General features: G+C 40.7%; 60 protein-coding genes, 2 pseudogenes and 1 riboswitch (1 of these 63 only partly in view). Of the genes and pseudogenes, 36 read left to right on the plus strand and 26 right to left on the minus strand.

Translation table 11 applies throughout. The features are described from left to right. Positions 1-182: pseudogene (locus tag L634_RS0105780) on the minus strand (DDE-type integrase/transposase/recombinase); the annotation flags it as partial. 164 nt (positions 183-346) lie between these two features. Between L634_RS0105780 and L634_RS0105785 the strand changes: the two are divergent. From L634_RS0105785 to L634_RS0105815, 7 genes are all read left to right on the plus strand, one after another. Beyond that, positions 347-1,570, plus strand: a complete 1,224-nt coding sequence (locus L634_RS0105785; protein WP_026581627.1) for a dihydrolipoamide acetyltransferase family protein — start codon at positions 347-349, stop codon at positions 1,568-1,570. Next, entirely contained in the window at positions 1,571-3,010 is a 1,440-nt protein-coding gene (gene lpdA / locus L634_RS0105790) for a dihydrolipoyl dehydrogenase (RefSeq protein ID WP_026581628.1), read from the plus strand. It begins immediately after the preceding gene. Positions 3,011-3,219: 209 nt separating this feature from the next. After that, the gene (gene hppD, locus L634_RS0105795) at positions 3,220-4,335 is read left to right on the plus strand and encodes a 4-hydroxyphenylpyruvate dioxygenase (RefSeq protein ID WP_026581629.1); all 1,116 of its coding nucleotides are present in this window, start codon (positions 3,220-3,222) and stop codon (positions 4,333-4,335) included. Positions 4,336-4,547: 212 nt separating this feature from the next. Further along, complete coding sequence (hisC, locus tag L634_RS0105800) at positions 4,548-5,642, plus strand: histidinol-phosphate transaminase (protein ID WP_026581630.1); 1,095 nt, start codon at positions 4,548-4,550, stop codon at positions 5,640-5,642. A 6-nt stretch (positions 5,643-5,648) separates the two neighbouring features. Further along, positions 5,649-6,269 carry a flavin reductase family protein gene (locus tag L634_RS0105805; RefSeq protein ID WP_026581631.1) on the plus strand — a complete coding sequence of 207 codons (621 nt, stop codon included), beginning with the start codon at positions 5,649-5,651 and terminating at the stop codon, positions 6,267-6,269. Positions 6,270-6,273: 4 nt separating this feature from the next. After that, entirely contained in the window at positions 6,274-7,197 is a 924-nt protein-coding gene (locus L634_RS0105810) for a fumarylacetoacetate hydrolase family protein (RefSeq protein WP_026581632.1), read from the plus strand. Between the two features lie 9 nt (positions 7,198-7,206). After that, positions 7,207-8,361 (plus strand): homogentisate 1,2-dioxygenase, encoded by a 1,155-nt coding sequence (locus L634_RS0105815; RefSeq protein ID WP_026581633.1) that lies wholly within the window; start codon positions 7,207-7,209, stop codon positions 8,359-8,361. Positions 8,362-8,396: 35 nt separating this feature from the next. Here L634_RS0105815 and L634_RS0105820 read toward each other — a convergent pair whose 3' ends face one another. Continuing rightward, on the minus strand, positions 8,397-9,251 hold the full coding sequence (locus tag L634_RS0105820; protein WP_026581634.1) for a DegV family protein: 855 nt from the start codon (positions 9,249-9,251) through the stop codon (positions 8,397-8,399). A gap of 203 nt (positions 9,252-9,454) precedes the next feature. On the opposite strand from L634_RS0105820, the gene L634_RS0105825 reads away from it, so the two are divergent. Then, complete coding sequence (locus L634_RS0105825) at positions 9,455-9,811, plus strand: tetratricopeptide repeat protein (RefSeq protein WP_026581635.1); 357 nt, start codon at positions 9,455-9,457, stop codon at positions 9,809-9,811. A gap of 139 nt (positions 9,812-9,950) precedes the next feature. Here L634_RS0105825 and abc-f read toward each other — a convergent pair whose 3' ends face one another. Both abc-f and L634_RS0105835 read right to left on the minus strand, forming a co-directional pair. Beyond that, entirely contained in the window at positions 9,951-11,510 is a 1,560-nt protein-coding gene (gene abc-f / locus L634_RS0105830; RefSeq protein WP_026581636.1) for a ribosomal protection-like ABC-F family protein, read from the minus strand. Between the two features lie 101 nt (positions 11,511-11,611). Then, entirely contained in the window at positions 11,612-12,163 is a 552-nt protein-coding gene (locus L634_RS0105835; protein WP_198029697.1) for a pyridoxamine 5'-phosphate oxidase family protein, read from the minus strand. A 100-nt stretch (positions 12,164-12,263) separates the two neighbouring features. On the opposite strand from L634_RS0105835, the gene pdxR reads away from it, so the two are divergent. Next, positions 12,264-13,679: a MocR-like pyridoxine biosynthesis transcription factor PdxR gene (gene pdxR, locus L634_RS0105840; protein WP_026581638.1), complete on the plus strand. Its 1,416-nt coding sequence runs from the start codon at positions 12,264-12,266 to the stop codon at positions 13,677-13,679. A 77-nt stretch (positions 13,680-13,756) separates the two neighbouring features. Here pdxR and katA read toward each other — a convergent pair whose 3' ends face one another. Beyond that, positions 13,757-15,214 (minus strand): catalase KatA, encoded by a 1,458-nt coding sequence (katA, locus tag L634_RS0105845; protein ID WP_026581639.1) that lies wholly within the window; start codon positions 15,212-15,214, stop codon positions 13,757-13,759. 357 nt (positions 15,215-15,571) lie between these two features. Next, on the minus strand, positions 15,572-16,807 hold the full coding sequence (gene arcA, locus L634_RS0105850; RefSeq protein ID WP_026581640.1) for an arginine deiminase: 1,236 nt from the start codon (positions 16,805-16,807) through the stop codon (positions 15,572-15,574). 376 nt (positions 16,808-17,183) lie between these two features. On the opposite strand from arcA, the gene L634_RS0105855 reads away from it, so the two are divergent. Together L634_RS0105855 and L634_RS0105860 are read left to right on the plus strand one after the other, a co-directional pair. Next, positions 17,184-18,374, plus strand: a complete 1,191-nt coding sequence (locus tag L634_RS0105855; protein WP_026581641.1) for a glycine C-acetyltransferase — start codon at positions 17,184-17,186, stop codon at positions 18,372-18,374. 77 nt (positions 18,375-18,451) lie between these two features. Next, positions 18,452-19,396, plus strand: a complete 945-nt coding sequence (locus L634_RS0105860) for an L-threonine 3-dehydrogenase (RefSeq protein WP_026581642.1) — start codon at positions 18,452-18,454, stop codon at positions 19,394-19,396. 318 nt (positions 19,397-19,714) lie between these two features. Here L634_RS0105860 and L634_RS0105870 read toward each other — a convergent pair whose 3' ends face one another. Further along, positions 19,715-20,458: an arylamine N-acetyltransferase family protein gene (locus L634_RS0105870; protein ID WP_026581644.1), complete on the minus strand. Its 744-nt coding sequence runs from the start codon at positions 20,456-20,458 to the stop codon at positions 19,715-19,717. Between the two features lie 189 nt (positions 20,459-20,647). Between L634_RS0105870 and L634_RS33770 the strand changes: the two are divergent. Beyond that, positions 20,648-20,830 (plus strand): annotated as a pseudogene (locus L634_RS33770) (Rdx family protein); the annotation flags it as partial. 97 nt (positions 20,831-20,927) lie between these two features. Here L634_RS33770 and L634_RS34190 read toward each other — a convergent pair. Next, positions 20,928-21,122: an Hsp20 family protein gene (locus L634_RS34190; RefSeq protein WP_232233711.1), complete on the minus strand. Its 195-nt coding sequence runs from the start codon at positions 21,120-21,122 to the stop codon at positions 20,928-20,930. Position 21,123: 1 nt separating this feature from the next. Continuing rightward, positions 21,124-21,330, minus strand: coding sequence for a hypothetical protein (locus tag L634_RS34195; protein ID WP_232233712.1), 207 nt, complete (start codon positions 21,328-21,330; stop codon positions 21,124-21,126). Positions 21,331-21,422: 92 nt separating this feature from the next. Between L634_RS34195 and selA the strand changes: the two genes are divergently transcribed. Continuing rightward, positions 21,423-22,826, plus strand: coding sequence for an L-seryl-tRNA(Sec) selenium transferase (gene selA / locus L634_RS0105885; protein ID WP_026581645.1), 1,404 nt, complete (start codon positions 21,423-21,425; stop codon positions 22,824-22,826). Positions 22,827-22,863: 37 nt separating this feature from the next. On the opposite strand, the gene L634_RS32520 is transcribed toward selA, so the two are convergent. Next, the gene (locus L634_RS32520) at positions 22,864-23,007 is read right to left on the minus strand and encodes a small acid-soluble spore protein P (RefSeq protein ID WP_084028843.1); all 144 of its coding nucleotides are present in this window, start codon (positions 23,005-23,007) and stop codon (positions 22,864-22,866) included. Between the two features lie 199 nt (positions 23,008-23,206). On the opposite strand from L634_RS32520, the gene L634_RS0105895 reads away from it, so the two are divergent. Further along, positions 23,207-23,464 carry a hypothetical protein gene (locus tag L634_RS0105895; protein ID WP_026581646.1) on the plus strand — a complete coding sequence of 86 codons (258 nt, stop codon included), beginning with the start codon at positions 23,207-23,209 and terminating at the stop codon, positions 23,462-23,464. A 51-nt stretch (positions 23,465-23,515) separates the two neighbouring features. On the opposite strand, the gene sspO is transcribed toward L634_RS0105895, so the two are convergent. Beyond that, entirely contained in the window at positions 23,516-23,665 is a 150-nt protein-coding gene (gene sspO, locus L634_RS0105900) for a small acid-soluble spore protein O (protein ID WP_026581647.1), read from the minus strand. Positions 23,666-24,017: 352 nt separating this feature from the next. Between sspO and acnA the strand changes: the two genes are divergently transcribed. The 9 genes from acnA to L634_RS0105955 all read left to right on the plus strand — a co-directional run bounded on the left by acnA (position 24,018) and on the right by L634_RS0105955 (position 32,139). Beyond that, complete coding sequence (gene acnA / locus L634_RS0105910) at positions 24,018-26,726, plus strand: aconitate hydratase AcnA (RefSeq protein WP_026581649.1); 2,709 nt, start codon at positions 24,018-24,020, stop codon at positions 26,724-26,726. Between the two features lie 137 nt (positions 26,727-26,863). Continuing rightward, complete coding sequence (locus tag L634_RS0105915; RefSeq protein WP_034262086.1) at positions 26,864-27,280, plus strand: hypothetical protein; 417 nt, start codon at positions 26,864-26,866, stop codon at positions 27,278-27,280. A 63-nt stretch (positions 27,281-27,343) separates the two neighbouring features. Beyond that, the gene (locus tag L634_RS0105920) at positions 27,344-27,865 is read left to right on the plus strand and encodes a peroxiredoxin family protein (RefSeq protein WP_026581651.1); all 522 of its coding nucleotides are present in this window, start codon (positions 27,344-27,346) and stop codon (positions 27,863-27,865) included. 286 nt (positions 27,866-28,151) lie between these two features. Then, a complete protein-coding gene (locus L634_RS0105930; protein ID WP_026581652.1) occupies positions 28,152-28,283 on the plus strand; it encodes an FbpB family small basic protein in 132 nt (43 codons plus the stop codon). A 62-nt stretch (positions 28,284-28,345) separates the two neighbouring features. Next, positions 28,346-28,489 (plus strand): acid-soluble spore protein N, encoded by a 144-nt coding sequence (locus L634_RS0105935; RefSeq protein WP_026581653.1) that lies wholly within the window; start codon positions 28,346-28,348, stop codon positions 28,487-28,489. Positions 28,490-28,642: 153 nt separating this feature from the next. Beyond that, entirely contained in the window at positions 28,643-28,894 is a 252-nt protein-coding gene (gene tlp, locus L634_RS0105940) for a small acid-soluble spore protein Tlp (RefSeq protein WP_026581654.1), read from the plus strand. A 138-nt stretch (positions 28,895-29,032) separates the two neighbouring features. Next, positions 29,033-31,351 (plus strand): AAA family ATPase, encoded by a 2,319-nt coding sequence (locus tag L634_RS0105945; protein ID WP_026581655.1) that lies wholly within the window; start codon positions 29,033-29,035, stop codon positions 31,349-31,351. Positions 31,352-31,353: 2 nt separating this feature from the next. Further along, on the plus strand, positions 31,354-31,791 hold the full coding sequence (locus L634_RS0105950; protein ID WP_026581656.1) for an acyl-CoA thioesterase: 438 nt from the start codon (positions 31,354-31,356) through the stop codon (positions 31,789-31,791). Positions 31,792-31,827: 36 nt separating this feature from the next. Further along, positions 31,828-32,139, plus strand: coding sequence for a hypothetical protein (locus tag L634_RS0105955; RefSeq protein ID WP_026581657.1), 312 nt, complete (start codon positions 31,828-31,830; stop codon positions 32,137-32,139). Positions 32,140-32,284: 145 nt separating this feature from the next. Here the strand turns inward: L634_RS0105955 and L634_RS0105965 are convergent, their stop codons facing one another. Continuing rightward, entirely contained in the window at positions 32,285-32,575 is a 291-nt protein-coding gene (locus L634_RS0105965) for a HesB/YadR/YfhF family protein (protein ID WP_026581658.1), read from the minus strand. 125 nt (positions 32,576-32,700) lie between these two features. Between L634_RS0105965 and L634_RS0105970 the strand changes: the two genes are divergently transcribed. Beyond that, entirely contained in the window at positions 32,701-32,964 is a 264-nt protein-coding gene (locus tag L634_RS0105970; protein ID WP_232233713.1) for a hypothetical protein, read from the plus strand. Positions 32,965-33,005: 41 nt separating this feature from the next. Here the strand turns inward: L634_RS0105970 and L634_RS0105975 are convergent, their stop codons facing one another. The 5 genes from L634_RS0105975 to plsY form a co-directional block, all read right to left on the minus strand. Then, positions 33,006-33,821, minus strand: a complete 816-nt coding sequence (locus L634_RS0105975; RefSeq protein ID WP_026581660.1) for a CPBP family intramembrane glutamic endopeptidase — start codon at positions 33,819-33,821, stop codon at positions 33,006-33,008. 75 nt (positions 33,822-33,896) lie between these two features. Beyond that, positions 33,897-35,057 (minus strand): CapA family protein, encoded by a 1,161-nt coding sequence (locus L634_RS0105980; protein WP_026581661.1) that lies wholly within the window; start codon positions 35,055-35,057, stop codon positions 33,897-33,899. Positions 35,058-35,567: 510 nt separating this feature from the next. After that, positions 35,568-35,771 carry a hypothetical protein gene (locus L634_RS0105990; protein WP_026581662.1) on the minus strand — a complete coding sequence of 68 codons (204 nt, stop codon included), beginning with the start codon at positions 35,769-35,771 and terminating at the stop codon, positions 35,568-35,570. Between the two features lie 97 nt (positions 35,772-35,868). Then, on the minus strand, positions 35,869-36,963 hold the full coding sequence (locus L634_RS0105995) for an ATP-binding protein (protein WP_026581663.1): 1,095 nt from the start codon (positions 36,961-36,963) through the stop codon (positions 35,869-35,871). A gap of 686 nt (positions 36,964-37,649) precedes the next feature. Next, positions 37,650-38,234 carry a glycerol-3-phosphate 1-O-acyltransferase PlsY gene (gene plsY / locus L634_RS0106005; RefSeq protein WP_026581664.1) on the minus strand — a complete coding sequence of 195 codons (585 nt, stop codon included), beginning with the start codon at positions 38,232-38,234 and terminating at the stop codon, positions 37,650-37,652. A 281-nt stretch (positions 38,235-38,515) separates the two neighbouring features. Here plsY and L634_RS0106010 point away from each other — a divergent pair, with 281 nt between their 5' ends. The 3 genes from L634_RS0106010 to L634_RS0106020 all read left to right on the plus strand — a co-directional run bounded on the left by L634_RS0106010 (position 38,516) and on the right by L634_RS0106020 (position 39,607). Next, the gene (locus tag L634_RS0106010; RefSeq protein WP_026581665.1) at positions 38,516-38,776 is read left to right on the plus strand and encodes a type B 50S ribosomal protein L31; all 261 of its coding nucleotides are present in this window, start codon (positions 38,516-38,518) and stop codon (positions 38,774-38,776) included. A 117-nt stretch (positions 38,777-38,893) separates the two neighbouring features. Continuing rightward, the gene (rpsN, locus tag L634_RS0106015) at positions 38,894-39,163 is read left to right on the plus strand and encodes a 30S ribosomal protein S14 (RefSeq protein ID WP_026581666.1); all 270 of its coding nucleotides are present in this window, start codon (positions 38,894-38,896) and stop codon (positions 39,161-39,163) included. Between the two features lie 90 nt (positions 39,164-39,253). Continuing rightward, entirely contained in the window at positions 39,254-39,607 is a 354-nt protein-coding gene (locus L634_RS0106020) for a hypothetical protein (protein WP_026581667.1), read from the plus strand. Positions 39,608-39,648: 41 nt separating this feature from the next. Here L634_RS0106020 and L634_RS34880 read toward each other — a convergent pair whose 3' ends face one another. Beyond that, complete coding sequence (locus L634_RS34880) at positions 39,649-40,080, minus strand: transcriptional repressor (RefSeq protein ID WP_026581668.1); 432 nt, start codon at positions 40,078-40,080, stop codon at positions 39,649-39,651. A gap of 234 nt (positions 40,081-40,314) precedes the next feature. Between L634_RS34880 and L634_RS0106030 the strand changes: the two genes are divergently transcribed. The 3 genes from L634_RS0106030 (at position 40,315) to L634_RS0106040 (ending at position 42,980) form a co-directional block, all read left to right on the plus strand. Beyond that, positions 40,315-40,638: a DUF3243 domain-containing protein gene (locus L634_RS0106030; RefSeq protein ID WP_034262090.1), complete on the plus strand. Its 324-nt coding sequence runs from the start codon at positions 40,315-40,317 to the stop codon at positions 40,636-40,638. A 270-nt stretch (positions 40,639-40,908) separates the two neighbouring features. Beyond that, complete coding sequence (locus tag L634_RS0106035) at positions 40,909-41,100, plus strand: hypothetical protein (protein WP_026581670.1); 192 nt, start codon at positions 40,909-40,911, stop codon at positions 41,098-41,100. 158 nt (positions 41,101-41,258) lie between these two features. Beyond that, positions 41,259-42,980: a glycosyl hydrolase family 18 protein gene (locus tag L634_RS0106040; RefSeq protein WP_026581671.1), complete on the plus strand. Its 1,722-nt coding sequence runs from the start codon at positions 41,259-41,261 to the stop codon at positions 42,978-42,980. Positions 42,981-43,009: 29 nt separating this feature from the next. Here the strand turns inward: L634_RS0106040 and ade are convergent, their stop codons facing one another. From ade to L634_RS0106080, 8 genes are all read right to left on the minus strand, one after another. Further along, the gene (gene ade / locus L634_RS0106045; RefSeq protein ID WP_026581672.1) at positions 43,010-44,752 is read right to left on the minus strand and encodes an adenine deaminase; all 1,743 of its coding nucleotides are present in this window, start codon (positions 44,750-44,752) and stop codon (positions 43,010-43,012) included. 124 nt (positions 44,753-44,876) lie between these two features. Further along, complete coding sequence (locus tag L634_RS0106050) at positions 44,877-46,244, minus strand: NCS2 family permease (RefSeq protein WP_026581673.1); 1,368 nt, start codon at positions 46,242-46,244, stop codon at positions 44,877-44,879. 255 nt (positions 46,245-46,499) lie between these two features. Next, positions 46,500-46,814: an XdhC family protein gene (locus L634_RS0106055; protein ID WP_026581674.1), complete on the minus strand. Its 315-nt coding sequence runs from the start codon at positions 46,812-46,814 to the stop codon at positions 46,500-46,502. Continuing rightward, positions 46,793-47,623: an XdhC family protein gene (locus tag L634_RS0106060; RefSeq protein ID WP_026581675.1), complete on the minus strand. Its 831-nt coding sequence runs from the start codon at positions 47,621-47,623 to the stop codon at positions 46,793-46,795. Before L634_RS0106060 ends, L634_RS0106055 begins: the two co-directional genes overlap by 22 nt. 9 nt (positions 47,624-47,632) lie before the next feature. Continuing rightward, on the minus strand, positions 47,633-49,945 hold the full coding sequence (locus L634_RS0106065) for a xanthine dehydrogenase family protein molybdopterin-binding subunit (RefSeq protein ID WP_026581676.1): 2,313 nt from the start codon (positions 49,943-49,945) through the stop codon (positions 47,633-47,635). Next, on the minus strand, positions 49,942-50,817 hold the full coding sequence (locus L634_RS0106070; RefSeq protein WP_026581677.1) for an FAD binding domain-containing protein: 876 nt from the start codon (positions 50,815-50,817) through the stop codon (positions 49,942-49,944). Before L634_RS0106070 ends, L634_RS0106065 begins: the two co-directional genes overlap by 4 nt. Positions 50,818-50,832: 15 nt before the next feature. After that, positions 50,833-51,414 carry a nucleotidyltransferase family protein gene (locus L634_RS0106075; protein WP_026581678.1) on the minus strand — a complete coding sequence of 194 codons (582 nt, stop codon included), beginning with the start codon at positions 51,412-51,414 and terminating at the stop codon, positions 50,833-50,835. Further along, the gene (locus L634_RS0106080) at positions 51,414-51,905 is read right to left on the minus strand and encodes a (2Fe-2S)-binding protein (RefSeq protein ID WP_026581679.1); all 492 of its coding nucleotides are present in this window, start codon (positions 51,903-51,905) and stop codon (positions 51,414-51,416) included. Before L634_RS0106080 ends, L634_RS0106075 begins: the two co-directional genes overlap by 1 nt. 215 nt (positions 51,906-52,120) lie before the next feature. Further along, positions 52,121-52,219, minus strand: a riboswitch (purine riboswitch). A 160-nt stretch (positions 52,220-52,379) separates the two neighbouring features. Here L634_RS0106080 and L634_RS0106085 point away from each other — a divergent pair. The 6 genes from L634_RS0106085 to L634_RS0106110 all read left to right on the plus strand — a co-directional run. After that, positions 52,380-52,730: a Na-translocating system protein MpsC family protein gene (locus L634_RS0106085; RefSeq protein WP_026581680.1), complete on the plus strand. Its 351-nt coding sequence runs from the start codon at positions 52,380-52,382 to the stop codon at positions 52,728-52,730. Between the two features lie 227 nt (positions 52,731-52,957). After that, a complete protein-coding gene (locus L634_RS0106090) occupies positions 52,958-54,286 on the plus strand; it encodes a nucleobase:cation symporter-2 family protein (protein WP_026581681.1) in 1,329 nt (442 codons plus the stop codon). Positions 54,287-54,348: 62 nt separating this feature from the next. Then, positions 54,349-55,806 carry an allantoinase AllB gene (gene allB, locus L634_RS0106095; protein ID WP_026581682.1) on the plus strand — a complete coding sequence of 486 codons (1,458 nt, stop codon included), beginning with the start codon at positions 54,349-54,351 and terminating at the stop codon, positions 55,804-55,806. A gap of 19 nt (positions 55,807-55,825) precedes the next feature. After that, positions 55,826-56,416, plus strand: coding sequence for a cysteine hydrolase family protein (locus tag L634_RS0106100; RefSeq protein ID WP_026581683.1), 591 nt, complete (start codon positions 55,826-55,828; stop codon positions 56,414-56,416). Between the two features lie 34 nt (positions 56,417-56,450). After that, positions 56,451-56,996: a UbiX family flavin prenyltransferase gene (locus tag L634_RS0106105; RefSeq protein ID WP_026581684.1), complete on the plus strand. Its 546-nt coding sequence runs from the start codon at positions 56,451-56,453 to the stop codon at positions 56,994-56,996. Beyond that, positions 56,993-57,264 carry the beginning of a UbiD family decarboxylase gene (locus L634_RS0106110; protein ID WP_026581685.1) on the plus strand. The gene runs 1,066 nt beyond the window's last position, so the window shows 272 of its 1,338 coding nt (coding positions 1-272); its start codon is at positions 56,993-56,995; the stop codon falls past the right edge of the window. Before L634_RS0106105 ends, L634_RS0106110 begins: the two co-directional genes overlap by 4 nt.

Below are 57,264 nucleotides of genomic sequence, written 5' to 3' on the forward strand. Positions count from 1 at the left end.
TGTTCTAGAACTTCAATGACCGGAAGGTCATCCACTTGAAGTTTTCGATAAGGTTTATTTACGGGCTGTTCAGTAGGTTTAACGAACATGCTTTTACCAATCAATAAAGTAAGCAATGTTCGAATGAGTTGTTCTTGATAGTTTATAAAAGTTAATAAATAGGTTATAATTTGAGGGTACAAATTGTCACTTCCATTCTTGGTTGTTGGGTGTGTGGTAACCTCAATTATCCAAAGAATTTAGGGGGTGGCAATTTTTTTGCCTATAAAGCCCTCTATGGAGATATTTTATAACCTATTTCTTATAGAAGTTTTGACAATACGATGAAGTTTTAGGAGGGAAAACAATGGAAGTCAAACTTCATGATATAGGAGAGGGCATGACAGAAGCAGAAATAAATTGCTTCTTAGTCAAACTGGGGGATGCCATCAAGGCTGATGACCCGCTTGTTGAAGTCCAAACTGATAAAATGACCGCTGAAATACCGGCTCCCAGAGGAGGTATCATAAAGGAATTTAAAGTTGAGCCCGGCGATACGGTTTCGGTCGGGACTACCCTATTAATTTTAGAGGTTGAAGGCCAAGCTGGTACGGAAAAGGAAGAGCTAATTATCTCTATGGGGGACGGCTCTGAGCTGCCGGAAGAGCCTCTGAAATCTTTTGCGGCAGTCAGAGGAAAACGAGTGCTTGCTTCTCCATTTACGAGGAAAATTGCACGCGAAAATGGCATCGATATTGTGAATGTCACAGGGACAGGTCCTGCAGGCCGGGTAATGGATGAAGATATCTATAAATACATGGCATCAGCACAGAATAAGCCGGAACCTGCTGAACAAGAACAAGCTGTTTCCCAGCAATTAAAATCCACAACTGCTGTGAAAGAGGTTATACCTTTCAGAGGCAGACGGAAACAGATTGCAAAGAAAATGGCGCAATCGCTCTATACTATTCCGCATTGTACGCATTTTGAAGAGATCGATGTAACTGAGCTGATCTCTTTTAGAAAAGAACTGAAGAGCCTTAACCAGAATATTTCGGCAACAGCGTTTTTTTTAAAGGCTTTGTCTATCTGCCTAAAAGAATATCCGGTATTTAATGCGGAGCTTTATGAAGAAAAGGAAGAAATTCATTTGTTGAGGGAGCATCATATCGGCATTGCGGTGGATACGGAAGAGGGTCTTATCGTTCCGGTCATTAAGCATGTTGAAAATAAATCAATCCGGGAGATTCATGCAGAAATGAAAAACCTTACGGAAAAAGCAATTGAAAATAATCTTTCTATTAAAGAAATATCTGGCGGGACATTCACGATCAGCAATGTTGGGCCGCTTGGCGGAAGCTTCGGAGCGACTCCAATTATTCAGTATCCGCAAACTGCTCTTGTTTCTTTCCATAAAACGAAAAAAATGCCTGTTGTGTCAGACGATGACCAGATTGTAATCCGCTCTATGATGAATATATCCATGTCCTTTGACCATCGAGTTGCAGACGGTGCAACTGCGGTACGCTTTACAACCCGATTTGCTGAATTGATTCAAAATCCGAAAATGCTTGTCCTGGAGTTGGTATAAATGGTTGTTGGAGAACTTGCACATGAGCGTGACGTAATCATTATCGGCGGCGGCCCTGGAGGATATCATGCAGCTATCCGTGCTGCACAGCTTGGACGCAGTGTTACATTAGTTGAACGAAACCAGCTTGGAGGCATTTGTTTAAACAAAGGCTGTATTCCTTCAAAAATTCTTACACAGGCAGGTGAGAAATTGACTTCCTTTCAGGAGGGAGAAAACTGGGGACTGGAAGGTGATGCTGTTTCCTTTAACATAAAAAAGCTTCAGCAATCCAAGCAGAAGACGATTGAACAGCTCCGTACAGGAATTGAGGCACTTTGCCAGGCCAATGAGATTGAAATTCTTGAAGGTTCCGCATTTTTTCTGGCTGAAGATAAGGTTGGATTGGAAAATGGAGACAAATTTGATGTTTTTAAATTCAAAGATGCAATCATAGCAACCGGCGGAGCACCCAAAAAACCTCAATGGCTTAAAGAAAATAGCGAAAGAGTATTAGATATTCATTCTATTGCTGATTTGGGCGAAATACCTGGAAAGCTTTTAGTTTATGGCAGTGACTATATTGCATTGGAAATAGGCATGGCTTATCAGGCTCTTGGTTCTGAAGTGACTCTTATCCTGGATGAAGGAAAGGCTGATTTTGACTTTGACCAATCAATCTGCCGGGAACTCAAAAGAATTTTAAAAAAGAAAAAGATAAATGTTGTAAGGAATGCGGCTGTAATAGAATCACACCTTCAGGAGGAAAGTCTGGCATTAACAGTAGATTCAAAGGGAAAGAAGGAAACTGTTTCTGCCACCCATTTATTTGTATCGACATCCATAAAACCAAATACGGATCAGCTCGGCCTTAATCGCATAGGGGTTATGCAATGTGAATCAGGTTTTATAAAAGTGGATCATCAAAGCAGGACATCACAGAATCATATATTTGCGGTTGGGGATGTAACAGAAGGCCCAGCGCTTGCTTTAAAGGCTATTAAACAAGGAAAAACAGCTGCTGAAGCAATTGCCGGTATGGAATCGGAATCCGATTTTACATTTGTTCCAATCGTTGCACACACTGAGCCCCCTATTGCCAGCGCCGGTTTAACCGAAGCGCAAGCGCTTGATTTGGGGTACGATATGGAAATTGGCCACTTTCCATTAACAGCTAACGGATATAGTACATTAATCGGTAAAAAGGATGGATTTATTAAAGTTATTAGCAATAAGGAAAACCATGTGCTGCTGGGTATTCATATGGTGGGGCATGGTGCGGTTGAGCTTATTTCAAGCGGCATAACAGCTATGGAAATGGCAGCTAGGGATGAAGATCTCATTTTCCCTAACTATCCGCATCCAAGCGTAAATGAAGGTTTGCTGGAAGCTGTGGAGGCTTTGAAAAAACAGGCTATCCACCTGACCCCGATCAAGAAAAAAGAGAGATTAAAAGTTTAGCGCCTAAATGGCTTAGGAAACTTCTATATCCAGTGATTATTAGCAGCAGATTAGAATAACAGCAGAGATTTTAATTCTATATCGTTCGAATTTCGTTTTACTTTACCGCAGAAGTGCATTATAGCTTTAACTTGAACTCTTGAGAACATTTGCATGTTTCATATATTATAAATTCGAAATATTAATAATTTTTAAACGGAGGGATATGCATGCAAGAGGAAAAAGTGTTAAAGGTACAAAAAACAGAGGATTTCTTTCCTGTAAAGGAAGTAGATTATTTAGAAATTTACTCTGGCAATGCGAAGCAGTCCTGCCATTATTTCTGTACAGCTTTCGGCTTTAAGCCTGTTGCCTATTCAGGACTGGAAACTGGCAACAGGGAAACCGTTTCCTATGTCCTTCAGCAAAGAAAAATTCGGCTGGTGATTACCGGGACATTAACCGATAGCTCAAGAGTATCAGGATTTATCAATAAGCATGGAGACGGCGTTAAAGATATCGCTTTAACGGTTGATGATGTTGAAAAGGCCTACCAAGCCGCAGTTTCAAGGGGCGCTATTGAAATCCAGCCTCCATATGAGATGAAGGATGAACATGGCATAGTAAAAAAAGCTGTTATTGGTACATATGGAGATACAATCCATACATTGATTGAGCGAAATAATTATAAGGGAGTTTTCCTGCCTGGCTATGAACCGTATGAAACAAATGTTCCATTCGAGGATGCTGGGTTCATCGGCATCGACCATGTTGTCGGCAATGTAGAAAGAATGGAAGAATGGGTAAATTATTATGCGAACGTGATGGGCTTCAAGGAAATGAAGCATTTCACTGATAAGGATATTACAACAGAATACTCTGCTTTAATGTCCAAGGTCATGCATAATGGCGGCAGAATCAAATTCCCAATCAACGAACCTGCAGAAGGAAAACGGAAGTCGCAGATTGAGGAATATCTCGAATACTATAATGGGCCTGGTGTGCAGCACCTTGCCATTCTAACCGAGGATATTGTGAAAACTGTAAGCATCCTCCGCAAAAATGGGGTGGAGTTTTTAAGCACGCCTGATTCTTACTATGAAATGCTTTCTGATCGGGTAGGAAAAATTGATGAAGAGATTGATAAGCTAAAAGAATTAAATATTTTAGTTGACCGTGACGATGAAGGCTACTTGCTGCAAATCTTTACGAAACCAATTGTTGACCGGCCAACGTTATTTATTGAAGTCATTCAGCGTAAAGGAGCCCGAGGCTTTGGTGAAGGAAACTTTAAAGCGCTCTTCGAATCGATAGAACGTGAACAGGAAAGGCGAGGAAATCTATAATCATAATGCTGTAAAGGGAGATGCTTTCTCCCTTTTTTAATAAGAGTAATCAACTTTGATAATCGTCTATATCCGCAAGAAACATTTTGCCAGTTTAATGATCGCTACATGACTATAAGCGTTAGCTTTTTGGAGGAGCGTCTGCCCCTCTAGGTCACACTAGCCTGGGATGAACAAGGCACTTACGCTTTTCGAAAAAGGAGGCAATGCCGATGGCTAAAATCCAGACAAAAAGTGCCGTGGAAAAGATAGCATCTTATCCCCTCGGAACCTCTCCTCAAGAGATTAAGGAGAAATTTAATTTAAAGGCTGTCCGGAAAATGTCTGATAATGAAAATGTGTACGGCTGTTCCGCTGAAGTGAAAGAGGGCATCAGCAAAGCAATGAATAGCCTTAATTATTATCCTGATGGTACCGTTTCCTTGCTGATTCGCAAGCTAGCGGAGTTTTATAATGTTAGTGAAGACAAATTCCTGGTCAGCAATGGTTCTGAGGAATTGATCCGCCTTCTGACTAGAGCTTACATAACCCCAGGGGATGAAGCAGTAATGGCGGAAATTACATTTCCAAGGTATGAAACAAATGTAGCCATCGAAGGGGGAAAACCTGTAACCGTCCCTCTGAAAAATGGCAAACATGATCTAGACGCTATGTATAGGAAGATAAATCATAAAACTAAAATGGTGTTTATCTGCAATCCTAATAATCCTACGGGTACGATTGTAGGAAAAGAGGAACTGAACTGTTTTATTGAGAATATCCCGCCGAACATTTTGATTATCCTGGATGAAGCTTATTACGAGTACGTGAGATCAAAGGATTACCTGGATTCCCTTCCTCTTCTTGCTAAATATCCGAATTTGATTGTTCTGAGGACTTTTTCAAAGATTTACGGTCTTGCCGGGCTTAGAGTCGGTTATGGACTGATGGACTCAGAAATCGTAAAACAGCTTCATAAGGTAAAGGATGTTTTTAATGTAAACCATCTTGCGCAGGCAGCTGCGGCAGCAGCTCTGAATGACCAGGCATTTGTGAAGGAATGTGCAGAAAAGAATGCTGCGGAAATGGAATTTGTATGTCAGAAGCTTAAAGAGCTGCCTATTGGATTTTTTCCTTCCCAAACCAACTTTGTCTGCGTTTTCAGCCAATATCCGATCGCGGAAAATCTTATTTCACATGGGCTGGTTGTACGGCAAATGAAGCTCAATGGTTATAAGGATGCCTTTCGTATGACGCTTGGCATAAGGAAAGACAATGAAGCAGCAATAAAGGTAATCAGTAAGCTTTTGAAAGAAAAGGCGGTGTAAATGTAAATGGAAATCAATCCAGCAAGTCTTGAATGGAAGGATGCCTATAAGCTAATGGTTGGTTCAATCCTGCCGCGTCCTATCGCGTTTGTGACAACAATTGATGAGGATGGGAATGTAAATGCCGCTCCATTCAGCTTTTTTACTGCGATCTGCGCAGATCCGATGCTTATTTGCTTTTCGCCCATGAGGAAAGGAACAGACGGCTCCAAAAAAGATACGCTGGCTAATATTGAAGCGACCAAGGAGTTTGTTATTAATATTGTGAGTGAAGATTTTACAGAAAAGATGAATATTTGTGCAGCCGATTATCCAGCCGGTACAGATGAGCTGGATGCAGCCGGGCTGGCAAAAGAAAAAAGTACAGCCGTTAAGCCGCCAAGGGTTAAGGATTCGAAAATTCACCTGGAATGCAGTTTATACCAACTGCTGCATTTTGGGGAACATGCCGGATCAGGCAGTCTTGTAATTGGAAAAGTTGAACATGTGCATGTAGCGGGCGATCTTTATGAAAATGGCAGAATCAATTCTGAGAAACTTAAACCTGTCGGCCGTATGGCAGGTCATATATATACAAGGCCTTTGACCGATGTGTTTGAGTTAATCCGAAAAACGGAGCCAAGGTGATGCTATGAAATTCATAACCTTTCAAAAAGACGATGGATCCATAAGAGCAGGATGGCTGAAAAATGAAGAGTATGCTGTTGATATGCATGAAGCAACAAATGGTGTGCTACCCAAAACAATGCTTGCATTCTTGGAAAATCATAAGTTTTTTATGGAGTTTCTGTCAGCCGGCAAAAAGCTGAAGAACACGGATAAAGGAGTATATCCCTTATCAGAAGTTGTTCTAAAAGCCCCTCTTCCGAATCCAAAAAGCTTCCGTGATTTTTATGCTTTCGAAGAGCATGTGAAAACAGCAAGGGCAAACCGAGGACTTGATATGACACCTGAATGGTATGATATTCCAGTTTTCTATTATTCTAATCATCTTGGCATAAAGGGCCCTAATGACGAAATCACGCGTCCGAGAAATTGTGAATGGCTTGATTATGAGCTAGAGATTGCCTGTATCATTGGAAAAGAAGGAAGGGACATTAAAGCTTCTGAAGCTGATAAATATATCTTTGGATACTGCATCTTGAATGACTGGAGTGCAAGGGATATCCAGAGGGAAGAGATGAAGGTAGGGCTTGGCCCGGCAAAAGGAAAGGATTTTGCGACTTCAATTGGACCGTATATTATTACGAAGGATGAACTTGAAGATTTCCGTGTAGAAAACGGCTACGATTTGCCGATGACTGCGAAAGTGAATGGGACTCTTTTATCTGAAGGAAATATGCAGGATATCTATTATTCTTTTTACGAAATGATTGAAAGGGCATCAGATGGAGTAACCATATGCCCCGGGGAAATCATTGGCTCCGGTACCGTTGGCAGCGGCTGCATCCTTGAACTCGGTACCGATGTTCATCGCTGGCTAGAGCCCGGGGATGAAGTGGAGCTTGAAATTGGCGGTCTTGGAATCTTAAAAAATAGAATTGCAAAAGAGTGAGGTGGGAATATGTATTATCGCCAAATGGGGAACATCCCCCATAAGCGGCATACGGCTTTCAGAAAGCCGGACGGAACATTATTCAGGGAACAGGTTATGGGCACTAAGGGATTTTCCGGAACACAATCGATTCTTTATCATCACTATATGCCGACAGAAGTGGCACGTACTGAGCTGACCGGAAAATATATCCCTGAATATGAGGATCAGGAATGCTTAAAGCATCGGCATTTGCTGACAGATCAAATTGAGAAGAAAGGCGATGCATTAAAAGCAAGGGAATACTTGCTTGGAAATGATGATCTTATAATAGGAACTGCAAATATTACAGAGCCGATGAATAGCTTTTACCGAAATGGCGACGGTGATGAAATGCTCTATATCCACTATGGAAATGGAAAAATAGAGACAATGTTCGGTACCCTGACTTATCGGCCTGGCGATTATGTAATTATTCCGATCGGCACTATTTACCGTGTAATTCCAAATGAAAATGAGACGACTAAAGTATTAGTTGTCGAGTCTTTTAGCCAGATTACCACGCCTAGGCGATACCGTAATGAATATGGGCAGCTGCTCGAACATAGTCCTTTCTGTGAAAGAGACATACGTGGCCCGGAAAGACTGGAAACCTTCGATCAAAGAGGGGAATTTGAAGTCATTACGAAAACAAGGGGCTACTTGCATTCACATATCCTGAATCACCACCCGCTTGATGTGGAAGGTTGGGATGGCTATCTTTATCCCTGGGTATTTAATATTGAAGATTTTGAACCTATCACTGGAAGGGTTCACCAGCCTCCGCCAGTCCATCAAACCTTCGAAGGTAATAATTTCGTTGTATGCTCCTTTGTTCCAAGGCTGTATGACTATCATCCAGAAGCCATCCCGGCACCATACTATCACAGCAATGTGAACAGTGATGAGCTTCTCTACTATGTAGAGGGGAATTTTATGAGCCGAAAGGGCATAAGGGAAGGCTCCATAACGCTTCATCCCAGCGGAATTCCGCATGGGCCGCATCCTGGAAAAACAGAAGCAAGCATCGGGAAAAAGGAAACGCTTGAACTTGCTGTAATGATCGATACCTTCAGGCCTTTAAAAATAGTGAAGCAGGCAAAATTAATTGAAGATAAAAAGTATATGTACACATGGGTTGAATGAGCAAAAAGCACTTTCCCTTATGGGAGAGTGCTTGCTTACTTTTCATTATGCCAAATAATAGCCAGTGTTCCTTCACCGGCATGGGCGGCAATGGCGGAGCTGATTTCACCTATGAATAGATCAAGGCGGGGAAAATGTGATTTGATTTCTTCCGCCAATTCATTTGCTTTATCCGGTACATTTCCATGCATAATTTGGACTTGCGGAATGGTATGCTTGCTGTATGACTCTTCCAGCAGTTCTAACATTCTCTTAATTGCTCTTTTTTCAGAGCGGACTTTATCAAACAGCTCAAATTCACCTTCACGGTTAATGCGGATAATTGGCATAATTTTTAAAATGCTGCCAAGCAAATACTGTGTTCCTGACATGCGGCCGCCTTTATAAAATTGCTCAAGGCTTCCTAGCAAAATATAATTCTCTGACTTATCAGCCTCAAATTGCAGGATTTCGGCAATTTTTTGGGCTGGCATATCATTATTAGCGAGCATGATCCCTTTTTGAATCAGAGTTGTAATGGTGTATGACATACATTTGGAATCAACGGCCCGAACAGAAAAGGCGGCTAACTCGGCCCCGGCAAGGCAGCTGTAGAGTGTGCCGCTAAGTTTGCCTGAAATATGGACGGCAATAGCTGAATCATAATCCCCTTTCAGTTTTTCAAATAACTCAGCAAATCTTCCAGCAGAAGGCTGTGATGTTTTGGGTACTTCTTTTTCTGTTCGAATGCGGTCATAGAGCTGGTCAGTCGATAAATCAATGCCATCTTCAAAGAAATCCTCTCCGAAAGTTATCGTAAGTGGTACGACATATACATCAGGATGATCCAGCAGTTCTTTTGTTAAAAAAGCTGTACTGTCTGTAATCCAGGCAATTCTTTTAGTTGTCATGTATGTATTAGTCCTTTTTTAAAATTTTTTGGTAAAAATTAAACCGCTTCCATTTTTCAAAATTCACTTTATTATACACTATGAAACCTCGCCCGTATTGCTTTTTATGTAGCCATTTTAAGGAAATGCCGGACAACTATAGCAAAGGTGATAACATGACACTTTTTTCATTTATAAAGCGAAAAGAGAAATAGGAACCATATGTGAACAGAGCCTTTAAATATGATAGGCCAGGGTCAAGAGATCCAGCAATTGCCATTATGCAGGAAGCTGTCCAAAAGCCATTTTCCGTTAAAGAAATTGCCAGCGGGTATTTTTATCTGGGCATTCTTTATGAGGAACAGCAAGATTTGGAGCTGGCAGCAGATCACTATGAAAAAGCATTTCAGCTGGTAACTGATGAGGATATACCCTGTAACAGCGGTTATAAACGTGCTATGCAATTATTTATTAAAATTGGACATAGGGAAAAGGCAGCTTATTGGCTGGAGCAGCTATTAAAACGAGAAAGGTATAATCGAAAGTTTATGCGTTTGGAGAAGTTGAGGAAGGAGGTATAAAAACATCGAATATCACTGTATAACTTGATTTTATCAGCCTTATTCACCAGTTTATCGGCCATTTTATAAATTTTATCGGCCTAAATCAAAGGTTTATCGGCCAAACAAAAAATCCCCTGCCAAACAGGGGATTCCTATCTTAGTTTGGATTCAATTGCTGTGACCATTCTTCCACATTCCAAACTTTTGTTACCCAGTCTTCGTAAAAGTCCGGTTCGTGGCAGACGAGCACTACTGTACCCTTATAGGCTTTCAGTGCCCGCTTTAATTCTTCTTTTGCGACCACATCAAGGTGGTTGGTTGGCTCATCAAATAGAAGCCAGTTGCTTTCATTCATTAACAGTTTGCAAAGGCGAACTTTTGCCTGCTCTCCACCGCTCAGCTGGTTCATTGGGCGGGAAATGTGTTCATTTTTCAATCCGCATTTTGCCAGTGCGGCCCTTACCTGGTGCTGGTCCATTCCAGGGAATTCGCTCCAGACGTCATCGATTGGCGTAATGTTTCCAGCCTTTACTTCCTGTTCAAAATAGGAAGGGTAGAGGAAGTCGCCTTGTTCAATTTTGCCGCTGATTGGCTTGATTTTTCCGAGCATCGTTTTCAGTAACGTCGATTTTCCTACACCGTTGCAGCCGACTATGGCAATTTTTTCGCCTCGCTCAATAGTCATGGACATCTTTGGCAATAATGGGTGCGTGTAGCCAATCTCAAAATCTTCACCTTGAAACACAAAACGGCTGCTGCCGCGTGATTCTTTGAATTCAAAGGTTGGTTTCATGGCAGTTTCAGGACGGTCAATTCTTTCCATCCGGTCAAGCTGCTTTTGGCGGCTTTTTGCCCGTCCAGTTGTTGAGTAGCGGGCTTTATTCTTCGCAATAAACTCTTCCTGCTTCTTAATAAATTCCTGTTGCTTTTCATAGGCATTGATATGCTGGTTTTTATTAATTTCGGCCAATTCCAGGAATTTCTCATAGCTTGCTGTATAGCGCGTCAGCTTGGAGAACTCAAGATGGAAAATCGTATTCGATACTTGATTCATAAATTCAGTATCATGCGAGATTAGCATGAATGCATATGGATATTCTTTAAGATAATTGGTCAGCCAGCGGATATGCTCGACGTCCAGATAGTTTGTCGGCTCATCAAGAAGCAATACTTTCGGCTGCTCCAATAGCAGTTTCGCCAAAAGCACCTTTGTACGCTGTCCGCCGCTCAAAGCTGCCACATCGCGGTCAAGACCAATGGCGTCAAGGCCAAGGCCTCGTGCCGCTTCTTCAATTTTTATATCTAAAGTATAAAATCCGCCAGCATCAAGTCTGTCCTGGATTACACCCATTTTTTCGAGGAGTTCTTCCAATTCTTCAGGAGTGGCATCTGCCATTTTGGCAGTTACTTCGTTTAATTCCTTTTCCTGCTCAAAAAGCGGAAGGAACGCATCCTTAAGAACATCACGCATCGTTTTGCCGGGTGTAAGCACTGTATGCTGATCCAGGTAGCCGTATTCAACTCCCGGTGTCCATTCTACGCGGCCGGAATCATGAATCAGCTGGCCTGTAATAATATTCATAAGAGTTGATTTGCCTACCCCATTTGCTCCTACAAGTCCTACATGGTCTTCTGCCAGCAGACGTAACGAAACATCTTTAAATAATGTTCGATCTCCAAATGTGTGGCTCAATTTATCTACAGTTAATAAACTCATTATTTTTTATCCTCACTTTGCCATAAATAATCCATCTCTACATGATACTAGATTTTTAGCAGTTCGACTAGACGGAAACGTGTGGAGAGGAGGAATTTTCTTTAGGATTCTGCATCGGCAGCCACAGTTCTTCCAGGAAAAAAACTTGACTGTTGATCCAATGGATTCTCTTTAGCAGTAATCGTTTGCGGGATTAATCTGAAGACAGCTGTTTTACTTCCGAGTGATGAACGGTATTTTTCCACATGTGACCTTGCAAGCTTATTCTGGTAATATCCTGGCACATATTTATCCAGCATGCTTTGCATAGCTGCTGTTGCTTCCTCCAAATCAGCTGCTTTTTCAATCTTTCCAAAAACTATTACACTCATATATGCTGTATCTGTTTTGGCGGGAACTGGATGTGCCATGGTTCCCAGCTCTTCGCTTATGGTAAAGCAGGCATTTGGGTTTTTAGCCATTATATCAATCTTTCTTCCATCGGAAGCTCCATGAAAATATATATATCCATTATGCCAGCAAAAATTCAGCGGAATCACATACGGAAAACCTTCATCAGATAAGCCCAAAAAGCCAGTCTTAGCGTTAGATAAAAAATTCTCAATCTCCTGTTTATCTTTCCACTCCATCATTTTTTGTCGCAATTGATACATCTGAACTCCTCCTTATATATGGTAAAATCATTGTAAAAAAGCGTTGACCCTATTCATAGTGACAGTTTTGAAATTTTTTGAAGGGTCAGATGGAGGAATAATGGAGATAACCCCCTATATTGATAAACGTAAAAAGGAACCATTATATACACAAATTTATATTAGTATAAAGAGCGGGATTGAGGGAAGACGAATACCGCCAGGCTCCAAACTTCCTTCGATCCGACAGCTTTCACAAAATTTAAAAGTCAGCAAGAATACAATAGAAGTAGCCTATCAGCAGCTAATAGCGGAGGGCTATGCCGAAGCCAAGCCTAAAAGCGGAATTTTCGTATTGCCAATAGATGAAGTTCTAAGACCAGAAGAGCCATTAAGGATGGTGCCGGTTAATCCTAAAAAGCATATTTGTGAATCTTTTAAATATGATTTTCAATACGGGGATATTGATATTCCAAGCTTCCCAATGAAAAAATGGCGCAAATGTCTAAATGAAGCCCTCGATTCATCGGATACATTCTCCTTTAATTATGGTAATAAGCAGGGGGAGGAAGCTCTGCGAAAACAAATAGCCTTATATTTATATATAAGCAGGGGAGTAAACTGCAAACCAGACCAAATTGTCATTACCTCAGGCACACAGCAATCCATACGTTTATTAATAGACCTTGCTGCCCTTAAAGAAAATTTAATAGGTTTTGAAGACCCGGGATATGATGGGGTACGTAAGATCTTTTCCCATGAAAATTGCCAAGTTAGTCCCATACCGCTGCAGGAGGATGGAATTGATTTAGAAGCTATCCCCTTCGGCACAAAAGCTGTTTATGTTACATCTTCACATCAATTTCCGATGGGAATGATTCTTTCAATCCAGAAGAGAAAAAAACTTTTGAATTGGGCGCATCAAACAGGAGGGTATATTATTGAGGATGATTATGATGGGGAGTTCCGTTATCAGGGGATGCCCATCCCTCCATTAAAAGTTTTGGATGAAGGGGAAAGGGTAATCTATCTCGGCACTTTTTCAAAAAGTTTCCTTCCATCTGCACGATTAAGTTATATTGTCCTTCCGCTTGAATTGGCTGAACATTATAAAGCGGAAAGCCAGCTTTATCAACAAAGTGTTCCAGCGGTTATTCAAAAGGCGGCAAGCCTTTTTATTTCTTCTGGGGATTTTGAACGCCACATACGAAGAATGCGAAAGATTTATCAGGGTAAACACAGAGTCCTGCTTGGAAGCATTGAAAAATTCATGGGGAATAAAGTTAAGGTTATAGGCGAGAAGGCGGGTCTGCATATTCTGCTAAAAATAAAAAAACGAAAAGCCGATGAACTCATCGAGGCAGCAAGCTTGAGAGGAATAAAAATATACTCTGCTGATGCTTACTTGATGAAGACTATGATTAGCGAAGACGCAACAATTATGCTGGGATTTGGGGGACTGACAGAAGAAGAGATTGAAAAAGGGATAAAATGCTTGAGTGAGGCATGGTTTAGTCAAAGTAAAGGCATCCATTGAGAAAAATGGATGCCTTTATAATTGAAAAAATGAGAATATAAATGAGAATAGAAGGGATTACCCAGAATATAAATCTATTATTTTACTCCTTGTGGAACTGCCAAGCCAAGTCCCTTGGCTACACGTGTGCCGTATTCAGGATCAGCCTTATAGAAGTGCTGAATCTGGCGCAGCTTAATTTCTTCTTTCTCGACCGGTTTCATTGCAGCCACTATGTTTGCCACAAGGCGGGATCGTTCTTCTTCGCTCATTAAGCGGTATAAGTCACCGGCTTGTGTGTAGTGGTCGTTATGGTCGTATGCCACGCTCTCAGCCAATCCTGATACAGGGTATGCAGCCTGCTTGTGCTCTGGCACTTCTGTTGGTCCGCCAAAGCTGTTTGGCTCATAGTACACGGAACCTCCGCCATTGTTATCAAAGCGCATTTGACCGTCACGCTGATAGTTTTTAACTTCGTTGCGCGGGCGATTGATTGGAAGCATTTGATGGTTCGCGCCTACACGGTAACGGTGGGCATCATGGTATGCAAACAGACGGCCCTGAAGCATTTTGTCAGGTGATACATCAATTCCAGGCACTAAAGTCCCTGGAGAGAAGGTAGCCTGCTCAACCTCCGCAAAGTAGTTTTCAGGGTTTTTATTTAGAACCATTCGGCCCACTTCAATTAATGGATAGTCTTTTTGTGACCAAACCTTTGTAACATCGAATGGATCAAAGCGGTAAGTATTCGCATCCTCTAGCGGCATAATTTGTACGCATAGCTTCCACGATGGGTAGTCTCCATTTTCAATTGCATTAAACAAATCCTCTGTATGGTAATCCGGATTTTCCCCAGCCATCTTAGCTGCAGCTTCTACGCTAAGATTTTTAATGCCTTGCTCTGTTTTAAAATGATATTTAACCCAAACACCCTCACCTTTATCGTTAACCCACTTGAATGTATGGCTTCCGAAGCCATGCATATGCCTTAGTGTTGCAGGGATTCCTCGGTCTGACATCAAGATTGTAACCTGGTGAAGCGATTCTGGTGATAGGGACCAGAAATCCCAAACGGCTGTTGGATTCTTCAGGTGTGTTTTAGGGTCGCGTTTCTGTGTATGGATAAAGTCAGGGAATTTAATGGCATCACGGATAAAGAATACTGGCGTATTGTTGCCGACAAGGTCATAGTTGCCTTCTTCTGTATAAAATTTCACCGCAAAACCGCGTGGGTCACGGACAGTATCAGCAGAACCAAGTTCACCCGCAACCGTTGAAAAACGGACGAATAAAGGCGTTCTTTTGCCTACCTCTGATAGGAATGCTGCTTTTGTATATTTCGTGAGGTCATTAGTTACTTCAAAATAGCCATGTGCACCAGCACCTTTTGCATGTACAACACGCTCCGGCACGCGCTCCCTGTTAAAATGGGCCAGTTTCTCAAGCAAGTGTACATCCTGGATTAATGTGGGCCCCCTTGAGCCTGCGGTCATTGAATTTTGGTTATCGCCTACGGGTGCGCCCCAGCTGGTCGTAAGGTTGTTGTTTTTGGTCATTCTTTAATCACCTCATAAATAGTTTAATAACTTGCTTATAAAACAATGATAACACTTATCAATATAAAATCAATACTTTTTTATAATAATTATAAATAAAAATAAATTATTAAGAGAAACATCCTATAAATATATTGGGAGGCACGCAAAATTTTTAGGCATTAGTATATTTATATTTAGGTAATTTCTTAAAAGAACTGCTTTTAGGAATAGAACACTCCAAATCAATTTAGAGTGTAAGCGCTGGGAGCGGAAATGATCCATTGAAGAAATTAGGGAGATGGGGGCTGTACTCGCGCCAGTCATGAATATAGTTCTACACAAAAAAAAGGATGGCGCCTGGGGCCACCCGTTTTGTCAGCTTATGTTTTCTCTTAAGATTGGCATGCTCATGCATCTCGGGCCGCCGCGCCCTCTGGATAGCTCTGAGCTGAAGATTTCAATGACTTCAACACCATTTTGGCGGAGAATATCATTAGATACGTAGTTGCGGTCGTAAGTAACAACCACACCTGGAGCAATGGCAAGGGTATTGGAGCCGTCGTTCCACTGTTCCCTTGCAGATGCGATTGGGCATCCTCCCCCACAAGGGATTAATACGAGTTCGTCTAGATTAAGAACTTCTTTTAGCGTCTCTGTCAGGGAGGTTTTTTCGGTAATTTGAAGATGGTCTGAACCAGTTACTTGTTCAAGGATATAAATCTTCATGCTTCCGTCCCGATCCTCAATAGCGGGATGGTAGGTAAATTTATCATAATCAATCATGGTAAAGACCGTATCCAGGTGCATAAATGCCCTTATTTTTGGAATTTCAACCGCGACGACTTTCTTTATGGATGACTTGCGGCTGAACATCTCGCGGGCAAGCTTTTCAATACCCTGTGCGGAGGTTCTCGCGCTTACCCCTATTGCAGCAACCTCTTCGCTAAGGACAAGTTCATCCCCTCCCTCAAGGGAATAAATGTCATCCCGTTTATAATATGTCGGTATATCATGCTGTCTAAATCTCGGATGGTGGCTGATGATATAGTCCATAAAAATCGATTCTCTTCTCCTTGCCGGTTCATGCATGCGGTTTAGGGTAATTCCTTCGCCAATAACAGCTGCTGGATCCCTCGTAAAATAAAGATTGGGCATTGGGTCCAAATAAAATGGATAATGGTCTGGCATCATTTCGTGCAAATGGACTTTTTTCTCCTGTTCAATATCTGATTTCACGACCCCGGCCATTACTTTTTTGACTAATTCATCGGCAGGAAGGGATAGCAGGTACTCCTTAACCGTTTCGTATGACCCGTTTATATTTGATTGGCTTTCCAATAGGATTTGCTCAATAAAAGCCAAGCGGATCTCATCTTTCTGAATGGATTCAGTCATGAGTTCATCGAGATATATCACTTCGATTCCCCGGTTGCTTAATATATTAGCGAAATAATCATGCTCTTTTTGGATCGCCGGCAAAAATGGTATATCATCAAATAATAGCCTTTTTAAATATTGTGGGGTGAGATTTTCAATTTCTTTTCCCGGCCTATGTAAAAGGACTGTTTTTAACTTGCCTATTTCCGATGTTATATTTAATGGATGTTTCATGCTATTACCTCCAAAGGCTTTAAACCTAATCTATTTTTACTATGTTGGTTTGGTTCCCTTTGAATGAAAAGAGTAAACAGCTCAATTTTATGCATATTTATTCAAAGTGGGAGAACCGTGTCATAGGCTTGTTAAGCATAACTTTTTCATGAAAATGAAACACTTTCGGATTAAAGGGTAAGATAATATAAGAGGGAGGCCATTATTTTGTAAAAATGTGTCCTCCATAAGTGTACAAAATCGAAAAATGTGATAAAGTATTATTTGAAAAACCTTTACATAGCCTTGCTTATTAAGTGAATTTTATGTCCGTGCTGAAAATACAATTGTTTTTGGGTTAGCGACATTTCAATAAAAGCGTATAGGGGGATTATTAATGACGAGTAAAATTTTAGATTCTTTTTTAAATGAAAACCTTGAGGACTTAAAAGGAAGAGGACTATACAATGTGATCGATCCGCTTGAAAGTCCGAATGGTCCAATTATTAAAATTAACGGCAGGGAGCTAATCAATCTCTCTTCCAATAACTATTTAGGATTGGCCACAGACGAAAGGCTAAAAAAGACTGCGATTGAAGCCGTTGAAAAGTATGGAGTGGGAGCAGGTGCTGTCCGAACAATTAATGGTACGCTTGAACTGCACACTAAGCTGGAAGAGAAGCTTGCCCAATTCAAGCATACCGAGGCAGCGATTGCTTATCAGTCTGGGTTCAATTGTAACATGGCTGCCATTTCAGCAGTTATGGATAAAAACGATGCAATCCTTTCCGATGAGCTGAACCATGCCTCCATTATTGATGGCTGCCGTCTTTCCCGTGCGAAGATCATTCGCTTCAACCATTCGGATATGGACGATTTAAGAGCGAAAGCAAAGGAAGCCAAGGAATCTTGCCAGTACAACAAGATCATGGTCATCACTGATGGCGTTTTCTCAATGGATGGGGATATAGCTAAGCTTCCTGAGATTGTGGAAATTGCTGAAGAATTTGATCTTATAACTTATGTTGATGATGCGCATGGTTCAGGCGTTCTTGGAGAAGGCGCAGGAACTGTTAAGCATTTCGGCTTATCTGATAAAATCGATTTCCAAATTGGTACACTTTCCAAAGCAATCGGTGTTGTAGGCGGATACGTGGCTGGCAAGAAGGACTTGATTGACTGGCTTAAAGTGCGCAGCAGACCTTTCCTATTTTCAACATCCCTAACTCCTGCTGATGTAGCCGCAAGCATCAAAGCGATTGAGCTTTTAATGGAAAGTACAGAGCTTAATGAAAAGCTTTGGGAAAATGCCAACTACTTAAAAGATGGGCTGCAGAAACTGGGATTTGATATTGGCGAAAGTGAAACGCCGATTACTCCGTGCATTATCGGGGATGAAGTAAAAACACAGGAATTCAGCAAAAAGCTTAATGAAGAAGGCGTTTATGCGAAATCAATTGTATTCCCGACAGTCCCTAGAGGAACAGGACGTGTCAGAAACATGCCTTCTGCAGCGCATACAAAAGAAATGCTTGATAATGCAATTGCGATATATGAAAAAGTCGGCAAAGAAATGGGCATCATATAATTTTTGCCTGCTGCAGGATCAACCTATATTTTAGATAAAGCTTTTTAAGGCAAAGAGGAAAAAGTTGGAGGAAAACAATGAAACGAATTATGATTACAGGTGCTTTAGGGCAAATCGGCTCTGAACTTACCTTAAAATTAAGAGACATTTACGGAACTGATAATGTAATCGCTACAGATATTAGAAAAAATGAATCGGAAGCTGCCCAATCAGGTCCTTTTGAAATGGTTGACGTGACTGATGCCAAAACCATGGTGGAAACGGCAAAAAAATATGAAATTGATACAGTCATTCATATGGCTGCACTTTTATCTGCCACAGCTGAAGCAAATCCAGTATTTGCATGGAATTTGAATATGGGCGGATTGATGAATGCTTTGGAAACAGCGAGAGAATGCAAAGCGCAATTCTTTACACCGAGTTCCATTGGCGCTTTTGGGCCTACTACGCCAAAAGACAATACACCACAGGATACTATCCACAGGCCAACTACCATGTACGGCGTAAACAAAGTGGCAGGCGAATTGTTATCCGATTATTACTATCACAAGTTCGGTGTTGATACGAGAGGATTGCGTTTTCCCGGCTTAATCTCTTACGTTACTCCTCCAGGTGGAGGAACAACGGATTACGCGGTAGAAATTTATTATGAAGCCATTAAAAATGGTCGCTATACTTCTTATATCGATAAAGGCACATACATGGATATGATGTATATGCCGGATGCATTGAATGCGATCGTTGATTTAATGGAAGCTGATGCTGATAAATTGATTCACCGCAACTCCTTTAATGTAACAGCGATGAGCTTTGAACCGGAGGAACTTGCGGCTGAAATCCGGAAACATATCCCTGGTTTTGAAATCTCTTACGATGTTGATCCTGTCCGCCAGGCAATTGCTGACAGCTGGCCAAATTCTATTGATGCCACAGCAGCAAAAGAAGAATGGGGTTTCAAAGCAGAGTTTGACCTTGCTAAAATGACGGCAGATATGTTTGATAAGCTAAAAACAAAATTATAATTTACACAAAAGGACAGCCAGATACAGCTGTCCTTTTAAATTTGGCTCTTCTCTCATAGATTGTTGTTTCAGTTTATGAATTTTGCCCGTTGATTTCAGCACGGGACACTCAAACTGCCCGCGGGGAGCAATGGGAGCCTCCTCGGCTTCGCCTGTGGGGTCTTCCCAACTCCCTCTTTTCTGAGCAGGACAATGGAAAAGCATTCTTGAATAAACACCTCGTCGCAGAAAATCCGAATGCATTTTCGAGGATCAAGTGCCCCAATACAATCAACTCAGTTGGTTAAACTAAGTTCGCCTTCAAAAAGCAACTGAGCCTTATATTTTGATTTCGAAATGCTTCAGGAGGAAGCCGCTTTTTTCCTCTTCGGATAGCTCATATTTGTCTTTCTTTCCATTTTCAGATATAGTGGCGGTCATTCCTGACAGAGTAATACGGCCATTTTTTGTAGCAATTGTAGCAAGATCACCATGGGTAAAATGTGAATCAGCGGATGTCTGGTTAAACAAACATGCATCTGTAAAGTCTTGAAGTTTCTTTGGCTTATCGGAAAAACGGTAGAGGGTTCTCCACTTTTCATTTTCAAGCCTTTGAAGATCAAACAACTCATCCCTTAGTTCAATTACCCTATAAGTCCCGCTTACATCAGACTTTTCCTCGCCATTTAATGGCATCGGCTGGCGAACAGAATCGCCAAAGCCAACATCCACCAAATATGGAGCATGATCCAGGTAAACAAGAATAGCTGCATGGGAATCTTCCCGAACCCAGCCATCTGGTTTTTTGACTGTGCAGGATATTAAATGTGACTGAAAACCCAATTCGGCCAAGAGCTTTTGGAAAAGACCATTTAATTCATAGCAAAATCCGCCGCGGCTCCGATTCAAAATTTTTTCAAAAAAAGCTTTAGCATCAAGTTTTATGGGAATCTTCCTTGTTACATCAAGGTTTTCAAAAGGGATCCTTTGCATATGGCTATACTGCAGCCGCGCCAAGTAAGTAAGATCCAGTTTATTTTCAGCTGGAACAGCAATGCGTTTCAAGTATTTCTGTATATCCATTTAATCACCTCTTTAATATACTGCTTTGTTTGTCAAATAAGGGCAAGCGGGGGAAAACAATTTGCAGAGAACAACAGATTGTACTAAAATGTCAATATATTTACATTATAGAATTATACATAAAGGAGAGATAATATGAAGCCATTCGAAGTTACTGTTGAATTTTGCATGATGTGAAACTATGCGCCAAAAGCCGCGAGTTTCGCGGAAGAACTTTTTACACATTTTCGTTCCGACCTAGTAAAAATGGAGCTTGTCCCTAGTTCAGGCGGAGCGTTTGAAGTGACAGTTAATGGAGAAAAGCTTTATTCCAAACTGGATACAGGTGTTTTTCCTGATTCCAAGGATATTATTGAAAAAATGCAGAGATAATCTTTAAACCTTCTCCTTTAGGGAGGAGGTTTTTTATAATTTAACATAATATTATTATGTAAACACATCTTAAAAATAGGCATACTCAATCTCAGGCTTAATTAGGAATGGCTATATTTCTATTACAGCCAGGTCCAGTTTCATTTTTCGCTATGAAAACTTCCAATATACCATTTGATAAAGAGGCTCTTACCTTTTTATCAATCACTGAAAAGGGCAATTCCACCGTCCGCACACAGGGTTGGCCACATTTTACCGAAGGAAGTTCTTTTTTTACCGCTTTAATAATCACTTTATTTTCTTGCAGGGAAACGGTTACATCTTTTTGGAAGACAGCCGGTTAATAGCGCTTCCACGATGATTTCTGTCTCTGTATCATATAAATCGATGCGAAAAGTGATCTGATCCAAATAGGATGTGAGAGGATCCAGAAAGAAGTTCTCCATCCATTTCTCCATTTCACTTATATTAAAGGAGTGCTGATTTTCCTTCTTGTTCATTTCATTACCCCCTTGCTTCCTTCTATAGTATTCATTTCATGCTAATAAGTGAAAAATGGTATAATAATCAGGCAAGTGCTGGAGGGATACAATTGAAAAAAATGCTTAGAAATATACCGTCTGTTCATGAATTGCAAAAAGAGGAACGGTTCACAGAGCTTATGGCCCGGCATGGGCTGGATTTCATACATACAACTAACATCCTGAAGGATGCAATAGCAAGTATTAGGCAGGACATCCTAAATGGCTATTGGATGGATGATAAGCCCGGCAATAAGGAATTTACAGATGCACTGTTTCAAAGGGCAGAGGAAGCCATCCGCAATCGATACGGATACACGCTAAAAAGGGTTATTAATGCAACCGGCACGATATTGCATACCAATCTTGGGCGAGCTCGATTGAGCAAAAATGCCGCAATACATATGTTGGAAACGGCTATGAATTATTCCAATTTGGAGTATAAGCTTGATGAGGGTCATCGGGGTTCAAGACATAGCCATGTTGAGGGTCTTATTAAGGAGCTGACTGGGGCTGAAGCTGCTATGGTCGTCAATAATAATGCTGCGGCAGTTTATTTTATTTTAAAAGCCTTTGCAGCAGGCAAGGAAGTAATCGTTTCCAGAGGACAGCTAGTTGAAATTGGGGGTTCCTTTAGGGTATCAAGCATTATGGAAGAAAGCGGTGCAAGGCTTGCTGAGGTGGGAACCACAAATAAGACGCACTTATCAGATTATGAGAAAGCAATTAACGAAGAAACAGCGATGATTCTAAAAGTGCATACGAGCAATTTTAAAATTATCGGATTTACTAAAGAAGTTGGAACAGGGGAACTTGCAGCTCTTTCGAAAGAAAAAGGTGTCCTATTTTATGAGGATCTTGGCAGCGGTGCCCTTTATGATTTCAAGAGCAGGGGAATTGGAAATGAGCCGGTTATCAGCAATGTCATTAATATGGGAGCTGACATTGTATCCTTTAGCGGAGATAAACTCCTAGGCGGTCCGCAGGCTGGTATTATAGCCGGCAAAAAAGAGCTGATCGATCAATTAAAAAGGCACCAATTGGCCCGGGTTCTTCGTGTAGATAAAATGACGCTTGCGGCACTTGAAGGCACTCTCCTTGATTATTTCAAAGGCGAAGATGGGCTTAAAAATATACCGGTTATTCACGATGTTCTGACAACCAAAGAACAGCTTCAAAGAAGAACAGAACATTTTCTTCAAAAGCTGCAATCGGTATCTGAAAGTTATCATACTTCAATGAAGGAAGATGTCGGGCAAGTAGGAGGCGGAACAATGCCTGATGTTGAGCTGCCTACGTGGATTGCCATCTTAAAACATAAAGATTTCTCTGCCGAGCACGTAACACGGCAGTTAAGAATAGGCTCTTCTCCTTCCATAATTGCCAGAATTCATAAAGACGAAATCCTTCTTGATTTACGGACGGTTACTGAAGAAGAAGAGGATATCATTTTAAGAGCCTTATCATTAATATAAGCGACAGCTGCCGCTTGAAAGGCAGCTGTCTTTAGTGCTACATATCATGGTGGGAGTTATGCTTTTGCCTCGTATGGTTGCGGTTTTTCACTTTTTTGGATCCGCTTAAAGGTTCAGGCTGGCCATCATTATGGCCCTTTGGCGCATTTTTTCGCATATCTTTGACATTGTTTTTGTTCATTCTCTTTCCCTCCTCATGAATGAAGAAATAAAGTGCTTTTCACCTTTATTTCTTGTGTTAGTTTGGCTTGTTTTTCGATAAAATTTCCTTGCAATATGTGGCTAAAATTGAACATTTGCTCCGAAGTTATATTGCGGAATATTTTTAACTGCTATTGCGCAATTTAATGGTACAAATTTTAATTAGGAGTGAATAGGGTATGCCATACCACAAAGATAAACAGCAAGCTTTCCAGGCAGCACAGCAGGGAATGGAGGATGCCCAGGAGCTATATGCTGAAATTGTAAAGGATTCAGCGAGCTACGGCCATCAGCTTAAACATCTTAAGCAGGAAGTAAATGAAGCTTATGCCCAAATTGAAAATGCACTTGAAGTAGCTTCTGAACATCAGCGGGCACAGCTGGAAAGATTCCAGCAAGATCTCAAGTCAATGGTGGATGATGTTAATCAATATTAAAAATGTAAAAGTGTTACCCCGGCCTTAATCAAGCCGGGGTTCATTCATATTTTATTGTTTCTTCTTCCGCTTTTTATTATTTTGTTTTTGAGCTTCAGTTAAGGGTTCATTGGCAAATTCCTCATTATAGCCAGCTCCCATGCCCTGCCCCTTTGCTGCATTCATTCCTTCAATAGTATGGTTTGCTTTTCGCCTAGCCATAATACTCACCTCCATATATGGTATTTTTCCTGAGGAATTGACAAATTATGTTGAAATTCTTAACAGAAGAAAATACTTTTTATTATTTTTGCATAATAACTAAAAAGAATCAGTTTAATCAGCTAATTGAAAAACGCTTTCATTTACAGCTTTTTAGAGGCTTAAATAACGTAAATAAAATTTATCATAAGAAAAACTTATCAGAAACAATAACTTTCTTGTTATTTACTTATATAAAAGGTTGTATTAATATAGAAATTGTGAGAAAAGTGAGGATGGATGAAAATTCAAACTTTTCGACAATTACCTATCACTTGGTATAAGATGTTTAATGAAAGAGGGGGTAATACATATGGCAAAGAATGATGTGTTCAATTCCCGCAAATCCTTTGATCTCGACGGGAAGCGCTATCATTACTATCATTTAGGCGCTCTGGAAGAAGCTGGAGTAGGTAACGTTTCCAAATTGCCTTATTCCATTAAGGTACTATTGGAATCAGTACTTCGTCAATATGACGGCCGTGTTATTACAAAAGAGCATGTTGAAAACCTGGCAAAATGGGGAACTTCCGAAGTTAAAGAGGTTGACGTTCCATTCAAACCTTCACGCGTCATCCTGCAGGACTTCACTGGAGTCCCCGCAGTAGTTGACTTGGCTTCATTACGAAAAGCAATGGCTGATATGGGTGGTGACCCTGATAAAATCAATCCTGAGAAGCCGGTTGATCTAGTTATCGACCACTCCGTACAGGTTGATAAGTATGGAACTCCTGATTCGCTTGAAGCAAACATGGAGCTTGAATTCGAGCGCAATGCTGAGCGCTACCAGTTTCTAAGCTGGGCACAGAAAGCATTTGACAACTACCGTGCGGTTCCGCCGGCAACAGGTATTGTTCACCAGGTTAACCTTGAATTCCTGGCAAATGTTGTTCATGCTGTTGAAACAACTGAAGGTGATTACGAAACTTTCCCTGATACACTAGTTGGTACTGACTCCCATACAACAATGATCAATGGTATCGGCGTTCTTGGATGGGGTGTAGGCGGTATTGAGGCAGAAGCAGGAATGCTTGGACAGCCATCATACTTCCCTGTGCCTGAGGTTGTTGGGGTTAAGCTTACTGGCGAACTTCCTAATGGAACAACTGCTACCGACCTTGCATTAAAGGTAACTCAAGTACTTCGCAGCCAGGGAGTAGTCGGCAAATTCGTAGAATTCTTCGGTCCAGGAGTTACACAGCTTCCATTGGCTGACCGTGCTACAATTGCGAACATGGCTCCTGAATACGGTGCTACTTGCGGATTCTTCCCTGTAGATGCAGAAGCTCTTGATTACATGCGTCTGACTGGCCGTCCGGAAGAGCAAATTAAGATTGTTGAAAAATACTGCAGAGAAAATGGAATGTTCTTCGATCCATCTCTAGAGCCAGTCTATACAAATGTGGTTGAGATCAACCTTTCCGAAATCGAAGCGAACCTTTCCGGTCCTAAACGTCCACAAGACTTAATTCCGCTTTCACAAATGAAAAAGGAATTCAATAAAGCAATCACTGCACCTCAGGGCAATCAGGGCTTTGGATTGGATAAGAAAGAAATCGATAAAGAAATCACTGTTGAGTTTGCAAACGGCGATTCAACTAAAATGAAAACGGGTGCTGTCGCGATTGCGGCGATTACCAGCTGTACAAACACTTCAAACCCTTACGTTTTAGTTGGAGCTGGACTTGTTGCGAAAAAAGCAGTTGAACTTGGAATGGAAGTTCCTAAGTTTGTAAAGACATCACTGGCTCCAGGATCAAAAGTTGTTACTGGCTATCTGCGCGATTCAGGACTTCTTCCATACATGGAGCAGCTTGGATTCAATCTTGTAGGTTATGGCTGTACAACATGTATCGGTAACTCTGGTCCATTAAGAGAAGAAATCGAAAAGGCTGTTGCTGAAAGCGATCTTCTTGTAACATCTGTTCTTTCGGGTAACCGTAACTTTGAAGGACGTATCCATCCGCTTGTAAAAGCTAACTACCTGGCTTCTCCGCCATTAGTAGTCGCTTATGCGCTTGCTGGAACAGTTGATATCGATCTTCAAAGCGAACCGATCGGCAAAGATAAGAATGGCAATGATGTCTTCTTTAATGATATCTGGCCTACAACTGCTGAAGTTAACGAAGTGGTTAAAAATTCTGTTACTCCTGAATTGTTCCGTAAAGAATATGAGCATGTTTTTGATGACAATGCCCGCTGGAATGAAATTCAAACAAGCAATGAGCCATTGTATTCATTTGATGAAAATTCAACATATATCCAGAACCCGCCATTCTTTGAAGGGTTAACTCCTAATGCAGATGAAGTTAAACCTCTAACAGGATTGCGTGTAGTCGGCAAGTTCGGAGATTCCGTAACTACTGACCATATTTCTCCAGCAGGTGCAATCGGCAAAGATACACCAGCAGGAAAGTATCTGCGCGAGAACGGTGTTGAGCCACGCGACTTCAACTCTTATGGATCCCGCCGCGGAAACCATGAAGTTATGATGCGCGGTACATTTGCAAACATCCGTATCCGCAACCAGATCGCTCCGGGCACAGAAGGAGGATTCACTACTTACTGGCCAACTGGCGAAGTTACTTCAATCTATGACGCTTGCATGAAGTATAAAGAAGATGGAACGGGCCTTGTGGTTCTTGCCGGCAAAGACTATGGAATGGGATCTTCCCGTGACTGGGCTGCAAAAGGTACGAACCTGCTTGGAATCAAGACTGTTATTGCGGAAAGCTATGAGCGTATTCACCGTTCCAACCTTGTTCTAATGGGCGTTCTGCCGCTTCAGTTCAAAGAAGGCGAAAGCGCTGAAGTCCTTGGCTTAACAGGAAAAGAAACAATCGATGTACAAATCGACGAAAACGTAAGACCACGTGACTTTGTAAAGGTTACAGCTACAGACGAAGAAGGCAACAAGACTACTTTTGAAGCTCTTGTTCGTTTCGACTCTGAAGTTGAAATAGATTACTACCGTCACGGCGGAATCCTTCAGATGGTTCTCCGCGATAAGTTAGCAAATTAACTTAAGAAAAGTGCAGCGCCATTGCACATTGACGGAGCGAATCCAACCGCTATGTGATCATCACATAGCGGTTTTTTATTTTACAAAACATACGGGAAAAGGGATCTTAGCTGTATAGTGTTATTGGAGGGAGAACATTGGGTGCTTTTATGTTCGGGCCTTTATTAATTAAGTATGAATGGATTCTTCTTTTGCTTGCGGGTTTTATATCCTATTTGGCGGTAAAGCTGGCATTCAAAAATAACCAGGAATTTTGCAGGGGCTTTTTAAACGACAGTTTGAATGCTGTTATAATCGGTTTGTTTTCCTATAAATTTAGTTCTATATTTTTCCAGACGGAAAATGTAATCACCAATCCTATTGGGATATTGTATTTTTCAGGGGGAACGAAAGGCATTATTTTAGGGGTTATTCTGGCTATTGGATATTTAGGCTGGAGAATAAAAAAGTATAATGATTCATTGCAAAACTGGCTAAGCGGAATTGTTTACGGAACTGTCACATTTATGCTCGCTTTTTGGCTGTTCAGAACCTTATTTATTTTGCTATTTTAGGTTACAATACAAACAATAAAGCAAAAGGCTGTTATGCCTTGTAAAGCTGGAGGGACTGTCAGCATGTTCAAGAAAATGATTGTTGCAGCAGCGGCATTGTTTGTATTAATCACTGCAGTTATTGTTCAGGCCGTTGAGAAAGAGGAGCCCCAGTCAGAACCTGCTAATCAAACTGGATTGGGGATAGGCTTAAAAGCTCCAGATTTTGAATTGAAGAATCTGCAAGGGGAAACAGTAAAGCTCTCCGATTATAAAGGAAAAAAAGTGATGCTGAACTTTTGGGCAACATGGTGCCCGCCCTGCAAGGCCGAGATGCCGGCCATTCAAAAGTTTTATACAGAAAGAGGCAATGAAGTAGCCATCCTGGCAGTCAATATTGACCCTCAGTATGATGTAGCCGGATTTGCAAAAGAAATGCGAGTCAACTTTCCGATCCTGCTTGATGAAGATGAAAAAGCAGTTAATGCTTATCAAATTTTAACCATTCCCACTACTTTTTTTATTGATGAAAAGGGAATTATCAGGAATAAATATTTAAGTGCGATGACATTAGAAACAATGAGACAGTATATAGATGAAATGTAATGTGGAGCATCTGCTGGAGACTGCAGATGCTTTTTAATATGAAAGAGGAATTATTTATAGAGTTATGTATAAGTTTGATTAAAAATAAGGAAAGCATTTTAAGCAAAGACATGCACCTTTAACAATTTTTAAAATATATTCGCAAAATAAATAGGCAATTTGAAACATTTGAACTTTTTTCACGTATGATGAATTGGCGGATTAAATTTTCAAAAAGTTGTAATAATTTAAACGGTTTCTGGACATAATGACTGTTACAATGTTATTAAAGGAAGGTGAATGTACAATGAGAAAACCAAGAAAACGCTCCTTTGCTGAATTAGTATTAGAAAATAAACGCTTGCTTCTAAGAGATCAAGATGCGATGGAAAAAATTGAAGAACGCCTTGAGAAAAAACATCTTAATAAGGCAGAATAGCATTACTTCCCATTCATGAAAACCTCTTCAAAGAACCATACTTAAAAAGAGGAGGGATTACGATGGGCAACCCCAAAAAGAATCGTGAACACTTTGCCCCAAACCATATTGGGACTCAATCCAGAGGCTTTGGAGGCAATAAAGGGAAGAAAATGCAGGATACATCAGGCAAGCATCCGCAAGTTATACAAACAAAAGGTGAATAATAGGATTTCTTCCTGTCGCAGTACGCGGCAGGTTTTATTTTTGTAAAAATGCCTTTGGACTTCTTGGGGATACCCACACTTTTCCGCAGATAATTTCTCTTCTCTTTCACATACTAATTCTGTACCATCACTCATTTAAGGGAGGAACCTACTATGGCACATAACAAACCGAATCCTGATGACCGCAGCGATAATGTTGAAAAGCTTCAATCTATGATCGTCCATACCATTGAAAACATGGATGAAGCGGAAGAATCAATGAAGTTTGCAAATGCCGAGGATCTTGCCAGAATCGAAGCCAAAAATGAGCGGCGCCGCGAAAGTATTGCATCTTTCCGTCAGGAAATAAAAGATGAATATCAGGCACAGCAAAACGGGAACAAAAACGAAGACAATTATCAATAAAAAAGTCCGAAAAGACCTGATCCGTTGCGATCAGGTCTTTTCCTATGGAAAATAGTGATCCAAAGAGCGCTTCCTTATTGAATATGGACGAAATATGATAAGATAAGTTGTGGAAACTAAGAGAAGAAGTGATGAAAAGTGGAACAACAGATTAGGCACGATAAACCAACCGATAATCAGGTTCACGAATGGAAAAATGAACTTGAGAATAAGGGTTACATACAGAACGAAGCAGAAATGCTATATTTTATCAAAAATTTAAATGAACAGCACGAACCAAAGCTCCTTTCTGAATTATTGACTTTAGCAGCTCTATCAAGGTGCAATAAATTTAATGGAGATAATCTTGGAACTGCTTGGCTGCAAAAAGCCGTCGAGCTCGATCCGGAAAATATGAAAGCGGCAGCCCAATTAGGGAAATCGGAGTGGAAAAATAAAGTAAATATATTGGATTCACTTACATTCCCGCCGATCAGAGAAACGGATAACAGGGCAGCGAAAAAGAAAACCGCTGAACAATTTATTGAAATCTGCCGCAGTTTCATTCATAAGGCAGATGATGAAATAGAGGATCTTCAAAAGAAAAATAAAGCTTATGATGATCCTGAATACCAGAAACTTGCAGAAATACTAAATAAGGCAATTGAAGAAACAGCATTGCTTTTAAAGGCTTCAGAAGAGTATGAACAATCCATTTCGGGTGTTTTTCATACATCTACTTATTATACAGATATGAAAAAGCACTTAAATATCATTACTGGACTAAAGGAAGAATGGCAAGAAGTTTTTGAGATAAATAAAGATAAAGATGATCCTGAAAAGAATCCGCTGGATGAGTTGAATGAAATGGTTGGTTTAAAGACGGTTAAAAGCAGAGTTCATGATTTTTACCGGTTTTTAAAATATCAAAATGAACGTAAATCATTAGGATTTCAAACAAAGGATGAACTTAGCCTTAATATGATTCTGACAGGCAACCCTGGCACTGGAAAGACAACAATCGCCAGGCTTCTTGCTAAAATTTATCATAGCCTCGGCGTATTGCCTCGGGAAGAAGTTATTGAGGCTGACCGTTCCCAGCTAGTAGGCGGTTTTGTTGGCCAGACAGAAGAAAATGTCAGAGCCGCAGTTGAAAAAGCAATTGGAGGAGTTTTGTTTATCGATGAAGCATATAGCCTAAAACGAGAAGGCCAAACTGGAAGTGATTATGGGCAAACTGCGATCGATACACTTGTATCTCTAATGACTGGAACAGAGTATGGAGGCAAGTTTGCAGTGATTATGGCTGGTTATCCAGAAGAAATGAGACAGTTTCTCGATAGCAATCCTGGCCTTCGCAGCCGTTTTCCGGAATCAAACTTTATTGCTCTACCTGATTATTCAAATGAGGAACTCCTCCAGATTGCTGAAAAGCTTGCAGGAGATAATGACTATGTCCTTACAGAAGGTGCAAAGCAGGAGCTTGGCAAACGTATTGAAAAGGAAAGAGTAGATGACACATTTGGGAATGCAAGGACTGTCAGAAATATTGTTTTAGATGCGATTTTCAAAAAAGGCTCCCAATCAAAGTCCGATCAAAACGTCATGGCGTATACACTTTTAGAAAAAGAAGATTTTGAAAGTGAAGAAGAAGTTAAACAAATGGACCCCCAAGAACAGCTTGATCGGTTAATCGGCCTAGAAACAGTCAAAGCGGAAGTTAAAAATCTGGTCTCCTTTGTAAAAATACAGCAAATACGCCGAGAAAAGGAGCTTCCTGTTGTACCAATCCAGCTGCATTCCGTATTTACCGGCAATCCGGGCACTGGCAAAACAACTGTAGCCAAAATCTATGCTGAATTGCTGAAGGATTGCGGTTTTCTAAAAAGAGGTCATCTAATGGTTGCAAGCCGTGCGGATTTTGTAGCAGGCTATGTCGGCCAAACGGCAATCAAAACAAAGAAAAAGATTAGAGAAGCTTTAGGCGGTGTCCTATTTATCGATGAAGCCTACTCACTGTTATCCCAAACCTCTGGAGATTTTGGGAAGGAAGTCATTGATACATTAGTGGATGAAATGACAAAACATAATGAGAACCTAGTCGTGGTATTAGCCGGTTACCCAAATGAAATGGAAAAGCTCCTTAACAGCAATCCAGGGTTAAAATCCAGATTTAAAAAGTTCTTTCATTTTATTGACTATTCAACTGATGAGCTTCTGGAAATCATCGTTTCTTACGCTGGCCAATACGAATACAAGGTGACTGAAAAGGCAAAGGAATATCTGTTGAGCACATTATCTGAAATGGATGTTAATGGAAACGGCCGGTTTGCTGCTAACCTGGCTGATGAAGCGATCCAAGCTCAGGCAATGAGGTTAATTTCGGAAATGAGCTGCACGGAGGACAGTGAACAGGTAAGCATATTAGAAAGAGAAGACTTCGAAATAGCTTTACAAAAGATGAGAAAAGGGGAATAACCATGTTAATATCAACAAAAGAAGTGGAAGTCAGATATGCAGAAACAGATCAAATGGGTGTCGTTTATCATGCAAATTATCTTGTTTGGATGGAGCTGGGCCGGACTCAAATCATTAAAGATTTAGGGTTTAGCTATGCTGAAATGGAAAAGGATGGAATCATATCTCCTGTCCTGGATATTCAGGCATCCTACAAGAAGCCGCTTCGTTATGGTCAAACTGCAACGATTAAAACATGGATTGAAGAATATGACGGGTTCCGTGTCAGCTATGGGTACGAAATTTATAATAATGATGGAGATCTAGCTGTAACAGGCACCTCTAAGCATGTTTGTGTCAAACAGGATTCTTTCCGGCCAATATCAATTAAAAAGAAGTATCCTGACTGGCATGAAGCATATGAAAAAGCTAAAAAGCAGCCAGAAGAAGCTATTAGCTAAAAATGGTGTTGCGTGCTAGAAAGGGATGGAGAATAAATGGCTTTCGGCCTTAGCAAAAAAGATCTCCGAGAATGGAAAAAGAAAATAGATCAGGGTGAAATCGCTTTCCTGACTCATTATTGGATTGATGAACGTTTCCCTGGCTGCAAAACAGTTACAAAGGTCGGCTGTTCTGATATGGATAAATTGATCGCCTGGGGAAAGAAGCATGGGCTTAAACCAGAGTGGATTGACTATAGAAACGATGGCTACTCACATTTTGATTTAATTGGAGACAGACAAGCTGAAATTTTGAAAAAGGAACAGTTATTGGATCAGTTAAAAAAACTTCAGGGAGACGCGAATTAATGATCAGGACATGGTATGGAAAAATCAGTTTGGAGAAAAAAAGCAGCAGATAGGAAGGAAAAATATTGCGAATGCATTTAAACCTGACCGGTTAAAAACTTCTCGAAAAAACAAAATGAGAAGCAGATAAAGTCTGCTTCCCTTCTTAGCTTTCGTATTTAAAGACAGGCTCCTGCGCTTTTTCATTGAATTCAACAAAAAGATCATGATTATCGAAATACCAAAGGTCCTTTTCTTCTATGAAATAAACGATCCCATTTTTTTCGGTTTGAACACCTGCATTATGCGGCTGTTCATTAGAGACGCCTAAGGAAAATCCCTGCTGGACTGTGCTGCAGCCACCGTATCTTGCGAAAAAGCGTACATAGTCACCCTTGCTTAAAAGCATTTCTTCCTGATACCAGGCGGCAGCCTGATCGTTAATATGTATTTTCATTTTGAAACTCCTCCTCTTGGGTGATAGTAATATTATAGGCCAGTTTCCATATTTGTGCGAATGATTCAATTCGCACCACTTGAAATACTTTTTAAATGAATGATTAAATATTTAAATGAGGTGACATGATGACATCATATCGGCTTTTTAATATTCTAGGTGCTATTTTATTTGCAGGGATTGCGCTGCAAATGTTTATCCAGACGAGCGGCGGAAAAAAACTAACAGAAGCAGGAATTTTTGTAGCGGGTTCTGCACTTTTGTATTTTGTCCTTGTTTCCGTTTTTCATAAAAGCAGAAATTTATTTGCTCCGTTAATGGCAGTATTGGTTTTATTGTCTATAGGGATGATTTTCCTGCAGGGTCTTATTTTCGGAGGGGCACATTAAATTCAAAAAAGGCTATTTGCATTAGATTGCAAATAGTCTTTTTAGTTTATATAGGGGATGATTCCGCTTAGGATCATTAAAGTATTTAAGGCAAAATGCCATATTACAGCTGGCAAAATGCTGCCCGTTTTGACTGTCAAGGCTCCATAATAAATCCCGCCCAAGGCAAATAGAAGACATGCAGCAAAGGAGTAGCCAAGCATTAAATGGGAAAATCCAAATGAAATTCCTGAGAAAATGACAGAAGCCCTTTCACCTGCCAGATCTGTCATCCTTGATAATAGTATGCCTCTCCATAATAGTTCCTCAAATATGCCATTTACGAGCGAAAAGCCAATAAGGAATACAAAGAAATTAATCTGAAAAGGAATTTTTACCGAAAAAATGTTCGGAGACATAAACAGGAAATTTAAAAGTAAAGCTGCCAATAAAAACTGTTTAGCCGACAGAGAATGAAAGCCTCTCCATATAAAGGGGAAATAAATGCGGGCATTCCAGTCAGGCTTTTGCCAATATTGATTTGCTGTATTATTGAATTTCTTTGATACATAAAAAAGAAGCAGAATGGGGATGATCAGCAAGAAACGGTTAAGGATCGTTAAAATGAATGGCTGAAAAGGAACTTCATCCATCAGCCTGTCACCATACATTAGCAAAAGACTGCCTATTAAATAAGCGGGAATACACCAGGCGAAAACACGGTCTTGCTGTGATGTGCAAACTAAATAAAGAATTAGTGCAAAAGCAATGAGAAAAGCGAAAGTATAGAGTTTTAACTGAAAAAGCAGAAGGACAGATAAAAAGATAACCAGCTGTATTAAAGGAAGGTGCTGCCTCATTTTGTCTATAAAAACCATTAACATCCCCCTCACATGTGTGCCTTTGTTTATTTTACCATTTTGTTACATAAAAAAGGCGCCTTATTACGGCGCTTAGTGAAGATTTCCGAGCATATGCTTCTGAATTTCATTATATTTTGAATCAGCATTTTTCAATCCAAATTTTCCGGCTTCTTTTAAAGGTATAATTCGATAATTTTTCCGCTGTTTGTTGCTTACATAGGTTGGAAAGAAATCAGGATTGGAAAGTTCAATTTTAACTTCGTTTTCATTCATATATTTGGTGACATTTACAGTTGCCAGGCCGCCGATATCCTTATAGTCACTTATTTGTCCGGATAGGAAATTGCCAAGCGAGTACACAACAAGGGATTTTCTCCCGTCGTTGGCATTAATCCATTCCATTGGCTGGAGTACATGGGGATGATGGCCAAATATTATATCAACCCCTTCATTCACAAGGTAGTTTGCAAGATCTTTTTGGTCATCGGTAGGATGAAGCTGATACTCATTTCCCCAATGAAGGCTCATGACGACAATATCAGCAGCATCTTTGGCCCGGTGTATCTCTTTTTTCATTAATGATTTATCAATTAAATTAACAAGATAGTCTTTCCCTTTTGGAACAGGGATGCCATTTGTGCCATATGTGTAAGAAAGGTAAGCAACTTTAATTCCATTTTTATTCATAATTTTTAATGTTCGGTCCTCGCTTGGGGATCTGCTTGTACCTACATGGGGCAGCCCGATTTGATCCATATAATCAAGGGACGCTTTAAGGCCTTTTTCACCCTTATCCAGTGAATGGTTATTTGCTGTTGAAACAATGTCAATCCCTGATTCAATTAGTGCATCTCCTACCTCTTGAGGACTATTGAACATTGGATAACTGGAAATGCCTATTGCCTCACCGCCTAAAATGGTTTCTTGGTTTGCAAGAAGAAGGTCAGGTTCACCAAGGATTGGTTTTATATGCTCGAACATTGGTTTGAAGTCATAGCCAGTTTGTGTTTTGGCATCATTATATACAAAGTCATGAATGAGAATGTCACCAATTGCACCAAGAGTAGCCTGTGTCTTAAGCCCTTTGTTTCCCATTTCAGATTGCCTGGCTTGAAAATGTAATTGGGCAGGCTTTTTAACGGCAGCTGCAGCTTTATTTTCAGTATGCATTTTAAATAAAAGCAAGGATGATAGCAATACGAGTCCTGTGCAAACCATAGTGGAAATCAAAAGTGTTTTTTTCTTATCCATAAGTGCAATCTCCTTAACCTCAAAATTTATAAAAATAATCTTAAATTTAATATAATATAAATTTATTCATTTTTCATTAAATTTCTACAATTATGTTATTTTAATGGTGAAGTTTGTCGTTTCTTTTACCAAATAAAGGATAAAATCAAAGGGAGATTTATTTAGAGGTGGATGGAATGTGTAAGATAACTGGAAATGTATAATTAAGGTTGTTTCCATAGCCATTGAAAGGAAGAGAAACGGGACCTGCTGATAAATTGTTAATCCGGTTTGCAATAGGTAGGTAGTGGTTGAGGCAGCCCGCAATTAAAGCTGTCTCTGGGAGAGCAGCCATTATGTGAAGATAAAGGAATGGAGATAGAAGGAGTGGATGTAATGATTCATGCTTATTTTGAAAACACAAAACTAGATTATGTTGAAGATGCCTTTGGCAGAGGCCGATTTCAGCTTTTGAAAATTTAAATTTAGCGTCTTGGAACAAAAAAGCGATGCCGGCTGGCAGCGCTTTTTTTAATGAATGTCCATTTCTTCAATAAAATTAATCAATTCATCAAAACCTTTTAGCACTTTGAATGGCTGTCCATTACAGTCCATTTCTGGACATTCTGGAGAAAACTTAAATAGCTCAACTAAAAAATCTTCCTCAGAAGATCCGCCAATAACAGAAGTGGTAAAGATATAACTTTGCTCTTTTATCATTTCACTATCTTTCATAAAAACCACCTTCGCTAAACATATCTCAATCTACTTATAGTTTACTATTTAACGGGATTAAATTTTCTTTATTTTATGACAATTTAACGACAAAACATTATGTGTTTAAGTAAAGCGGAAGTTCAATTTTAAATATTGTTCCTTCACCAGGATGAGAACAAATGATAATGCTGCCGCCATGTTCTTCTATTATTTTCTTGCAAATTGACAATCCAATGCCTGTTCCGTTCTTTTTAGTTGTATAAAAAGGGACAAATAATTGGTCAATAGTCTTTTGTGTCATTCCCGGGCCGTTATCCTCTACCGTAATACAGGCTTTTTTCCCATTGGTTTCAGCTGCAATAAGAATTCTGCCATCAGGGATTTTCCCATTTTGCAGGGCTTCCAGCGCGTTTTTTAAAATATTTACCAAAACCTGTTTAATCTGTTTGCTATCGCCATAAACCGCTGGATGTGCATCAGAAGTCTGGATTGAGAGATTAATATTTTGGAGATGGGCTTCGCTTTCAAATAAGATCGTCATTTCTTTAATTAGTTTATTTAACGATATGGCTGTTTTCTTATTTTCCTGCGGTTTAGCGGCATTTAAAAACTCGTAGATTATATCGTTGGCCCTATTGATTTCTTCCAAAGCAATTTCTGCATATTGTTCTTTTCCGATATCATGTAAGTAGGGCTTTAAGAGCTGGATAAAACCTTTAACTGTTGTCAATGGATTCCGTATTTCATGTGCAATGCCAGCAGCAAGCTGTCCGACGTTGGCCATATAGTCCGAAGCAAGTGAAGATTCATGAATCTCTCTTGCGGTTTTTTCAAAGTACTTCTTTTTTTCCAGAAGTTCCAGATTGAATTGAAGCAGTTTTTTTTCGACACGGTCAGCTATATTCTTAAATTCCAGGTTATCGATTAATAGGGGAAAGCAGAATAAATGAAAACGGCTTTCTTCATCCTCTACTGGATAAATCCGATAGGGTAAATACCTATTTTCATTTTTTAATTTAAATACTGAATTCCCGTCTCCGGTTAATAGGGTCTTAAAGCCGCTTACTTCTTCGCATGGCAATAAATCGGTAAATAATTGACCTGCCAGTTTGCAGCTATTTTCTGAAGATGAAGATAGAATTTGATAATCACTATTAATGAAAAAATAGGGAAAAGGCAATTTTTCTATTAGGCTTTTTGTAAAGTGCATATAATAACCATCCTAACTTTAAAGTTTCGGCTGAGACCATTTTTTAGTTTATGACTATCTTTTTGTGTAAGTAAAAAGTGATTTATCAGCCCTAAACTAATGTATGGCGAAAGATATCAGATTATGTTTATTTTTGTATCGGAATTGTTCTATCACTCCTCGGCGCGAACGTCGTGAGGTCTCCTCTGACATGCTTCTCCCCGCATGAGTCTCATGCCTTCTGCTCCATCAACACATTGCTAACTTCATGACATATAAAAAGAAGGAATAGGTCTTATATGAATAGTATGATATTTTTGGAAACTAAAAATCAACAAAATGAAACGGCTTTGAAGAGAAAATAGAATGGAAACAGATGATATGCTAAAACAATATCTTCTAGTTCAAAGTGATAAAATTAACGAAAAATGGATTTCCATAAGACGAGGGGAGGATCACTCGTCAATCTATTCCAAATTGTAAAAGTTATTTTCAATTCCAACCATAAGCTTATTAGAGAGTTATAGCCAATAGCCCTTTACATATAAAGGATCGGAACCGTCAAGCATGGGCGAGGGAAGCAGGGAGAAAGAAGGGCAAGAATTGATGCTGGCCTAAACATATCGACCTTTCGACTTTGGCATTACACGAGTGGAATAGCAAAAGCAGCAGAGAGATTCTGCTGCTTTATATGTGGCAGTATTGATTTAGCCAAGCCATTTAATCTTTGGCTCGGTCTTGTCTTTAATCCGTTTGATATTGGCTCTATGGCGATAAATAACAAAGAAGCCAAGTATGGAAACAACAATTATCAGAGGAATATCCCAAATAATCAGGGCATAAATAATTGCAGCTAATGCAGCCAAAATGGAAGATAAAGATACATACTTCGTTATGTACAAGCTTAAAAAGAAAACACCCAATATAATAAGAAACATAAGAGGTTCATCGGCCAAGAGCACGCCCCCTGATGTTGCAACTGCTTTACCGCCGCGAAACCCCGCGAACAGTGGATACATATGCCCAACAACGGCAAAAACACCAGCCAATAACATGTGCATGTCCGATCCAAAGAAAAAAGGGAGGGCAGCAGCAAGCGTACCTTTCAGAATGTCTGCAATTGTTACGGCCATCCCTGCTTTTACACCGAGTGTCCGAAAAGTATTGGTTCCCCCTAAATTTCCGCTCCCGTGCTCACGGATATCCACTCCATAAAATGCTTTTCCGACAATTAAACCGGAAGGGATGGAACCAAGCAAATAAGCTAGAATGATTATAATGCCATAAATCATGAAAACTCTCCTTCATACTTTCTTCGTTACTATATTGTACCATGTAAATTAGAATCTACACCATGACGTTTTAAAAAAGTAGAAATGATAAATTTTATACAAGTAAACTGTTTAGAACCTAGCGGATTATCAGAATGTTCTTTAATCATAATAATTTCGATCTATTTTTTGTTTTAGGTGACTAGCAATGATATTAGACCAGAAAAATAAAACTTTACCACTTGCAAAACGTAATGATTTCGATTATCATCTATTTAATAATAATTATTTGAGGTGATACCATGAAACCGAATATTCATCCAGACTATCATAAAGTTGTATTTATGGATCTGAACAGCGGGTATAAGTTTTTAACAGGCTCTACAAAAAAATCAAATGAAACAATCGAATGGGAAGATGGACATACTTATCCCTTAATAAAGGTAGAAGTTAGTTCTGATACTCATCCCTTTTACACAGGAAAACAGAAGTTCACAGACAAGGGCGGAAGAGTGGATCGCTTCCTGCAAAAATATAAATTAAAGGAAAAAGGTAAAATTTGATTTCCGATTTAAATTTTGAGTAATGTTTTTAGTTAACCTGTGGGACTTGTAACGAAATGGGAAGGGTCTATTTATTGAATTTAAAACGTAATGATTTGGATTTAGGAGGTTTAGTTGATGGCAAAAAAATCAAAAGTGGCTAAAGAGCTTAAAAGACAAAAACTAGTTAAACAATATGCTGAAAGAAGAAAAGAATTGAAAGAAAAAGGGGATTATGAAGGCTTGAGTAAGCTGCCCCGCGATTCTGCACCAAGCAGGCTCCATAACCGCTGTCAGGTTACCGGGAGACCTCGAGGGTATTTGAGAAAGTTTAAGATGTCACGTATTGCTTTTCGTGAACTTGCACATAAAGGGCAGATTCCTGGTGTTAAGAAGTCCAGTTGGTAAACAGGTGTTTCACCTGCAGGAATTTTATAGTTATCATTTTTCCTTAATGCCAAACGATAACATTAATTGCATGAAGGTTGGAGCGTTAGCATGAATGACAAAATGATGGAGGTTTTTACAAGAAGTATTGTTGCCTCTCTTCCGAAGAAAAGAAAAAGGGTATATCAGTTTATTGAAAAGTTAGAAGATCAGTTGGCACAGCAATCCAAAACGAAGGAGCATTTTTTAACCCTTCTAAAGGAACATTCTCCCCATCATCAGGCTGCAAGCCGCTTTCATTTGACAATCGATGAAACAGTTAGGCTGATGCATGATATTGAGGATGAAATTAGTGAGAAGCTGGAGATGAAATTACAGAAATATAAATGGATAGACTATACCGAAAAAGTTGAAATTCAGGATGATCATTCTAATAAAAAACAGTATTACCTGGTCATTACTTAACTAAAAGGCAGCATCCTTATATACAGGAAGCTGCCTTCTTTTTAGTCCCTTGAAATTTCTGAACTGCATAAACAGCAAGTTCCATATATTTCGAAGCAACTATGATGGATGGTCGTATTATCAGAAAATAAAATTTTAGGAAGGAAGTAAGGAACGGTATGAACTTGACTGCAAGTCGTACATATGAAAATGGCAGTTTCAAACCCTTTTTTTAATTGATTGACCATAAAAAATTGTTTTTCGCCGTTGAGATACCTAGAATAAACGATTTTATAGGATTCAAGTATATTAAGGAAACGGTATATCATATCCAGACTGATGTCAGGGTAAATAGTTTGCATTAGTCTTTTTAGCTGTTGAGCAGTGTTAAACTTATTCTGTTCTGCCATAAGGATAATTAAATGTTTTCGCTTTTCATTTAACTGAATGCCATTCGAATTTAGGATTTCGAACACTATTTGCAAAGAATCCATTCTTCTCACCGTTTTATAAATAGTAATTATTACGATTTATAGTCTAACCTATAAACAATTCATTTGTAAATACATTCTCCCTGTTTTTTCTCGTAATAATTCCGATTTACATGAACGCTTTATTCATGAAAATACTAATCTTTAAATAAACGGCAGCTATTTTGTTTGATAAAAAAATTCCAGGGTAAATATTTATTGTCACGGCATTCAAACCAATAAAAGGAGAGATGCAGCATGGAACAAAATTTGAATCATTCAAATGGACAAGCAGAAAACGTAGAACAAAAGCTTAACAATATGGGAAGCGAAAAGAAAGAAGAAATTCTTTCAAACTTTGATGACTTTAAAGAATACCTAAGCGGCAAGGTATCCATGGGCAAAAAGATGGGCATGGGCGAAGAACAGCTTGCTAATACAGCCCAAAAAGCCGGTGATTACTTAGCTTCCAGCGAAGAGCCGCGCAATCGTGAAGAAAAGCTGCTTCAGGAGCTATGGAAAGTAGGCACTGAAGAAGAAAAGCATAAGCTATCGCACATGCTTGTCAAACTAGTAGATTAATTAAATTAAATAAGCTAAGGCGCAGGTGTTGAGCCTGCGCTTTTATTTTGCAGTTCGAAGCATAAGTGGTTTTTAGTAGTCAAAAATGGCCAATATATAGGTATCTGATATTAGGGCGAGTGTCAGTGAAAAGGGTTCAGGATTTTATAAAAAGAAAAAGGGTATGGATCCCCATTTTGAGCCTGCTTCTTATAATATTTGCAACAATTTATTATCAAACAAGCAAACCTTTGCCGAATGGCCTTTCATTTGAGGGAGAAATGTATTCAATTGAGAACATTCTTGAAAATTATTGCCCCGTCTCATTCTGAAATTATGCAGGATGTTGACAGGTATTTTATTAAGCTTTGGGAAAATAAAGGGGCTGTTTATACCCATCATTATCAAACGAATGAAATGCTTCCGGCCTTAAAGTATCTAACATATAGACTGCAGAAGTTTACGCATTTTACAACTTATTAAATAAATTTGCGTTAATTCCTTTAATATATTGAAACTTTTCTTATTCTTTTTTCGTTTTATAAGAGGGTAAGAGATTAAGTGAAAATTAGAAGCAAGCGAAACAATCCCTTCCCATTTTCTGAACTTTTGGATACGATGATTTTGAGGGAGGATGCTGCATGTCTGTTATTGAAACAATCAAGCAAAAATCCCCCGCAAAAAAATTCATTTTTGCGGGGCTTTTATTTGCTTTTATACTGATTCTTTCAAGTCTGTTTTTTCTGCTTTACCCTTTTGCATCAAAGGAGAAAGCACCCTATTTTAAAGGTGAGCACCCTATTTTATTTATGGGCTCTCAGCAAGGCAATGCGATTACAGAAGGAGAAACCGTTTATTTGCCGCTGTCTTTTCTGCAAGAGTTTATTGATAATACAATCATTTTTGACGAAAAATCGCAATCTATAATAATCACAACGAAAAATAAAGTTTTGCAGATGCCATCTGAATCTCTTGCATTTTATGTAAATGGGAAGGCTATGGAGCTACCTTTTAGTATTTTTATACAAAAGGAGAAAGAGAAATATGTGGCGATTGAGCCTTTAGCAGATTATTATCCTATCGCTTATTCAGTTCTTCCTGACTCTGGAGCTGTTTGGATTCAGCAGGACGGGGAGGAACTAATGTACGGGCAGGTGGCTGATAAAAATGCACATGAAAAATTTCTGCGCCTGCGGATGGATGAGAGCCTGCAGTCTCCTTATACGGCTTCTGTTTCTCCTGAAGAAACAATTAGAATTGAAAAGGTTAAAGATGATTACTATTTAGTAAGAAAAGAAGATGGAACGGCAGGATACATAAAAAAGGAATTTATAAGAAAAGGGAAAACAGACCGAGTGTCTGCCGGCTATACGGAAGAGGTGAAGCCTGTGCCTAAAATGGAAGGACCAATCCAGCTGACCTGGGAAGCTGTTTATTCAAACAATCCAAAGACTTCACAGATTCCAAAGATGCCTGGAGTCAATGTGGTTTCGCCAACCTGGTTTGAACTTTCCAAAGAAGATGGGTCCATTAAAAATCGTGGCTCCATTGAATTTTCAAAATGGGCGCAGCAGCAAGGCTATCAAATATGGGGCTTGTTTTCCAATGCATTTGACCCGAATATGACCCATGAAGCCTTCCAATCATTTGAAACAAGGCAGAAGATGATCCGCCAGCTTCTGCACTTCAGCAAGCTGTATAAATTAAACGGCATTAATCTTGATATAGAAAATGTAAATCCGGAGGATGGGCACCTGATAACCCAGTTTGTGCGTGAGGCAACTCCTTATTTTCATGAAGCTGGTTTGGTTGTTTCAATGGACATAACATTTATTTCATCGAGCGGGAATTGGTCTGCGTTTTATGAACGTGAAAAGCTTTCCGAAGTAGCAGATTATATGGTAGTAATGGCTTACGATGAGCATTGGGGAACTTCTCAAGTAGCAGGAAGTGTAGCCAGCCTTCCCTGGGTGGAGGAAAATTTGAGAGCTCTGCTGAAGGTAGTGCCCAATGAGAAGTTGATATTGGGTGTCCCATTGTATGCCAGGTTATGGGAGCAAAAAGATACAGGAGAGATTTCATCTAAAGCCTTATCAATGAGCAAGGTTAAAGAATGGCTTAGTGATAATAAAATAAATCCGGTTTATGATCAGCTGAGCGGACAGAATTACGCAGAATATTATTCTGAAAAAGATAAAACTACTTACAAGATATGGCTTGAAGACGAGTTATCACTAAAAAAACGTGCTGATCTGGCAAGAAAGTATGAGTTGGCTGGACTAGCGAGCTGGAGCAGATTCTTTGCAGATGAAACAGCCTGGACGGCGCTGTCTTTGGACAATAGCCAAGTAACAAAAAAGTAGTGAAAAATAGGCCGGGAGAACTCCCGGCCTTATTTTTGTACGCGGACTGAAATATGCTGAAATGATTTCACAGAGAACAAACCTTTATCAGTGAGTTTAAGCTCCGGAATCACTGGGAGCGCCAAAAAGGATAGAGTCAGAAAAGGGTTGAACAGCATATTGCAGCCGGCTTCACGCAATGCTTGATTCAATTCGGAAAGACGTCCGTAAATAAAGGCCGAATCCCGGTCAGTCATTAGGCCTGCAATAGGAAGTTCAAGGTCAGCGACAACTTTGCCATCTTTGACTACAGCCAGCCCGCCTTTCATTTCAGCAGTATGGTGAATGGCCAGAAGCAAATCTTCATCTGAGGCTCCTGCAGCGACAATATTATGGGAATCATGTGCCACTGTTGAAGCAATCGCACCGCGCTGCATCCCAAGCCCCTTTATGATGCCAAGCCCCAGGTTGCCAGTGTTACGATGCCTTTCAACTACGGCCAGCTTTAAAAGGTCTGTTTCTGGATTGGGCTCGAAGCAATCGTTAAAGGCTTCCAGTTTCTCCACTAAATGCCTGGTGACAATGCTATTTGGGATGATGCCGATAACATTGGCATTTCCTGTTCCTATCTCTATTCTTAGGTCATCTGAGGTCAAGCTGCTCATTTTGACACTGTTGGAAATCGATGCATCAGGAACTGTGCTGCACCGTGAAGGGGTTATAATTTCACCGCCTTTAGCTGCGAGTTTGCCGCTTTTTATTACCTTTTCGATTTTTATCGTATTTAGGTCGCTTACTAGCAGCAGGTCAGCTTCATATCCTGGAGCAATAGCTCCTTTGTACTTTAGCCCGAAGCATTCTGCTGCATTCAGAGTCGCCATTTGGATGGCAAGAACGGGGTCGACTCCCTGACTGATTGCCATCCTGATATTATGGTCGATGCTTCCTTCATTCATTAAATCATCGAGATGTTTGTCGTCAGTTACAAATAAACAGCGGCGGGCATTTTGTTCGTTCACTGCCTGGAGAAGAGCAAGTAAGTCCCTTGCTGCACTTCCCTCTCTAAGCATGACATACATGCCTTTCCGAAGACGGTCGATGGCTTCTTCTGCATTAATGCATTCGTGATCTGACCGAATGCCGGCTGACATGTATACATTGATTTCATCCGCACTAAGGCCAGCTGCATGCCCATCAATGCATCTGCCTTTCCTGCTGGCACCCTCAAGTTTTTTTAGCATGTCACCCTGAGTTTGCATAACAGCTGGATAGTCCATCACTTCTCCAAGGCCGATTACTCGTGGATGATCGTAAAATGGTTCAAGATCAGAATCGCTGAGTTTTGCACCTGCATTTTCAAAAGGGGTTGCAGGCACACAGGAAGGAAGCATGATAAAGACATCCAGAGGAATATCCTCCGAACATTTTAGCATAAAGTCAATGCCGGATAATCCGCTGACATTAGCAATTTCGTGCGGATCTGCAACGACTGTCGTTACTCCATGGGGGAGGACGACATTGCTGAATTCTGCAGGGGTGACCATGGCGGATTCAATATGGACATGCCCATCAATGAAGCCAGGTACAATAAAGCTGCCTTGTGCATCAATGGATTCCTTCCCCTCAAAATCACCCAGCCCTGCTATAAAGCCATCAACAATAGCAATATCTTCCTGAAGGATTTCTCTTGTAAAAACATTTACCACTTTCCCATTTTTTATAACAAGGTCGGCAGGAGTCCTTTTGGCTGCCACGTTGATTCTTCTTTTTAATTCCTCAAGAGTATGCTTCATATAAACTCCTCCCATAAAAAGTTTAGACAGTTTGAACTCAATGCTATTTTGAACCTTCTATGAAGCTTAATGAAAATCTGCTTTGGAGAGAATGGCCTTTTCGCTGGTTTGGAAGTCTTCCAGATTAGTGGCCGCCCATTATAAAGTTGATAATAAAAGCTATGCTGACGAAATACATGATCCAGTGAATTTGATCCCGCTTGCCTGTTAAAAGCTTTAAAAGTGTATACGAGATAAAACCAAAAGCAAGCCCTTGGGCTATACTGAAGGTTAATGGCATAAGGATGATGGTTAAGAAGACTGGGATTACATCGGTGAAATCATCAAAGCTGATATGCTTAATTTCACTAAGCATTAAGGCACCGACGAGAATAAGTATAGGTGCGGTAGCTACGGATGGAATGAAATAGATCAGCGGAGCGAAGATAAGTGAAAGGAAAAATAGCACACCTACAGTAAGAGCGGTTAAACCTGTACGTCCACCCTCGGAAATTCCAGTAGCGTTTTCAACATATGCGTTTAGCGCAGTACTTCCAAAAGTTGCGCTTGCCATTGTTCCAACTGCATCAGCCTGGAGGGCACGGTCCAGATTTTCAATTCTGCCGTTTTCATCTGTTAACCCGGCTTTCTTGGACAATCCTATTAATGTAGCCAAATTATCGAATAGTTCAACAATGGTGAAGGAGAAAATGACAGAAATGATACCGTATTGTATGGCTCCCATAATATCCATTGCCAAAAATGTTTCAGACATGCTTGGCAAAGAAAGGGAGGCAATATCGCTTAATGCTTTAGGATAAGCGATAAATCCAACAAGCATGGCTAGTAAACTGGTGCTCAGGATGCTGATTAGCAGGGCGCCCTTCACTTTTTTAGCCATTAATATAGCAGCTGTAATCAGTCCAAATAGAGCGAGAAGGGGCCCTGTGCCTGTAATGTCTCCAAGACCCACAAAAGTGGCTTCATTGGCTACAACAAGCTCAGCATTCTTCAGTCCGATAAAAGCGATAAATAAACCGATCCCGACACCAATCGCTGATTTAAGAACTCCGGGAACGCCGTCAACTATTTTTTGCCGTACACCAGTTACTGTCAAAATGAGGAATACAATGCCTGAAATAAATACTGCTCCTAACGCTGTTTGCCAGGAAAGCCCCTGACCAAGCACCACTGTATAGGCGAAGAATGCATTGAGCCCCATTCCTGGTGCAACTGCTACCGGGAAATTCGCCCAAAGTGCCATTAAGAGAGTACAGAAGACACTTGCATAAATGGTGGCTGCCAATGCGGCTTCTTTTGGTATGCCCGCATCAGCCAATATGCTTGGATTGACAAAAATGATATAGCTCATTGTCATAAAAGAAGTAATGCCAGCCAGTATTTCAGTCTTAACATTCGTCTTCCGTTCCGATAGCTTAAAAAGCTTTTCCAAAAGGCTTGCCTGAGAGGAGGGGGGAAGACCTGACCCTAAATCCTTTTCAATCATTGACATAAAATGATCACTCCTTGCTCACATTTGCATTCTAAGGTTAATAAGTCCTAGTGCAAATAAGCTGGAACTGAGAAAATTCGAAAATCGATATTAACTGAAAATCTACTATAAAAAAATGATTCAACAGGTGTTAATAACAGCTAAATTCAAGCTTATCCGCGAAAAAGGGAATAACCGCACAAATTTTAATTTTTCTGCGAAAACTCAATTATATCCACGAAAGTCGATTTAACTGCTCTAATCTGATACATAAAATTACAGCGGTTCAATAAAAACATCCATAATGCCCCCGCATATTCCGCCGTCTTCATAGAAAAGACCTTTTGTCAGATCTACTTGCTGGTGGGTGTGCTTCTTCGTTGCAATCACTTCAAGTGCCTTTTCAATGACCTCAGCTTCCCCGCAGCCCCCGCCAATGGTTCCTTCAATTCTTCCGCTGGAAAAAATAATCATTTTACTTCCGGCTTTCCTCGGTGTGGACCCTTTTGTCCGAATGATGGTAGCCAGTGCGGCTTTTTCACCCCCTTTCATAATTTCAAGCGATCGCCTTATGAGGTGCATTTGTTCCATCTGTCAGCCCCCTCACGAAATCCCTTTTTGGCTTGCTCTTTGATTTTCTCGCTCAAAGAGCTCCCGGATTTTTGATTTTTAACTTTTAAAATTTCTGCCATCACACTGACCGCAATCTCAGCAGGTGTTTCAGCTCCAATATCCAATCCGACTGGTGTATAAAGATGTTCGAAATTTTCCTTCGGGAATTCCTGGCGAATTTCTTCAAACACCCCAGAAATTCTTCTCCTGCTGCCGATCATGCCGATGTAAGCGGGCTTTTCACAGCGGTTTAGCAGCTCGGTCAAGCTTAAAACATCAAATTTGTGCCCTCTGGTTAATAGGAGGATATACGTATTATCTGTTATTTCTACATTTCTAAAGAAAGTCAGATATGATTCACAGACTACCTCATCTATACCGGGAAAACGGCTGCCTTTCGCAAATTCAGGCCGGTCATCTATAACTGTTACGTGGAAACCGAGCATTTTCCCCATTTCAGCCATCGGTTCACAAACATGTCCGGCACCCGCAACAATAAGGTGGAGGGGGGCTGGAAAGTATTCTGCAAAACATTCGACCGTTACATTGTTAAAAAGGAATCTTACTGAACCTGTCTGCTTTTTTATAATTAATTTTCGGCAATTTTTAATTAATTCAGGTTTTAAATCAGCTGGGAGCGGGTAATTGGTAAATAGCTCTCCATCCCGGTAGAGCAGAGCCTTAGATCCGATCAGCTTGCTGTCAGAATGATGAGTAATCGTCAGCAGGAATACATCTTTGCGGCAATGAATCGCATGTTCCAGTTTTTGATACATATCGGAATTCATCAAATAGGATCACCTTGCAGAGTGAGTCTTTTTATTTTTAAGGGATTTTAATGCATTAAATACCCGTTCAGGTGTAGCAGGCAAGTGATAAATTCTTGCACCTGTTGCGTCATATATTGCTGACATGATCGCAGCAATAATAGGGATCATCACCACTTCACCGATTCCTTTTGCCCCAAAAGGACCTGAGGCTTCCTCTTCTTCTACAGGAAAGGTCTCGATTATTGGGGTTTCCCGAATGGTTGGAATAATATAGTCTGTAAAGTTACGGGTTTTGTGATAGCCTTCCTCAATCAGAACATCTTCAAATAACGTATATCCAATGCCCATTACGGCTCCGCCCTCCGTTTGGCCTTCAAGGCCTTGCGGGTTCATAACTTTACCTGCATCCGGTATGGAAACAACTCGAAGGACATCTGTTTCTCCAGTCAGCGTATCGACTTCAACCATCACAACATGTGTTAAATAGCCGTACAGGTGATGCGGAGCTCCGCCTGATCCTTCAATCTCTTCTTTTTCTTTTGGCAGGTAGAAGTGGCCTTCAACTCTTGCAGACTTTCGATTATCAAATAGGTGTTTATAGATAGATTGATAGGTTAATTTTTGGTCCTCTCCAGCAATATAATTTGTGTTGATTTCCACTTTTGAAACAGGTATTTGGAGCATTTCTGCAGCTGTTTCTGTCAGTAATTTCACCATATTCGGGGCAGCGACCGCTACTGCGCGTCCCCCTGTATATGTTGAACGGGATGCTGTAACAGTACCGCCGTCGAGGGTGCGTGAAGTGTCACCCTGAACAACCTGAATTTTGGAAATGTCGCAATTAAGAATTTCAGCTGCGACCTGGGCATAAACAGTACTGTTGCCCCCGCCAATTTCTTCACACCCTACACCAACCAAAAAATTTCCATCAGGAAGCAATTCGATGGATGCAGCCCCATAGTCCGGCAGCCCGATCCCCATTCCGATCCCATGGAAGGAGGTTGCGACTGAAACGCCTCTTTTTTTCCACGGTTCACTTGCTTCAGCTTTATATTTGTCCCGATTTCGCCATAGGTCACAGTTTTCAGCTGTTTCCAATGTCTTAAAAGTCCCGACACTCGATTTGACGATATGGCCTACACTTGAAACTTCTCCCTGATGGTACACATTTTTCTTGCGCAGCTCTATAGGATCGATTCCCAGTTTTTCTGCAATCATGTCCATATGGGTTTCGATTCCCATGCATACTTGATTAACGCCAAAACCTCTAAAAGCTCCGGAAATTCCATTGTTCGTATAAACACAGAATCCTTCGAGGTTCACATTTGGAATCTTATAAGGGCCGCAGGAATGCTCAATAGCAAGGGCAATGACAGCACCGCCAAGTGAAGCATAAGCACCAGTGTCACCAATTGCCCTGACCTCATTTGCGATGAGTGTTCCGTCACTTTTGGCTGCCGTTTTCATATGAACTTTAAATGGATGGCGCTTTATGCCAGCAATAACAGATTCCTCACGGCTGTAATGGATTTTAACCGGCCTTCCTCCCGTATGCATGGCTAAGAGGGCGAGATAGATCTGCACTGTGATTTCATCTTTTCCGCCAAATGCACCGCCAATCGGGCTTGAAACGACCCTAATTCGCTCAGGGTTGTAGGCGAGTGCCCGGGCTATCTGCATCCTGTCCCGGTATGCATACTGGCCTGGGCAGCGAATGGTGATAAATCCTTCTTCATCCATCACACCCCATCCGCCTTCTGTTTCAATAAACGCGTGCATTTGCCGGGGAGAGTAAAAGGTATTTTCAACTATAATATCCGCTTCCTGAAATGCTTTTTTAGTATCTCCATTTTTGATGGCTGCACGGCTATGAATGTTGCCATCAGGATGAAGCTTAGGAGCTGAGGAGGACATGGAATACTCGGCATCTGTAACTACCTCCAGCGGCTCGTAATCCACTTTTATAAGAGAGAGAGCCTGTTCGGCGATTTCCTGTGTTTCCGCTCCCACAAGCGCCACCGCATCGCCAGTGCAGCGGACCACCTTTGAGCAGAGGACGGGCTGGTCGGGCACTACGATGCCAAATCCGTTAAAGCCCGGTATGTCCTTGTGTGTCAGGACACAAATGACACCTGGGAGTTTTTGGGCTTCTTCGATATCAATCTTGTTGATTTTGGCATGGGGATATTGGGCTCTGAGGACTTTTCCCCACACCATATTCTCAAATTGATAATCCGTCATATATTTCAATTCACCAGTCACTTTTTCAGGAGCATCAATTCTTTTGACTCTTTTTCCAACCCACTTTAGAGACTCGGGATTGGCTGAATAATCGGTCATCGGGTTTCCCGCCTCCTCATCAATCTGTATAGTCCTCTTTCGAGCAGTGCGCTTGCCATGTCACGCCTATAGGCAGCAGTGGCTCGGACATCCGTAATTGGCATCACTTCTTTCCAGGCGATTTTGGCGATATTCTGAATCAGCTCCTCCGTTAGCGGTCCCTGTGAAAGTAGTGACTCACATTTTTTAGCACGAATGATCGTTGGACCGACAGCGCCAAATGCAATTTTTCCGGTATGGCATTTTCGTTCTTCAATCATTTTTAAAGAAATTGCAACGTTCACAATGGAGATGGATTGGGCTTTCCTGGGACCTAACTTTTGAAAGATCCCGAATTCATTCGGTTTTTGCGGCTGGATTAAAATGTTGGTGATTATTTCGTTTTCTCTCAAAACTGTTCTTCCAGGGCCTATGAAAAATTGCTCAATAGGCACTAGTCTCTTTGTATCCAAAGAACTTAGTTCAATTACGGCTCCCAGAACATATAGAGCCGGAATGGTGTCTCCAGCTGGAGAAGCTGTTGCGATATTGCCGCCGATTGTTCCCATATTTTGCATTTGAGTTGCGCCAACTTCACGGGCTGCTTCAACAAGAACGTCTGCTTTTCTTTTCAGCAGGGTTGAACGCACAATATCTGTATGAGTGGTTAAGGGGCCGATATGGATACAGCCTTCTTTTTCTTCGATATAGCGCAATTCTTTTATGTTTTTAATATTAATCCAAATTTCAGGGAGCCATTTTCCTTCCTTCATCCGAACAGCTGCATCTGTTCCTCCGGCAATCAGCCTGTGCTTTTTGTTAGATTGGGAAAGAAATGCAAGGCATTCGGAGAGAGAGGAAGGGGAGATCATATCAATGTTGGAAACTAGCATATGTAAACCTCCTTTTTATTTAGTTAATGCACGTTTATAGTCATTAAGAGTATTTAAGTTCAATAGAATTCCTGAATCATTAACAGGGATTTCAAGTACATCATTTTTATATTTTTGAAAAATGCTTCTAAGCCCTTTTGATTCTTCCTTAATAGTTAATAAATCTTGGTGCAACAGCTTAGAAAACAAAACAGGGTGACCCCGTTTATTCTTATAGACCGGGACTGTAATCAGGCTTTTTTCTTTGGCATGCCCGCTATAAAGGCTTTCTATTGTTTGCTTTGATGCGGGCTGGTCAACGGCTGAAATAAGAATATTTTGTGCCACGCCGGCTGCTTTTAAGCCAGCGATGATAGAGGAGCATTTTCCGGTATGAAACAGATTATTTTTTATGATTTTGACGGGATAATTTTTTGCGATTGGCTCGAATAGTTCTGATCTGTAACCCAACACAGTTATGACATCTGAAAAAGGAGATTTCAGCAAGGTTTCAATCTGGAATTCAAATAATGTCCTTCCCTGCCAGGGCAGCAGCCCTTTTAATTGCCCCATCCGGGAAGACTGTCCTCCAGCCAGAAGAATAGCAGTATCACCCATTATCCTTTAACGGTTTCCTTTTCTGAACTTTTCTTGGCTGCTGCTGTTTGGACAGCTTTTATAATTTTTGTATAGCCTGTGCAGCGGCAAAGGTTACCGCCAAGAGCTGTCTTAATTTCATCCACAGCAGGAATATGGTTAATGCCATTTAAAAAGGCTTTTGCTGAAACGATGATTCCGGGTGTACAGTAACCGCATTGAGTGGCACCCTCTTCAACAAAAGATTCCTGTATCACGTCCAGGCTCGGATTTAAGCCTATACCCTCACATGTAATAATACCCTGGCCATCAGCTTGGCCGGCAAGGACAAGGCAAGAACATGCAGCCTCGTCATTAATCAGCACTGAGCAGGAGCCGCATTCGCCTTTGCCGCAGCATTCTTTGCTTGCAGTTAGCCCGAGGTCTTCCCTGAGCACATCGAGAAGGGTTTTTGCAGGGGGACAGGCAATACAATGCAGAACCCCATTAACTTTTACTTGAATGGTTTTCAATTTTATGCCTCCTTACGAAAGGAATTAAAGATATTCCACGTGCTAGCCTATTAATTATTTGGGATGGGCAAAAATAGCCCTCTTGGCAGATTTGAAATTTAAGGTATAGAGGTACTGGAAGTTTGTTTTTTAATTAAGATATTATGCTTTTTCTTCTAAATAGACTAAAAAACATAAAAAAATTCCCGAGACGAAAAAAGAGGTCATGTGCAGATTAAGCACTAATCTCCTTTCGTAGTCAGGAATTTACGGTTCCTAGTAGAGACCCTCAAACCAATTTTTGAGGTTATACGAAAATTTGATAAGTAATTTTTAGTAATTGAGAGGATTATGGCCAATTTTTATAGAAATTAGGGGTGAGTTGCTTTGAAGTTTAATCGCTCAATTAATATTTTGTCAAGTCTAAATTTTCTGAAAAATATTCTTGACGCATAAAACCTGTTTGTTTAATATAGTGTTTAACAGGAGGACATTATGACATTAACCTCTTCCCATTTTCATCCGACTTTTAAAAAAGATCTTGCTCATCTTTATAACCGCATTAACCAGGAAATCTATGGAGTAGGTGTAAAAAAACAGAGGATTGAAACCTTTGATGACAGAGTAATTATTTTTGCGCAGCATAAGCGCGTACAGGCGCTGAGAATGCTAAGCAAAAATTTTCATCACCTGACCATTTCGGTTGATTCTGCATTGATTGCAGAGTTCAAATCGTTATTCAAGCTCCATATTGAAGAAGCTCTGCATCTTGAGGTGAAAACGATCCTAAAAGACTATGATCCTGTTACAGAAGAAGCTTGTACCATCATATATTTTAAAGATTAAAATGCCGGGATAGCTGCGTAAAGCGCAGCTGTCTTAGAACCATATGCAAGCGGTTCCTTCAGCTTTTGTTTATCGGAAGCTTTATGAAACCGCAGCGATAGTACATCCTTATGTGATGTTTTCTATTGCTGCGGTTTTTTTATATCCATTTTTTTAGGGAGGTGAATGGTTATTTTGTTCCTGGTCCATACAAAGGTAACCCAAGAATAAAATCTGGAGGGAATTATGTGGAAAAATTAAATCCTTGGAAAATCGGGACTCTAGGGTTCCAGCATGTACTTGCCATGTATGCGGGTGCTGTCATCGTACCGCTCATCGTTGGCCCTGCAATCGGCCTTACTGCCCAGCAGCTGGCTTACTTAATTTCAATTGATTTGTTTACATGCGGTATTGCAACATTGCTGCAAGTAATCGGGGGAAGGCATATTGGGATTAAGCTGCCTGTTATTTTAGGGTGTACCTTTACAGCTGTCGGCCCCATGATTGCCATAGGCAATATGCAGGGAATCACCGCGATCTATGGAGCAATCATTGCATCCGGCATCATTGTAATGATTTTATCTCAATTTATGAGTAAAATCATGCGCTTCTTTCCGCCGGTAGTGACAGGTTCGGTTGTTGCCATTATTGGTGTCTCGCTGATTCCGGTTGCCATGAACAATGCTGCAGGGGGGCAAGGATCAGCTGATTACGGCAGCAGTGCCAATTTGTTACTTGCTGCCTTTACATTAGTCCTGATTATTGTGATGAACCGTGTATTTAAAGGTTATATGAGAGCTATCTCCGTTTTGCTGTCCCTAATTGCCGGAACCATTGCAGCTTACTTTTTGGGAATAGTAGATTTATCGGAAGTTTCGAGCGCTTCCTGGTTTCATGTAGTCCAGCCATTTTATTTCGGATTCCCGACTTTTAATGTGTCAGCTATTTTAACGATGACTCTAGTTGCCATTGTGAGCATGATAGAATCTACCGGCGTGTTTTTGGCACTCGGGGATGTCTGTGAGCGAAAGCTTGGCTCAAAAGATATTAAAAAAGGATTAAGGGCTGAGGGGCTAGCCATTGTGATAGGTGGCATCTTTAATGCATTTCCTTATACTTCTTTCTCCCAAAATGTTGGTCTTGTAGCACTTACAAAAGTAAAAACGCGGAATGTTGTGATTGCGGCGGGGGTTATTCTTATGGTCCTTGGCCTTCTTCCAAAGGTAGCTGCGTTAACCACTATTATTCCGATGGCTGTGTTGNGCGGGGCGATGATTCCGATGTTTGGCATGGTTATTTCCTCAGGCATAAGAATGCTTTCATCTGTAGATTTCTCCAGAAATGAAAACCTGTTAATCGTTGCATGTTCCATTGGGATTGGCCTTGGTTCGGCGGTTGTTCCGCAAATCTTTGAAAGTCTTCCTGCGAGTGCGCAATTGCTAGTGGAAAATGGAATTGTTATAGGAAGTATAACTGCAATTTTATTAAATTTGGTATTTAATCATCATGAATTAAATATAAGTGATAGAGAAAGAATCGAACAGCTGAAAGGAGACCATTCGGCTGAGGCGATTTAATAGAATTATTACTTTCAATCTGCTAATAGCAGAAATCCAAATAATAGATAGGAGCAGGGTAAATGGATTTAATTTTGAAAAACGCAAATATTCCTCAGGGAGATCGCCAAGTATTGACTAATATTCTCGTAAAAGATGGAAAGATTGTGGGCTATACAAACGATATCAGTTTCATTAATGCCAATAAGGTAATTGATATTGATGGGAAGCTCGTTGTTCCAGGCTGCATTGACCCGCACACTCATTTCATGGATCCTGGGTTTACCCATAGGGAAACTTTTGCTACCGGAAGCCGATCTGCTGCTGCTGGCGGATTAACGACTATTATAGATATGCCTTGCTGCAGCAAGCCGTCTGTCCGTGATGGCGAGAGCTTTAATAAAAAAATTGCCCCAATCAGGGGGCAGGCATATATCGATTATTGCTTCTGGGGAGGCATGACTGGGGAAGATGCACGTGAAGGCTGGATCGACAATATTTACCCTCAGATTGATCAGGGTGTGGTAGCATTCAAGGTTTATATGACACCATCAGTACCTACTTTCCCTAAAGTTTCAGATGCTGAAATGCTCGAGATTTTTACCAAGGTAGCCAAAACTGGCCTGCCAATCGGTGTACATGCTGAAAACTACGATATCTGTACGTTCTATTCCAAAAAGCTCGAAAAAGAAGGGCGAATGGATGGCCCTGCCTGGGCAGAAGCACGATCCAGCCTTGCTGAAAAAGTAGCGATCGAGCTAATCCTAAGCTTTGCAGAAGCTACTGATGCACGTGTCCATGTCGTCCACATGAGTACAAAGGAAGGTGTAGAGCTTGTAAAAGCAGCTAAGAAACGCGGTGTCAAAGTTACGGCTGAAACTTGCCCGCATTACCTTGTTTTGAATGCCAAGGATGCGATGACTGAACGCGGCGCTTATGCGAAAATCGCCCCTCCATTACGCGGAAAAGAAGATAATGAGTCGCATTGGCAGGCACTTGCTGATGGAACGATCGATTTTGTAGGAACAGACCATGCTCCTTATGAAATTGCCACAGAAAAAGACTATCCAGGAGCAACAATATGGAATACGTTCCCTGGGATTCCTGGTGTGGAAACAATGGTTCCGATTCTGGTAAGCGAGGGCTTAAATAAAGGCCGCCTTTCCCTTTCCCGATTTGTTGAAGTGACAAGCCGGAATGCAGCAATCCATTACGGCATTTATCCGAAAAAAGGGTCAATGGAAATCGGAGCAGATGCCGACTTTACGGTGATCGACCTGAACAAGGAATATACCATTGATGAGCAGAAGACTGAATCCATGGCTAAATACAATCCGCTGCATGGGATGAAGCTTAAGGGCAAGCCAGTACAGACCATCGTCCGCGGTAATATAGTCTTTGAAGAAGGCAAGGGAATTACTGGTGAAGCAGGCTACGGCGAGTATGTTCCGCGCCAAAGCATTCAGCGCCTGGAAAGAACATTAAAATATGAAAAATATAATGAAGTGAAAGTAGTATCTAAAGAAACTGTTAAACAATAAAGAGAGAGGTTGGGATCGGATGGAATTAAGAGGAAATAAGCACTGTGTAGTGGTTATTGATATGCTGAATGATTTTATCGGGGAAAAAGCAGCTTTACGCTGTAAAAATGGAGAAAAGATTGTCCCGAAAATTCAGGAGCTGCTCGATTTTGCCCATGAAAATAACATTCAGGTGGTACATGTACAGGAAGCCCACCGCAAAAATGACCGGGACTTCCGTGTGCGCCCAGTCCATGCTGTAAAAGGCACCTGGGGTTCCCAGTTTATTCCTGAGCTTCAGCCGGATGAGAGCAAAGGTGACTATATTGTTCAAAAAAGGCGGCATAGCGCATTCAGCTACACAGATTTCGACCTTTTCTTAAGAGAGGAAGAAATTGATACGGTTGTATTAACAGGCGTATGGACAAATGTTTGCGTCCGCAGCACTGCTTCTGATGCTTTATATCACGGCTATAACGTCATTTGCATTTCAGATGGTACGGCCTCGCAAGATGATGATATGCATGTATCTGGCCTGAGGGATATTGATATCTTCGGCGACATTTTTACTACAGAAGAATATAAGGAATTGGCTAAAAAGAAGTTCTCCCAAGACAATAAAGTTGTCTAAACGATCCACATCTGAAAGGAAAAAGCGGATATTAGTGGGAATTACCGGGGCAAGCGGATCACTGTATGGATATACACTGATCCGCGCCCTTCATCAATTGGGAATAGAAACGCATTTAATTGCAACGGAGATGGGAGAAAAGGTCATGCAGTTTGAATGCGGAATAAAGATGGAGGAGCTCAAGGAATATGCCACTATACATAGCAACCGGAACCTTTTTGCCTCGGTTGCGAGCGGCTCTTTTCAGACAGATGGCATGGTGATTGTTCCTTGTTCTATGAACACATTGGGTGCGATTGCAAATGGTGTTGGTGATACCCTTCTAAGCAGGGCGGCGAGTGTGGTCCTTAAAGAAAACCGGAAGTTTATTATCGTTCCGCGGGAAGCTCCGTTCCATTTAATTCATTTGCGCAACATGACAGCTCTCGCTGAAAGCGGGGCGTGCATCATGCCGGCATCGCCAGGCTTTTACCATAAGCCTACGGAAATATGGGAGCTGGCCAATTTCATGGTAGCCCGTATTCTGGATATGCTGGATATCGACCATTCGCTATTGGAAAGATGGGGGGAAGCGCAATGAACCCAGTAACAATGAGGGCTCTCCTGGATAACTGGGAAGGCAGGGGCTTGCTGCATAGAGTGAGAAAAGAGGTAGATCCGCTATATGAACTTGGGGCGGTCATAAATGCTAGAAATGGCAAAGAACCTTTTCTTTTTGAAAAGGTAAAAGGCTACCATACCCCCATGGCTGCCGGCCTCGGCGGAGACAGGGAACTGCTTGCTGATAGCATGGGCATACCAGCCTCGGAGTTGATTCCGAAAATCATCGAATCGATTGTCAATCCGAT

It is taken from the genome of Bacillus sp. J33 (assembly GCF_000518885.1).
GTDB lineage: Bacteria > Bacillota > Bacilli > Bacillales > Cytobacillaceae > Cytobacillus.

What these genes read in the sequence shown, in the direction of transcription:
- L634_RS0105785 (WP_026581627.1), top strand. Translation starts at nt 347, where the DNA reads ATGGAAGTCAAACTTCATGATATAGGAGAGGGCATGACAGAAGCAGAA.
- lpdA (WP_026581628.1), top strand. Translation starts at nt 1,571, where the DNA reads ATGGTTGTTGGAGAACTTGCACATGAGCGTGACGTAATCATTATCGGC.
- hppD (WP_026581629.1), top strand. Translation starts at nt 3,220, where the DNA reads ATGCAAGAGGAAAAAGTGTTAAAGGTACAAAAAACAGAGGATTTCTTT.
- hisC (WP_026581630.1), top strand. Translation starts at nt 4,548, where the DNA reads ATGGCTAAAATCCAGACAAAAAGTGCCGTGGAAAAGATAGCATCTTAT.
- L634_RS0105805 (WP_026581631.1), top strand. Translation starts at nt 5,649, where the DNA reads ATGGAAATCAATCCAGCAAGTCTTGAATGGAAGGATGCCTATAAGCTA.
- L634_RS0105810 (WP_026581632.1), top strand. Translation starts at nt 6,274, where the DNA reads ATGAAATTCATAACCTTTCAAAAAGACGATGGATCCATAAGAGCAGGA.
- L634_RS0105815 (WP_026581633.1), top strand. Translation starts at nt 7,207, where the DNA reads ATGTATTATCGCCAAATGGGGAACATCCCCCATAAGCGGCATACGGCT.
- L634_RS0105820 (WP_026581634.1), bottom strand. Translation starts at nt 9,251, where the DNA reads ATGACAACTAAAAGAATTGCCTGGATTACAGACAGTACAGCTTTTTTA.
- abc-f (WP_026581636.1), bottom strand. Translation starts at nt 11,510, where the DNA reads ATGAGTTTATTAACTGTAGATAAATTGAGCCACACATTTGGAGATCGA.
- L634_RS0105835 (WP_198029697.1), bottom strand. Translation starts at nt 12,163, where the DNA reads ATGTATCAATTGCGACAAAAAATGATGGAGTGGAAAGATAAACAGGAG.
- pdxR (WP_026581638.1), top strand. Translation starts at nt 12,264, where the DNA reads ATGGAGATAACCCCCTATATTGATAAACGTAAAAAGGAACCATTATAT.
- katA (WP_026581639.1), bottom strand. Translation starts at nt 15,214, where the DNA reads ATGACCAAAAACAACAACCTTACGACCAGCTGGGGCGCACCCGTAGGC.
- arcA (WP_026581640.1), bottom strand. Translation starts at nt 16,807, where the DNA reads ATGAAACATCCATTAAATATAACATCGGAAATAGGCAAGTTAAAAACA.
- L634_RS0105855 (WP_026581641.1), top strand. Translation starts at nt 17,184, where the DNA reads ATGACGAGTAAAATTTTAGATTCTTTTTTAAATGAAAACCTTGAGGAC.
- L634_RS0105860 (WP_026581642.1), top strand. Translation starts at nt 18,452, where the DNA reads ATGAAACGAATTATGATTACAGGTGCTTTAGGGCAAATCGGCTCTGAA.
- L634_RS0105870 (WP_026581644.1), bottom strand. Translation starts at nt 20,458, where the DNA reads ATGGATATACAGAAATACTTGAAACGCATTGCTGTTCCAGCTGAAAAT.
- L634_RS34195 (WP_232233712.1), bottom strand. Translation starts at nt 21,330, where the DNA reads ATGAACAAGAAGGAAAATCAGCACTCCTTTAATATAAGTGAAATGGAG.
- L634_RS32520 (WP_084028843.1), bottom strand. Translation starts at nt 23,007, where the DNA reads ATGAACAAAAACAATGTCAAAGATATGCGAAAAAATGCGCCAAAGGGC.
- L634_RS0105895 (WP_026581646.1), top strand. Translation starts at nt 23,207, where the DNA reads ATGCCATACCACAAAGATAAACAGCAAGCTTTCCAGGCAGCACAGCAG.
- sspO (WP_026581647.1), bottom strand. Translation starts at nt 23,665, where the DNA reads ATGGCTAGGCGAAAAGCAAACCATACTATTGAAGGAATGAATGCAGCA.
- acnA (WP_026581649.1), top strand. Translation starts at nt 24,018, where the DNA reads ATGGCAAAGAATGATGTGTTCAATTCCCGCAAATCCTTTGATCTCGAC.
- L634_RS0105920 (WP_026581651.1), top strand. Translation starts at nt 27,344, where the DNA reads ATGTTCAAGAAAATGATTGTTGCAGCAGCGGCATTGTTTGTATTAATC.
- L634_RS0105930 (WP_026581652.1), top strand. Translation starts at nt 28,152, where the DNA reads ATGAGAAAACCAAGAAAACGCTCCTTTGCTGAATTAGTATTAGAAAAT.
- L634_RS0105935 (WP_026581653.1), top strand. Translation starts at nt 28,346, where the DNA reads ATGGGCAACCCCAAAAAGAATCGTGAACACTTTGCCCCAAACCATATT.
- tlp (WP_026581654.1), top strand. Translation starts at nt 28,643, where the DNA reads ATGGCACATAACAAACCGAATCCTGATGACCGCAGCGATAATGTTGAA.
- L634_RS0105950 (WP_026581656.1), top strand. Translation starts at nt 31,354, where the DNA reads ATGTTAATATCAACAAAAGAAGTGGAAGTCAGATATGCAGAAACAGAT.
- L634_RS0105955 (WP_026581657.1), top strand. Translation starts at nt 31,828, where the DNA reads ATGGCTTTCGGCCTTAGCAAAAAAGATCTCCGAGAATGGAAAAAGAAA.
- L634_RS0105965 (WP_026581658.1), bottom strand. Translation starts at nt 32,575, where the DNA reads ATGAAAATACATATTAACGATCAGGCTGCCGCCTGGTATCAGGAAGAA.
- L634_RS0105970 (WP_232233713.1), top strand. Translation starts at nt 32,701, where the DNA reads ATGATGACATCATATCGGCTTTTTAATATTCTAGGTGCTATTTTATTT.
- L634_RS0105975 (WP_026581660.1), bottom strand. Translation starts at nt 33,821, where the DNA reads ATGGTTTTTATAGACAAAATGAGGCAGCACCTTCCTTTAATACAGCTG.
- L634_RS0105980 (WP_026581661.1), bottom strand. Translation starts at nt 35,057, where the DNA reads ATGGATAAGAAAAAAACACTTTTGATTTCCACTATGGTTTGCACAGGA.
- L634_RS0105990 (WP_026581662.1), bottom strand. Translation starts at nt 35,771, where the DNA reads ATGAAAGATAGTGAAATGATAAAAGAGCAAAGTTATATCTTTACCACT.
- L634_RS0105995 (WP_026581663.1), bottom strand. Translation starts at nt 36,963, where the DNA reads ATGCACTTTACAAAAAGCCTAATAGAAAAATTGCCTTTTCCCTATTTT.
- plsY (WP_026581664.1), bottom strand. Translation starts at nt 38,234, where the DNA reads ATGATTTATGGCATTATAATCATTCTAGCTTATTTGCTTGGTTCCATC.
- L634_RS0106010 (WP_026581665.1), top strand. Translation starts at nt 38,516, where the DNA reads ATGAAACCGAATATTCATCCAGACTATCATAAAGTTGTATTTATGGAT.
- rpsN (WP_026581666.1), top strand. Translation starts at nt 38,894, where the DNA reads ATGGCAAAAAAATCAAAAGTGGCTAAAGAGCTTAAAAGACAAAAACTA.
- L634_RS0106020 (WP_026581667.1), top strand. Translation starts at nt 39,254, where the DNA reads ATGAATGACAAAATGATGGAGGTTTTTACAAGAAGTATTGTTGCCTCT.
- L634_RS34880 (WP_026581668.1), bottom strand. Translation starts at nt 40,080, where the DNA reads ATGGATTCTTTGCAAATAGTGTTCGAAATCCTAAATTCGAATGGCATT.
- L634_RS0106030 (WP_034262090.1), top strand. Translation starts at nt 40,315, where the DNA reads ATGGAACAAAATTTGAATCATTCAAATGGACAAGCAGAAAACGTAGAA.
- L634_RS0106040 (WP_026581671.1), top strand. Translation starts at nt 41,259, where the DNA reads ATGTCTGTTATTGAAACAATCAAGCAAAAATCCCCCGCAAAAAAATTC.
- ade (WP_026581672.1), bottom strand. Translation starts at nt 44,752, where the DNA reads ATGAAGCATACTCTTGAGGAATTAAAAAGAAGAATCAACGTGGCAGCC.
- L634_RS0106050 (WP_026581673.1), bottom strand. Translation starts at nt 46,244, where the DNA reads ATGTCAATGATTGAAAAGGATTTAGGGTCAGGTCTTCCCCCCTCCTCT.
- L634_RS0106055 (WP_026581674.1), bottom strand. Translation starts at nt 46,814, where the DNA reads ATGGAACAAATGCACCTCATAAGGCGATCGCTTGAAATTATGAAAGGG.
- L634_RS0106060 (WP_026581675.1), bottom strand. Translation starts at nt 47,623, where the DNA reads ATGAATTCCGATATGTATCAAAAACTGGAACATGCGATTCATTGCCGC.
- L634_RS0106065 (WP_026581676.1), bottom strand. Translation starts at nt 49,945, where the DNA reads ATGACCGATTATTCAGCCAATCCCGAGTCTCTAAAGTGGGTTGGAAAA.
- L634_RS0106070 (WP_026581677.1), bottom strand. Translation starts at nt 50,817, where the DNA reads ATGCTAGTTTCCAACATTGATATGATCTCCCCTTCCTCTCTCTCCGAA.
- L634_RS0106075 (WP_026581678.1), bottom strand. Translation starts at nt 51,414, where the DNA reads ATGGGTGATACTGCTATTCTTCTGGCTGGAGGACAGTCTTCCCGGATG.
- L634_RS0106085 (WP_026581680.1), top strand. Translation starts at nt 52,380, where the DNA reads ATGACATTAACCTCTTCCCATTTTCATCCGACTTTTAAAAAAGATCTT.
- allB (WP_026581682.1), top strand. Translation starts at nt 54,349, where the DNA reads ATGGATTTAATTTTGAAAAACGCAAATATTCCTCAGGGAGATCGCCAA.
- L634_RS0106100 (WP_026581683.1), top strand. Translation starts at nt 55,826, where the DNA reads ATGGAATTAAGAGGAAATAAGCACTGTGTAGTGGTTATTGATATGCTG.